The following is a 41,157-nucleotide window of genomic DNA, read 5'->3' on the forward strand; positions in this document are numbered from 1 at the left end:
CCGCGTCCCAGCCCACCACCAGCTCACCGAAGACGGAGTACCCCTCGGGGAAGGGAGCATCCGCCAGCGGCAGTCCCGAAGTGCCCGCCGTCTGGAAGCGCGCCAGCTCGTAGTCCGGTCCGAAGGCCCCCTGGCGGAAGCCTCCTTGCTGGCGTCGCGCCTCCAGCCTCACCAACAGGTCCAGCGTCGGTGACACGAGGTCCGCGCCCACGCCCGCCACCACTCCCCATGCGCCTCCGCGTCCCGGGCGCCCGCCCCCGCCAGCCAGCAGGTGCAGCTCGAAGCCCTGGCGCACCCACACGACGGCCGTGCCATCCACATGCGCCAGCATCACCCGCTGAGAGGTACTGCCAGCACGGCCCCAGTCGAGCACGGAAGAGAGCGCGAGTGTGTAGCGCCCGGGCTGCTCCGACCGGCCGAAGAGGACGTGCCACACGTCCAGCTCGACTTCCGCACCCATGAGACGCGCGCCCAGCACATCCGAGACGAACGCCTCCGCGTAGAGCGGCCCCACTGTCCCGGTAAGCACCGCCCCCGCGGGGTGGTAGTCGGGATTGCTTCGATTGGAGTAGCGCCGCACCAGGTGCCCGGACAGCAGCGTGAAGCAGTCCAGGGAGCCCGCCCAGAGCGCGACCGGGGACGCGTCGCTTCCCAGCGAAAGGAGGCGCACCAGCTGTCCCCAGTCCGAGAGGCTGTCCCAGTCCTCCTTGCGTACGAGGCCGTCCCGCTCCCCGCCACCCCAGGCGCGCAGCCGCACCGGAGCGCCCAGGTTGAGACCGAACGTGTCGCCACCGTCGACCACCCACGTGGGCTCCACCTGCACGAAGCCCTCGGCGTCCCCCGCGCCATGTCGTGGCAGCAGCGTCAGCTGCGTGGCCTCCAGGCGCGCCAGGAAGCTCCACTCCGCATCCGGACGGACGGAGGCGGATGGAGCGTCGGCCTCCTCACCCGCCCCATGGGGCTCCACGGGCTCCTCCGCCCACCCCGCGCCCGCGGCCAGCAGCAGTGACACGACGGCCCAGCCTCGACTCATGGACATACACACCGCCCGTGATGGCTTCCCGGAAGGGGGAAGGAGTCGAGGTTGTCCGGCCAGTCCGACAAAGCGCCGCGCCGGAGACAGGGACGGCGTCCTGAGCCGCGCGTCTGTCCATCGCCGGGTGTCGGGCACGGGCCCCGGCGTCGCGGCACCTTTCGCTCCTTCGCGCCTTCGTGAAGCGTGCCGGACGTTCCTGCGTCACGCCCCGCCGTTCAGCATCCGCCGTCTCCACGCGGCCGGAGTGACACCGTGCACCCGCCGGAACAGGCGGATGAAGTGCGTCACGTCCGCGTAGCCCACGCGCTCGGCGATGATGTCCACGCGCTCGTCCGTGCCGCGCAGTCGGCGCCGGGCCTCCGCCATGCGGCACTCGAGAATCCACTCGCCCACCGTGCGGCCCGTCTCCTGCCGTACGATTCCCGCCACGTGCGCGGAGGAGCGTCCCAGCTCGCGCGCCACCTTCGCAAGGGACAGCGGCTCGAGGCAGTGGGTTTCAATGTACGTGAGCGCCCTGCGCCCGAGACCCACGGAGGTCGGCTCGCCCCCGACAGCCGGCGTCGAGATTCGCTCCAGCTCGATGAGCACCAGCCGGAGCAGGGCGATGGCGGCCTCTTCGCGGCCCCGGTCCTCATGCGCCAGTTCCTCGTCCAGCAGCCGCATCCACCGCAGCAGCCGCTTGCGCTGCACCAGCGTGGGCCGCAGCACGGGGTGACAGCCCTGGCGCACCCGCAGCAGCGGCCCGAGCCGGGACGCCCCCTCCCCCTCCCCTCCCGGCTCTCCACGGGCGAGCACCTCCGGGTGGAAGGCGAGCCCCCACCCCTCCGCGTCCGAGACCCCGCCCCGGTGCGCATCGCCGGGAGGAATGAGGTGGACATCTCCAGCACGCAGCACCTGGTCGCCCGCGTGCCGAATCCTCGACTCGCCCCGCGTCACCAACATGACGACGGCGTACGTGTGGACGGCGGAACCGCCCCCCATTCCCGTGCGCTTCGCTTGAAGCCGCGTCACCAGGATGGGGAGCCGTCCCCGCTCGAAGTCCGGAGGCATCGGCGGAAAGCTGGCGCGTCTGGGCGGGCGCGACTCGGAGGGCATGCGGCGTTCGTAGCGGTCAACCGCGCGAAGCTCAACCCCGCATCACCCGTGGGTGAAGCCCGCGGCCTCCAGGTTCATCCCGTGGTTCGCCATGGCTGCCGCGAACATGCCCGCCGACGCGGCCATGATGGCCCCCTGGATGGGCGTCGTGAGGTCTCCCCCCGCGAGGATGCCGGGGATGGAGGTCTCCTGCTGTGCGTTCACCTTGACGTAGCCCTGCTCGTCCAGCGCGAGCCCCAGCCGCTGCACGAAGGGCACCTGGCGCTGCGGCGGACGGGCGAAGAGGAACTCACGGGGCACTCGCGTCCCGTCCTCCAGCTCCACCGCCTCCATGGCCTGCCCACCCGCCCTGGTAACGAAACGGCGGATGCGCCGCTCCTCGAGCCGCACCCCGGCCCGCTCCAGCAACGCGCGCTTTTCGGCGGGCACCGCGAAGGCGCCCTCCGTGAAGACCACCACGTCGCGAGTCCAGCCCGTCAGGAAGGCGCCGAAGTCGACCAGCATCTCGGCCGTCGCGAGCACACCCCAGGGCCGGTCCCGAATCTCCCAGCCGTGGCAATAGGGGCACTGGAAGATGGCCTTGCCCCACAGCTCCCGGTAGCCGGGCAGCTCCGGCAGCACGTCCACCATGCCCGTGGTGAGCACCACGCGCCGCGTGTCCACCAGGCCGCCGCCTTCCAGCTCCACGCGGAAGCGAGGGCCGATGCGCTCCAGGCCCATCACCCGCACGTCACGCACCTCCACGTCGTAGGGACGGAGCTGCTCGCGGCCGATGCGGCGCAGCTCCTGCGGCGGCGTGCCGTCACGGGAGAGGAAGGTATGCATGTGCTCGGCGGCCTCGTTCCGGGGCGGGCCCGCGTCACAGAGCAGCACCTTCTTGCGACCGCGCCCCAGGGCCAGCGCCGCGCTCAGGCCCCCCGGGCCACCGCCCACAATCACCGCGTCCGTCGTCTCAATCGTCATGATGCATTGCTATTCGCGAGCCCCGCGCGCCGGGAGGGCGCCCCTTCGCACGGAATCGGCGGATCCTCGGGTCCCCTCCGCCGGAGTGCCCTCCGCCAGCCGGGACGGGCCCTATGCTGACTGCCAGGCCGGCGCAGACGCGGCCCCAAGGCCACACCTGCCGCCAGCCTGCCCTGGGAACACCCCTTGCAATCCCGAAGTGCCTCGGGAGGACATCATGCGTAACGCTTTGGTGCTTGGACTCACGCTGTGCTCGCTCGGAGCCTCTGCCGCGGAGGGCTGGACGGCGCCGTATTCGCTCGAAGGCCAGCAGGGCCGCACCTTCCGCGTCGTCTTCGGCAAGAGCGCGCCGGAGCAGGTGGAGTCCCGGCTCGGTGTCATGACGCTCCTCGGAAAGAAGGGCCTGGCCACGGCCCGCCTGCAGCGCACGGAGCGCGTCTGCCAGGACCTGTGCGACTCCGAGCGGCCCACCTGCCACACCGTGGGCGTCTACACACAGGAGCCCGACACCGCGGACATCGGAGAGGGGCTCGCGGCCCTCCCCGGACGCCTCCAGGGAAAGTTGAGCGCCCCTGCCCCCATCGAGCCCGGGCCATCTCCCTCCACGAAGCAGTGGGCCTCGAAGGACTTCCAGGTCCCCGTGGACGAGAGCACCCCGGCCACGCCCCTGCCCGAGGGCATGCTCCCCCAGGCCTACCGGTGGACGCCGCGTGCCGATGGGAGCGCGGTCCTGGACGCGCGGCACGGTGGAACGGAGGCCTACTCCCCTTCCGTCCAGCTCGCGGAGTGTCGTCAGGAGCGGCAGCCCCCCTTCACCCGCCTTGTCTGCCCGAGCGCCTCCTTCCTGTACGCGAAGCAGCAGCTCCTCTTCGCCAGCTTCGACGACTACGGCTCGGCCAGCACCGCGTGGCTCGCCACGCTCCAGGCCCACGGGCAGGCGCTGTACCTCCTGCGCGTAGGCCTGAAGACGCAGGCCGTCCCCGGCCTCCTCTTCCGCGACGGGGCCCGGTGGCGGCTGCTCATCCGCCCGGCGGACTACCCGCTCCTCTGCTGAGCAGCGGCGCGAGGAGAGGCCCGCCACGTGCCGGTCTTCACCGGGAGCCCCACCCTCCAGAAACCGGGAGAGCGGCCAAACAACGGCCAGCGCGCGCACAGCCGGGGTGTTAGAGAGCGGGCTTCAGCCGAAAGGTAACGGCCATGATTCCATTTTCCGTCCTCGACCTCTCTCCCATCCCCCAGGGCAGCGACGCCGGACAGGCGCTCCGCAACACCCTGGACCTGGCCCGGCACGCCGAGCGGTGGGGCTACAAGCGCTTCTGGCTGGCTGAGCACCACAACATGACGGGCATCGCCAGCGCGGCCACGTCGGTGGTCATCTGCCATGTCGCCAGCGGCACCTCCACCATCCGCGTGGGCGCGGGCGGCGTCATGCTGCCCAACCACGCGCCACTGGTCATCGCCGAGCAGTTCGGCACGCTGGAGTCCCTCTTCCCTGGCCGCATCGACCTGGGCCTGGGGCGCGCGCCGGGCACGGACCAGCGCACCGCCCGCGCCCTGCGGCGGGACTTGATGAGCAGCGCGGACAACTTCCCGCAGGACGTCCAGGAGCTGCAGGCCTGGTTCGAGCCCGCCACGCAGCACCAGGCCGTCCGGGCCGTGCCGGGCGCGGGCCTGCGGGTGCCGCTGTGGCTCTTGGGCTCCAGCCTCTTCAGCGCGCAGCTCGCGGCGGCGCTCGGCCTGCCCTTCGCCTTCGCCTCGCACTTCGCGCCGGACCACATGATGCAGGCGCTGCACCTGTACCGGACACAGTTCAAGCCGTCCGAGTCGCTCCAGCGGCCCTACGCCATGCTCGGCATCAACGTGTTCGCGGCGGACACGGACAAGGAGGCCCAGCGGCTGGCCACCTCCATCCAGCAGGCCTTCATCAACCTGCAGCGCGGCACGCCGGGCCAGCTCTCGCCGCCCGTGGACACCATGGAGGGCCGGTGGACGGAAATGGAGCGCTCGTTCCTGGAGCACCTGCTGTCCTGCACCGTCGTCGGCTCGCCAGCCACGGTGCGTCGCGGGCTCGAGGACTTCATCTCGCGCACTGGCGCGGACGAGCTGATGGTGACGGGGCAGATATTCGACCACGCCGCGCGCCTGCGCTCGTTCGAAATCACCGCCCAGGTCCATGACGCCATGGCCATGGACGGGGCGTTCCAGCAGCCCGCCTCCACGGCCCGGCAGGAAGCGCGCTGAGCGGCTACTTCAGCTCGCCGGGACGGAAGTAGGCGATGGGGCGAAGCTCGTAGCACCCCGTCCCAGGGTTCGCGACGGACAGCTCCTTCGCGAACGCCTCCGCGGCCTCGGGCGTCTCGCAGTCGATGACGTAGAAGCCGAGAATCTGCTCCTTCGTCTCCGCGAACGGCCCGTCCGTCACGTAGGCCTCGCGGCCCTTCCGGAGCGTCCGGGCCGCCTTCGTCGGCATCAGCCGGACAACGGGCCCGAGCCGGCCCTCCTCGGCGAGCTTCGCATTCACGGCCTCGAGCCGGGCCATGGTCGCGTCGTCCTCCTCCTTGGACCAGGAGCCGACGGCCTTTTCATCGTTGTAGCAGAGGACAGCGTAGAGCATGCGGGGGCGCTCCAGGGGTTTGAGTCCGGGCGCCTGAGTACCCCAGAGGTGGGGTCTCGCGCTACCGCCACGGTCGGTCTGGCTGCATCCCCGTGGGCTGCCGGTGGTCCGTGGGCGACAGCGCGTCCGCCTTGGAGCACTGGCACGTCTCACAGCCGCGCTCGCGGTCCATGGTGCAGGACGTGCCGGTGATGCACGAGAGGTTGCGGGACTCGGGGCAGCGCGTCTCGCCCTTCTTGTCCTCGTTCTTGCTGCCATGGCTGCACGCCGACATCACCGTCAGCGCCGCCACGGCCAGCCACCGCCCACCGCTCCGCATCATTCCCAGCGTCATGCTCCAACCTCGTGTCTTCACGAAGGCCGCCGTCACTGCCACGGCGGGGCCTCACCCCGCTTCATAGCGGGGCACGGGCCAGCGGTCACGCCTCCGGCGCGGGCTCCTCGGGCGTCTCCGGCGTCGTCCCGTGCCGGCGGCGCCAGCGCTCCACCATCAGCAGCAGCGACGGGAAGCCCAGCAGCACGACGACCAGGTTGATGCCGAAGCCCAGGTTGGCCAGGTCGCCAATCGAGTTGAGGCCCGGGTGCTTCGCGAGAATCAGCGCCACGAAGCCAATCGCGCTCGTCAGCAGGCCGCCGGTAATCGCCCGGCCCGTCTCCCCGTACACGGAGATGAAGTCCGCGCCCGGCTCGCCCAGCCGCTGCACCAGGTGCACGCCCGCGTCCACCGTGGTGCCAATCAGCACCGGCAGCACCATGATGTTCAGGTAGTTGAACTGCAGGCCCAGCACCGACATCAGGCCCACCAGCCCGACGACGGACAGCAGCGTGGGCAGCATGCAGATGAGCGCCGTGCGCAGCCGGCCCAGCGTCAGCCACATCGCCCCCAGCACGCTCAGCACCGCCGCCACGAGGATGCGCGGGCCCTCGCGAGCCACCATGTCCAGGATGTCCGCCAGGATGAGCGCCTCACCCGCCGCGGACACCTGGCTGCCGTCCGGCATCTGCAGGCCGCGCACCTCCTTCGCGAAGCGCCGCGTGCCCTCGCCGTCCGACAGGCTCACCCCGCCGCCCGCGTACACCAGCACCGCGCCGCCCGTGCTCCCGTCCAGGCTCTCGAACTGGTGCCGCACGCCCACCGGCAGCTCCGCTTCCGTGAAGGGCTTCGCCGCCGCCATGTGCAGCGCCCGCAGCAGCGAGGCACGCGAGTCCTCCGGCAGCCGCTCCGGGTCCAGCTTGCCCAGCTTCGCCGCAATCGACTGGAGGATGGCCTGCTTCTCCGCCTGCTGCCCGGGCACCAGGTCCTCCAGCGCGTTCACGAAGTCGATGGTGGACTCCTTGCCCCGCGCCGCCTTGCGCGCCTCCAGCTGGCGCACCACCTCGCGCTCCATCTCCAGCGAGTCCGTCAGCACCACCACCGGCGTCTGCGAGTAGCCCAGGATGTTGTTCACCTTCTGGTCCAGCACCGCCGACGCCTGCTTGTAGTCCTCCAGCGTGCGCGAGTCGTAGTTGAACGACACGCGGGGCGCCTGCGACACGAGCGCCAGCACGCCCACGCCCACCACCAGCCCCACGCCCCGGTACGAGCGCGGCAGCCACCGCGCCAGCAGCCCCAGCGGCCCCGACGCGCCCTGGTGCACCCGCGGCGCCCAGCCGAAGCGCGACGCCAGCCCCAGCAGCGCGGGGAGGATGAGCAGGTACGCGAAGATGCTCACCAGCATGCCCACCGCCGCGATGATTCCGAACTCACGGAACGCTCGGAACTCGGACATGGCCAGGCTGAGGAACGTCAGCGCCGCCACCATGGCCGCGATGAGCGCGGAGAAGCCGGTGTGCCGGAAGGACTCGGCGATGGCCGCCTCGGACGTCTCGCCCTCTCCGCGCAGGTGCAGGTAGCGCCCCAACAGGTGGATGCCGTGCTCCACGCCCAGGCCGCCCAGCACCGCCGCCAGGAAGCCCGTCAGGAGGTTCACCTGCCCGTACGCCAGGCCCACGAAGCCGTACGTCCACCCCAGGCCCGCCAGCACCGGCGCCATGGTGAGGCCCACCGCCAGCGCGCTGCGGAAGTGGAAGGCCAGGTACGCCAGCAGCAGCACCATGGCCAGCGTGGACGCGCTCGCCAGGTCCTGCACGATGACGCGCTGCTGGTCGATCTTCTTCTTGTAGGTGCCCGTCACCGCCGTCTTGAAGCCCGGCCCGTACTTCGACAGGTCCTGCTTCGCCAGGAACTCCTCCACCTGCCCCACCACCACCTTCGAGTAGTCCAGGTCCGCGGCGCTGCCCCGGGGCTTCGCCATCACCACCACCATGCGCTCGGTGGTGTCCAGGTAGTAGAGGTCTCCCTGCCCGGAGAGGCGCTGGTTGGCGCTGCCGGAGTACTTCTGCTCGATGTCGGAGAAGTCCACCGACGGCGGCGGCGCGTCGTCCAGCCGCACGAAGAGCGGGTTGGCCTGCTCCTTCTCCCAGGCGATGCGCGCGTCGATGCGCTCCTGGATGACCTTCAGGTCCGGAACGTCCACGTAGTACAGCGCATGCTCTTCGAAGAAGGAGCGGGGCCGCTGCTGCGTCACGTAGCGGATCTCCGGCAGCGCCGCGAGCTTGGGCGCCAGGTCATCCGCGAAGCGCTTGAGGGCCTCGGGCTCCGCGCCCATGCCCACCACCACCACGTTGCCCTGGCCACCGAAGCGCTTGCGCAGCTTGTCGATGTCCTGGACGCTCGGGAAGTTCTTGGGCAGCAGGCCGACGAAGTCCGCGCTCAGCGTCAGCGTCCTCGCGCAGAAGATGCCCGCCACCGTCAGCGCCAGCGTCAACAGCAGCGCCTGGAAGGGCCTCCGGTGGTTGCGCGCGGCCAGGCGCCCCATCGCCCCCTCGAACCGCTCCGACCAACGCTTCTCATCCATGTCGCGACACCTGCTGTGTTGACTGGGCGAAACGCAGCCCACCTTGGGCACGCACAAACCGGCGAGTCAAACCGTTTATGCCGTAAGCCGGAAAGTAAGGTAGCGAATTACCTGCCCTTTGTAACAGGGGTTCCACGCGGATGCCCGCCTGTCCGCCCGCCTGTCTCCACCCTGGGCGCGGCGGCCTGTGAGCCCGGCAAATCACTCCCATGAGTCCGGCCCGTGCCGCCCTCCCGGAGGGCAGACGAGCGGGCTCCGCGCACTGCAAGGCCCCTGGAGAGTGGGCACGTTGCCCCGCGACACGGGGTCCGCGCCAGCGGGCACCCAGGGGAGGGATGGCCGCTCCGCGCCACCAGGGGGCCTGGAGGCGGGCGGCGGCACGTCATGGACTCGGACCCGACGACGCAGGCGGAGCGGAAGTGGATGGTGCGCGTGGAGCGCACCCTGGGCGCGGTGGCCGCCCACAACCACCGACGCCCGGCGCTCGCCCTGCTGCTGGCGGTGGTGCTGGCCGCGGTGGGCGGCTTCCTGGCCCGCAACCTCTCCCTCAACGCCGACCTCGTGGACCTGCTGCCCGCCTCCTTCAAGAGCGTGCAGGACGTGCATGAGATGGAGCGGCGCCTCGGCGCGCTCGGCTGGGTGGTGGTGGTGGGCGAGGGAGGCGACGCCGCGTCGCTCCAGCGCTTCGCGGACGACCTGGCGCCGAAGCTGGAGGCGCTGCCCGGCATCCGCTACGTGGAGGCGAAGCGCCCCGGCGCCTTCTTCCGCGACAGGGCGCTCTACTTCCTGTCGGAGGAGGACCTGAAGGAGGTCCACCGCCGGCTGGAGGCTCGCGTCACCTGGGAGAAGCAGCAGGCCAACCCCCTCTACGTCGACCTGGTGGGCGAGGAGCCTCCGTCGCTGGACTTCTCCGACCTGGAGGCGAAGTACGGCACCAACGCGGGGCAGCGGCTGTCCGCCAGCGACGGCGACTACTACCTGGACGCGAGGACGCGGCGCGTGGTGCTGCTGGCGAAGCCGGAGACGTCCTCGGCGGACCTGGCCTTCTCGCGCCGCATCACCGACGAGGTGCGCACGCTGCTCGACGCGCAGGACCTGAAGCAGTACGGGCCCGACTTCCGCACGGAAATCACCGGCACCTTCCAGAAGAAGCTGGACCAGCAGGGACAGATTGCGCGCGACATCGCCGTGTCCTCGGCGGTGGCGCTGGGGCTGCTGCTCCTCTACCTGCTGCTGCACTTCCGCAGCGCGCTGGCCGTGGGGCTGGTGCTGACACCGGTGGGCACGGGCCTCGCGTGGACGTACGGGCTGGTGGCCGCGGTGTACGGGCAGGTGAATCTGCTGACGGGCTTCCTGGGCGCGATTCTGGGCGGCCTGGGCATCGAGCACGGCATCCACCTGCTGGGGCGCTACCTGCACCTGCGCGGAGAGGGCGAGCCGTCCGAGCAGGCCACGCGCGAGTCCTTCACGCACACGGGCGGCGCGGCGCTGGTGTCCGCGCTGGTGGCGGCGCTCACCTTCTTCGTGCTGGGCACGTCGCGCTTCCGGGCGTTCCGTGAGTTCGGCGTCATCGCCGGGGTGGGCATGCTGGTGCTCATCGTCGCGTACGTGCTGGTGATGCCGGCGCTGCTGGGGCTGGCGTCGCGCTGGGGCTGGCGGCCGAGGCACGCGACGGTGGTGACGACGGAGTCCCCCACGGGCCGCTTCCTGGTGCACCGCCGCGGCGTCATCAGCGCCGTGTTCGCCGTGCTGCTGGTGGCGCTGCTGACGCAGGCGGGCCGGGTGCGCTTCGACTACGACTTCGGCGCGCTGCAGGACCAGCGCCTGCCGTCCTTCCTCCTGGACCGCGAGGTCAACCGCATCATCGGCTACTCGCAGACGCCGGTGGTGATGCTGACCGACACGCCCGAGGATGAGCAGGCCGTGGTGCGCGAGCTCCAGCAGCGCCAGCGCGCACTGGGTGACAAGTCCACCATCGACTTCGCGGCCTCGCTGTCCTCGCTCATTCCCGACCGGCAGACGGAGAAGCAGCCGCTGCTGGCAGCCTTGTCACGACTGCTGGAGGACGTGCCCGAGGAGCGCCTCTCACCGGAGCAGCGCGACCAGCTCGTCCGCCTGCGGCGGCAGTCCCAGGCAAAGCCCTTCACCCCCGCGGAGCTTCCGCCAGGAGTGCGCCAGCAGTTCCAGGGCGCGGGCGGCGGGCAGAGCGGCTTCGTGCTGGTGTACCCGTCGGTGAGCCTGTCGGACGGCTCGGCCATCCGCGCGCTGGCGCGCGAGGTGCGCGGCGTGCAGCTGCCGGGCGGCGGGCGCATCTCCGCGGCGGGCGAGCCGATGGTGCTGTCGGACATCCTGGAGATGGTGACGCACGAGGCGCCGCTCATCCTCGGAGGCGCGACGCTGGCGGTGCTGCTGGCCATGTGGGCCACGCTGGGCGGGCTGCGGCTGGCGCTGCTGTGCCTGACGCCCACGGTGGTGTCGCTGCTGGCGCTGCTCGGGCTGATGCCGTTGATGGGGCTGGAGTTCAACTACCTCAACATCCTCGTCATCCCCGTGCTCATCGGCACCACGGTGGATGCGGGCGTGCACCTGCTGACGCGCCTGGCGTCGCCGAGCAGCGACTTCGTTGCTGTGTACTCGGAGACGGGGCGGGCCATCTGCGGGGGCCTGCTGACGAGCGCGATGGGCTTCGGCGCGCTCTTCCTCGCGGACCACCCCGGCCTCAACTCCGTCGGTGCACTGGCCAATCTGGGCTTCGCCACCAACCTTCTCATCATGCTGGTGGCCTTCCCTGCCCTGCTGCTGGTGCTGTCCGAGCGACGGATGCGACGCCGCCGGGCGCGGCGGGACAAGCAGGAGACTCCGGCGGCCGGGCCCTCGGGCCCACGGCCCGCCACGCACACGAACTGAAGCGGCTGCAGGGAACGGAAGGACGGAAGGACGCACACCCACGAACGGAGGCAATCATGGGGAAGCAGATGAAGACGCGGTGGCTGTGGGCGGGTGCGCTGGCGGGCTCGCTGGCGCTGGGCGCGGCGTGCACCGCGACAGAGGCGCCGGTGCAGCTGGCACAGGCGACGCCGAGCACGGGACAGCCAGGGACGGGCGGCACCAGCACCAGCGTTCCGGGCACGACGCCGCCGGACACGACAGTGCCAGGTACGACGGCGCCGGGCACGACGCCGCCGGGCACCAGCACCACGGTACCGGGCACCACGGCGCCGGGCACGGGTACGGGCATGGGCGGCTCCGGCACGGCGGGCACCGCGCCCCTGGCTGGCACGGACGCGGGCGTGGGCATGGGCGGCTCCGGCTCCGGGACGACACCCGGGCTGAACCCGAATCCCGGTGACTCGTCCAGCACGTTCCAGCCGCCCACGGGCAGCGCCGTGCTCGACGGCGGCACGGGCTTCTAGGCCGAGGAGAGACCGGGGTGGCTCCGGCTTTGGAGCCACCCCGGCACCGGCCTCCGGGTGTCGCGACTGGCGGGAGCCCGGGCGGCTCCGCTGGACACCCGGTGCCGCGCCTGCTTTGTCCCGCGGGCGATGGACATCCATACCCCTCGCATCCTCTCGCAGCGCGTGGGCCTGCCCCGCGAGCTGGGCACGGCCGGAGCCACGTCGCCGCTGGAGCGGCCGTGGACGAGCGCCATCTTCAAGGAGCCGATTCCCGGGCCGGTGTGGCTGTCCCGCACGGGGCTCTCTGGAGACGGGCAGGCCGACCTCAAGGTCCACGGCGGCCTGGAGAAGGCCGTGCTCGCGTACGCCGCCGCGCACTACGACTTCTGGCGCCAGCGGCTGGAGCGTGCCGACGTGGGCCCCGGGGCCTTTGGCGAGAACTGGGTCCTCTCCGGCGGCGCGGAGGACGGCACGTGCATCGGTGACGTGCTGCGCGTGGGAGGCGCGCGCGTGCAGGTGTCCCAGCCGCGCCAGCCGTGCTGGAAGCCCGCGCGCCGCTGGGGACGCAAGGACCTGGCGCTGCTCATCCAGGAGACGGGCCGCACCGGCTGGTACTTCCGCGTGCTGGAGGAAGGCCCCGTGCGGGAGGGCGACGCCCTGGAGCTGCTCGAGCGCCCCTACCCCGCCTTCACCGTGGCCTTCGCCAACCACGCCATGCACGGCCAGGCGCCCGACGCGGCGGCCGCGCTCTCCGAGTGCCCCCTGCTGTCGCCCGGCTGGCGCGAGTCGCTGCGCCGTCGAGCGCGGGGCACCCGCGGGGACGACCGCCCCCGCCTCGTGGGTCCCGACACCGCCGACTGACGGACGGAAACGACCTGACAAGTCGTCCCCCGGTCTTTCTTCCCAGTGCCGGCCGAAGAGCAGGCAGCCAGAGCAGCGGCCCCTGCACGCCGGAATCTGGCTGCTCACGTTCCCGTCCAGCAGCAGCCAGACCCTCACACTGGGAGAATCCAAATGAAGAACTTCCTCAAGACCAAGCTTGTCCTCGCGTCCCTCACCGCTGGCGTCCTCGCGTTCGGTACCGCCTGCAAGTCGGACTCGGGCTCCACAAAGGAAGAGCCCACCGCGCCTTCCACCACGGGAGACAACTCCACCGACACCGGCTCCACGGGCACCGGCGCCACCGACCCGGCCACGGGCACCGGCACCACCACCGACCCGGGCACGGGCGGCACGGGCATGGATGACCCGAGCATCGATGACCCGACCATGAGCCCCGAGACGGGCGGCACGGGCGTGGACCCGGGCAGCACCGGCACCGGCAGCGACATGGGCACCGACCCGGGCACGGGCGGCGCGGGCTCCGAGCCCCTGGAGCCGGGCATCGAACCCGTGGAGCCGGGTAGCGAACCCGTGGACCCCGGCACCGGCGGCTCCGGCACCGACCCCAGCGACGACACCACGCTGGACCCGTCCGGCACGGGCGGCTCGATGACGCCGGAGCCCGACAGCTCCACGGACAGCACCACCGTGCCCGAGGGCGCCAAGAGCAAGTAGTCCGGCACCCGGCCTGAGCACATGAAGCAGTGGACGATGCCCGCGCAAGCCCTGCGCGGGCATCGCCATTTCCGCGGTCCGCCCTGGCTCGAGGCCTGTTGCTGAAGCCCGTCCCTTGAAACGACTCCGCTCCCCACCCGCCCTCCTGGGCACGGTGGGGAGCGGCGCTCACACCCGGCTTCCGCGCGCGCTCAAGTCACGCTGACGCCAGGGGTGTAGGGCGTGCCCACGGGCTCGATGATGCGCGGGTTGCCGCCGGAGCCGGGGTTGTTGCCCGGTCCGCCATCCGGTTGCAGGTACGGCGGGCCCCGGTGCGGCCTGTCCTCCTCGGTGTCGGCGCTGCGGTCCGGCGCGGTGGGAAAGGCCTCGGGTGGGATGTGCAGCACGTCGTCCTTCTTCTTCTTGGTCATGGCGGCCTCCTTTTCTCCAACGTGGGTGCCCTCCAGTCCCCGGGCACCTCTCATTCCGGCGCCTGCTTGAATGGACGCTCCAGGCTTGTCAGCGTGGCTGTCCATGACTCCCTCCGGACGCGCGCTCGTGAGGTTGCTCCTCGTCACCACCCTCGCCCTGGCCCCGGCGCTGGCCTTCGCCCAGGGGCCCGGGAAGACAGCCTCGCGGCGCAAGGCGCCCGTGCCCGTGCAGGTGAAGGGCACCCGCGTGTCCCTGGCGCCCCCCGAGGGCTTCACCGAGGCGAAGAGCTTCAGCGGCTTCCGTCAGGAGGAGACAGGCGCATCCCTCATGGTGACGGAGCTGCCCCTCCCGTTCGCGAAGGTCAGCCAGGGCCTCACCGCCGAAGCGCTCACGTCCCAGGGTATGGAGCCGCTGTCCCGGAAGCCGGCGAAGGTGGGCGGACACAAGGGGTTCCTCGTCCAGGCCCGGCAGTCCTCGGGGGACCAGGTCTTCCTCAAGTGGATTCTCGTGCTCGGCGACGACTCCGACACCCTGGTGCTCACCGCCGCGTGGCGCGAGCAGGACTCGAAGGCGCTGAGCAGGCCCCTCGAGCGTGCCGTGCGCTCCACGCGCTGGGACCGCGACGCCGAGCCGGGGCCCGGGCTGGAGCTCTTCACGCTGAAGCAGACACCCGGGCTGAAGGAGGCGCAGCGCGTGCAGAACACCGTCCTGTACACCCGCGATGGGAAGCCGCCCGGGACGCCTCCCACGGAGGGGCCCTCCCTCATCGTCGCCCCTTCCCTGGCGAACACGCACGTGGGCGAGGACGTAGAGGCCTTCTCCCGCGTCCGACTGGACGCCGCGGGGCGGGGCCTCACCGTCGAGTCCAGCGCCCTGCTGACGGTGGACGGCCTGAAGGGCCACGAGGTGGTGGCCCACGGCAAGGACTCCACCACGCAGCGGGACTTCACGCTGTACCACGTGCTGCTGCTGGACGAGGGCCGCTACTTCCTCCTCCAGGGCCGCGTGGGAGGCGAGGACCGCGCCGCGTATCTGGAGCACTTCAAGACGGCTGTACGGAGCTTCCAGCGCGTCCCCATCCCCTGAGGCACCAGTCCCGAGCGCTCCTGCCGCGAGACTGGTAGGAAGGGCAGCCAGCCAGCCGGGCGCACGCCTCCCCACCCGCCCCCCGACGACGTGGAGGCCGGGCGGGCAGGTACTGCGCGTCGGTGGCACCTTCGAGGCGAGACACGCTATCGACAGGGGAGGAACCGCAGCGTGAAACGGGGTGGGGCGACATGACTGTGAAACTGCTTCTGGCCGGCCGGCGTGGCGTGAGCGGGCACCTCTTCGCGCCCCTCGATGAAGCCCAGCCCTGGTTGCGGCGGGCCCTGGCCTGGTTCCACGAACACGCCGAGGAACTGCTGGAGAGCGCCCGCATGGGCACCGGCCCCCAGGGCGCGCCCATGCTCCGGCTGCGCCTGCACCCCGCCGCGGGCGAGCTGTCGCTCGTGGCGGCCAGCGGTGGCCGGCTGGTGGTCTCCGCCGAGACGTCCGCGGTGGGCCCCGGCTACCACATCTTCCTCTGCGACATGCTGAAGGTGCTGGGCCAGGAGCTCGGCGTCACCTGGGCGGACCCGGACGAGGCGGCGGGCGTGGGCGACCCGACGGGCTACTTCCACACGGGCGACGCGGGCCCGGTGGAGGTCTACATGCTGGCGTCGCTCCAGGACTCCGTGGCGCAGGTGCTGCGCATGCGCCGCCAGGGTGAGTCCGGCTTCGGACTGTCCATGCGCTTCGGCCACACCTTCGAGCACCCCGGCGCGCTGCTGACGCCGCTGGGGCCTCGGGACGAGCGTTGGCTGCGTGACGCCTTCGAGGACCCGCGCCGTGGCACGGACGTGTTCCCCTGGTGGAAGCCGGGCCTCCACGCGCGCACGCGCCTGAGCCGCGCGCTGTGCCGCCTGTGGACGGACGTGGTGTGGCGCCCGCCCCTGCTGGACGAGGAGCGGAGCCTGCTGCGCGACGTGGCCCGCCTGCTGGAATTGGCGTGGCGCGAGGACCCGTCCCTCCCCTACCCCTGGCGCGAGTGGCAGGAGGTGCTCGGCTACCTGGGCATCGGCGGCACGCTGGCCGAGGAGGTCCGCCTCCGCGCCGCCAGCGCGACGCGAGGCCCCTCCATCGGCTACCGGCGGGGCGCGGTGCAGGTGGTGCTGCCCGAGGGGTGGGAGATTCGCATCCCCGGCTCGCTCGCGGAGGCCCACCTCCAGGACGGGACGTGGGTGGCGAGAGACCACCGCCGCAGTGTGCGCTTCATGCCGCTGGAGGACGGGGCGGAGGACAGCCTGGCCCCCACCACCGCCGAGCGCCGCGCGCTGGAGTTGGAGCACCATGGCGAGCGGGTGAGTGGCCGGGCCTCGCTGCACATGGAGCCGGGCGAGTGCCGCCTGACAGCCGTGTGCAGCTCCGGCAGGCGACGGGCCCTCTGCGTGGTGAGCTTCGACGACCCGGAGGAACAGGACTGGGCGCTGGGGACCTGGCGCTCACTGGACCACGCTGCCGCCGCCTGACGCTTGCCGGCCCGAGAGGGCACTCCCACATTCAGCGGGCAATTTCCTTCAGAGGAATCGAGAGCCTGTATGAGTAGGGAGGTCTGGCCGGGCAGGTCCTGGCCGCGTGGCGCGACGTTCGACGGCAGCGGAGTCAACTTCTCCGTCTTCTCCTCGGTGGCCACCCGCGTGGAGGTCTGTCTCTACGACTCCGCCAACCCGTCGAAGGAAACCGAACGTTTCGACCTGCCGGAGGTGACGGACAACGTCTTCCACGGCTACGTGCCGGGCCTGGAGCCGGGCACGCTGTACGGCCTGCGCGTGCACGGCCCGTATGAGCCGGCACAGGGACATCGTTGCAACCCCCACAAGCTGCTGGTGGACCCGTACGCCAAGGCGCTCTACGGCGAAGTGGACTGGCGCCAGCCCGTCTTCGGCTACCCGCTGGGCCATGCGCAGCAAGATTTGGCGAAGGACGAGCGGGACAGCGCCGCCGGCATGCCGAAGAGCGTGGTGGTGAGCGACTTCTTCGACTGGGGCAATGACAGGCGCCCGGACGTGCCCTGGCGCAAGACGGTGCTGTACGAGGCCCACGTGCGCGGCCTCACCATGCGCCACCCCGGCGTGCCCGAGCACCTGCGCGGCACCTACGCGGGCCTGGGCTCTCCCGTCATCATCGAGCACCTCCAGAAGCTGGGCGTCACGTCGGTGGAATTGCTGCCGGTGCACGCCTTCGCGGACGACTCGTTCCTGGGAGACAAGAAGCTGTCCAACTTCTGGGGCTACAACACCCTGGGCTACTTCGCGCCCGAGCAGTACTACGCCAGCCGCAAGACGCCCGGCGCCGCCGTGGCCGAGTTCAAGGCCATGGTGCGCAGCCTGCACGCGGCCGGCATCGAGGTCATCCTCGACGTCGTCTACAACCACACCTGCGAGGGCAACCACCTGGGGCCCACGCTGTCACTCAAGGGCATCGACAACGCGGCCTATTACTGGCTCATGCCGGAGAAGCGTCACTACCTGGACTTCACCGGGTGCGGGAACAGCGTCAACGCGTCCAACCCGAATACGGCGCGGCTCATCGTGGACAGCCTGCGCTACTGGGTGAACGAGATGCACGTGGACGGGTTCCGGTTCGACCTGGCCACGGTGCTCGGGCGCACGGGCGAGGGCGGCTTCGAACGGAGCGCGGCGCTCTTCCAAATCATCCACCAGGACCCGGTGCTGGCGCGCACGAAGCTGATTGCCGAGCCGTGGGACGTGGGGCTCGGCGGCTACCAGGTGGGCGGCTTCCCGGCGCCGTGGCGCGAGTGGAACGGCAAGTACCGGGACGCGCTGCGCCGCTACTGGAAGGGAGACGAGAATCTCGCGGGTGAGATGGGCAACCGGCTCACGGGCAACGCGGACCTGTACGCGGAGGCGCGGCGCAAGCCGCAGGCGAGCATCAACTTCGTCACCGCGCACGACGGCTTCACGCTGCACGACCTGGTGACGTACAGCCACAAGCACAACGAGGCCAACGGCGAGCACAACCGCGACGGCGCGGACGACAACCAGTCCTGGAACTGCGGCGTGGAGGGCGAGACGGACAAGGCGGACATCGTCGCCCTGCGCGAGCGGCAGAAGCGCAACCTCCTGGCGTCGCTCTTCCTGTCCACCGGCATTCCGATGATTGTCGCCGGTGACGAGATGGGCCGGACGCAGGGGGGCAACAACAACGCGTACTGCCAGGACAATGACTTGTCCTACGTGGACTGGAACCTGGATGAGCGGCGCCAGAAGCTGCTGGAGTTCACGCGCAAGCTCATCCACTTCCGGCACGGACAGCCGGTGCTGCAGCGGCGGCGCTTCTTCAAGGGCGCGCACCTGTGGGACTCGGAGCACAAGGACCTGACGTGGTTCCGGCCGGACGGGACGGAGATGAAGGCGGAGGACTGGCAGAAGCCCTTCACCCGCTCGCTGGCCTTCCTGCTGGGAGGCGACGCCATTCCCACGCCGGACGAGCGCGGCCAGCGCATCTACGGCGACGCGCTGCTCATCCTGCTCAACTCGCACCACGAGCCGGTGTCCTTCAAGCTCGCGCCGGCGGCGCCGGGGCAGCGGTGGGAGTTGCAGCTCTACACGGCGGACGACACCCGGAGCGCGGAGCCGGCGCCGGCCAACGGGAAGTTCGAGGTGACGGGCCGGGCGCTCGCGGTGTTCCGGCAGGTGGCCGACTGAAGAAGCACGGCGCGCGTCCCCCGCCTGGATGGGTGGGGGACGCGGTGCGTCCGTGGTAGCGTGCCGCGCGAGTTGCCAGGGGGCACGCGCGGCATGTCGATGATTCAGTTCACCCGGAACTACACGGACCGCTCGAACGACTACGGCTTCCAGTTCGAGTTCTTCTGCGACAAGTGCGGCAACGGGCACATGTCGCCCTTCATCGCGAGCAAGGTGGGCGTGGCCACGGGGCTTCTCCGTGCGGCGGGCTCCTTCTTTGGCGGGACGATTGGGCGCGCGGCGCACGCGGGCACGCACCTGAAGGACGCGCTGCGCGGGCAGGGCTGGGACGAGGCCTACGCGGAGGCGGTGGAGGCCGGGAAGCAGCACTTCAAGAACTGCACGCGGTGCGGGAAGTGGGTGTGCCCGCAGTCGTGCTGGAACGAGGGACGCGGCCTGTGCGAGGCGTGCGCGCCGGACCTCGGCGAGGAGGCCGCCTCCATCCAGGCGCACGTGGCGGTGGAGCAGGCGCGCGAGAAGGCGCGCACGGTGGACCACGTGGCGACGCTGGATATGAAGGCGACGCGGATGGCGGCGTGCCCGCACTGCCACGCGAAGGTGGAGGGCGGGAAGTTCTGTGGTGAGTGCGGCAAGCCGCTGACGGCGCAGAAGGTAGGCTGCGGCAAGTGCGGCACGGAGATTCCGGAGCGCGCGAAGTTCTGCCCGGAGTGCGGCACGCCTCGGAGCGGGTGACACCGCCGACGCGTTCCGGCTGAGTGGAGACGGCATGTCCCGGGACACGCAGGAAGAGGGAGTGCGGCAGGTCTACGGGGAAATCGCGCCGGCCTACGAGGCGCTCTTCCCCGTGCTGCACCGGTATGAGGACCGGGTGGAGCGCTTCCTCGCGGAGGCGGTGACTCCCGGCTGCCGGGTGCTCGACGTGGGCTGCGGGCCGGGGCTGCACACTCGCGGACTTGAAGCCTCCGTCACCGTGGTGGGGACGGACCTGTCACCGGAGATGCTGGAGCTGGCGCGGCGTGCACGGCCCGGTGCGTGGCACCTGCACAGCTACCACCAGCCGATTCCAGTCGAGTGGGGCCGCTTCAACGTGGCGCTGGCGATTGGCTGCCTGGACTTCTGTGAGGACCTGCCGCGCGTCCTGGGCCAGCTCGCCGCTGCGCTGGAGCCTGGCGGGCGAATGCTCTTCACGGTGCTGGAGCGGAGGCCCGGGCTCGAAGGGCACGAGGCGCCCACGCGCGACGTGCAGACCGCAGGCCCCATCGTGGCGCTGCACCTGTACTCCTTCGAGGAGACCGTTCGGGCCGTGACGGGCGCGGGACTGCTGCCCCGCGCGTATGTGCACGCGCCCGGCTGGGTCCACCTCACGGAGCAACGGACGATGTGGTTCGGCTGGTGGGATGTGGAGCGGCGGTAGGCGCGAGTGACTCGGATGGCCGCGAAGCCCCCGGCCCCACCCATGCTCTGGGAGGCCGGGGACATGGTCCGCGAGGGCCCTCAGCGGATGACGATGGTGATGCTCTTCGAGTGCCGGTCGATGGTCACCGTGTCACCCGTCTCGGTGCTCACGGGCTCCTCGCGGCTCACGGCGCTCTGGCGGGTCCCCTCCTGGGTCTCGGCCCTTCCGTGCTGGACGTGGCCCCGGCTGGCGCGCGGCATCTCCCCGGAGCCCTGGCCCGCCATGGTCAGCGGCACCTTGCGGCTGTTGGACTCCGAGAGGTCCGGCGCGATGCCGCCCCGCGCGAAGAGCGGGGCGCTGGGACGCCAGAACGTGTAGCTCCAGCCGAGGCTCCAGCGGTAGCTCCAGGACGACGCGTTGCCGTGCGCCCGCAGCAGGAGGTTGTTGAAGAGCAGCTCATGCCCCGAGCGCGGGGCCAGGGTTCCGCTCGGCGTGGCCTTGAACTGGAAGCGGTCGAGCTCCGCGTTGTCCGGCCCGTGCGACACGAGGGCCAGCTCGTCCAGCCGCACCGAGTTGATGCCGGGATTGAAGACGCGGAAGTTGACGCGGATGAAGCACTCCTTGCCCGTACCCAGGAACACGGGAGTCGGCTGCACGGTGAACCAGAGGCGGGAGGAGGCCTCCAGGGCCCGGCGGCAGTTGATGCGTCCGAAGCCGAACTCCTCGTCCCGGCCCGCGGTGCCCAGCTCATCCGCGGAGAGCTTGATGATGTCCTCCACCTCCCAGGAGCGCAGGTCCGGGTCCACCGAGAGGATGAGTCCCATCAACCCGGCCACGTGCGGCGTTGCGGACGAGGTGCCGTTGAAGTCCGGCACGTAGTTGCCGGACCCGTAGCCCGCCGCGCCCGTGATGTCGGTGGCGAAGATCTTCACACCCGGCGCCACGACATCCACTTCCGGCCCGAAGTTGGAGCCCCACCACGTCTCGCCGTCGCGGCTGGAGCGGCTCTTGCGCTGGTCCCACTGGTTGGAGGCGCCCACCGCCAGCAGTCCGGGGATGGTGGGCGAAAGGCTGGCCGGGTAGCCCACGGTCCGCAGGTCCTCATTGCCCGTGGCGATGGCGATGGGGCAGCCCCTGCCACCGCGCCCGTTCGTCTGCGCGAACTTGAATGCGGAGGTGATGACCGAGCTGGGCGAGCCACCGCCCCACGAGTTGGAGAGCACGTCCGCGCCCCGGCCCACCGCCTTGCGGATGCCGTCGGCAATCATCGCGTCCGTGGTGAACCAGTCTCCGTTGGGCAGCCCCCGGGCGATGCGGATGGGCAGCACGAGGCAGTTGGGCGCCACGCCCACGCCGCCGCGGCCGTTGTTGGCCCGGGCCGCGGCGATTCCGGCGCACGAGGTGCCGTGCCCGTCCCCTGGCTGCGGCTCCTGGTTGTCCGTCTGCGTGACGGCGTCGTAGCCCGGCAGCTTGCAGGCCAGGTCCTCGTGGGCGACGTTGACTCCCTCGTCGATGATGGCGATGGAGATGCCAGAGCTGCCCATGGAGATGTCGAACGCCTCCAGGGCACGAATCTTCTGCAGCCCCCACTGGGAGCTGAGGCTCGGGTCGGTGGGCGTCACCATGGGCCCCACTGGCGCGCCGGTGGGCCTGCCGCGCACCTGCGTCAGCGGCTGGAGCCCCTCCAGGTTCTGCATCATCGACCCGAAGGCCTTCCCGTTCTCCGGCACCGTGGCCCCCGCGCCCGTCACGTCCGCGACGGCGACACGGGGCATGAGGCGCACGAAGTTCGGCTGCGAATACTCGAACAGGCCGGACTCATAGAGGCGGTTGGCGAGTTCGACGGTCTCCTGGCCGGGACGCGTGGCGAGCAGGTAGGCGCCGGGCTCCGGGTAGTCCGTCTTCTTCACCTCCACGCCCTGCCGCTCCAGCGCCTTGCGTCGGGCCTCGGGCGCCGTGTCGGACTTGAACTTCACGAGGACTTCCCCGGCGGGGATGATGGCCTCCCGGCGCGCGGAGCTCGGCGTCTTGTAGACGGTGGGGCCTGGCGACACCTCCTCGGACTCCTCCAGCAGGGCACGCACCTGCTCCAGCTCCGCGGACGCGCCCCGGGTAGCGCCGCCCGGCACCTCCACCACCACGAGCTGGTACTCCGGCACCTCCATCACCCGTCCCCGCCCCGCGCGGGTGGAGATGGACTCCGTGAGCCGGGTGAGCGCTCGGGAGGCCTTCACGTCCCCCGTTGCGCGCACGGCCACGTACTCCGGAGAGACCGCGAGCGGCACCTTCTTCCCGTCCGCGTAATAGAACAGCCCGGTCCCCTGCCCTTCGAGTACTTCCGCCATGCCGTGTCTCCCCGGGGATTGCCCCGTCTCGTCCTGCCATCCGTGCCGCGCGGTGTGCGTCCGCGGGCCGCCACGCCCCTGCGAAGCGCGGCGCAAGATGCCAGCGGGGGGCACGGGGAAGTACCGCGCCCCGGTGCTGCGTCGGTGTCACGCGCTGCACAGCGTCTGAGACTGCCGCCGGGAGGCAGGACGGGCCCGAAAACGGGGGGGAGATGCGCTTATCGTGAGTGCACCATGATGAGTCCATGAAGATGGCGGGGCACCGCGCTGGATACCTTGGCGCCATGCTCCTCCTCGGACTCGGATTGGCGGCGGCGAGCCTGCTCCACGCCACCGCTGAAGCGCCCATCACCGCTGTCACCGTCTACAGCGACAGGGCCCGCGTGGTGCGGACCGCCACCCTCAACGTCTCTGGCACGCAGCGCGTCGAGCTGCCCCGGCTGCCGGACCTCGTGGACCCCGACTCCATCCGCGTCGAGGCCCAGGGCGCCGAGGTCTCCTCCGTGGACGTGCGCCCCGCCAGCGCTCCGCCCTTCCCCCAGGAGGAGGCGAAGAAGCTGCTCGAATCGCTGGACCGGATGGATGAAGCCATCGTCCGCGTGGAAGCCGAGCGCGCGGCCTTCGCCCTCCAGCTCGCCGCGCTTCGCAAGGTGCAGCCGGTGACACCGGACCCCATCACCGACCCCGCCACGGGCGCGCGGAACGCCTCCGTGTCCCCCGCCACGTGGACCGCCTCCGCCGCCTTCCTCGTCGACACCGCCGCGAAGCTGGAGGCGCGCATGCTCGAGCTGGAGGACCGCATCCTCTCACTGAAGGACGAGCGCTCGCGGAAGCTCGCGGAGGCGGCCCGGCTCGGCGAGCTGCCCCAGAAGCCCGGCATCGAGGTGGCCGTCTCCCTCTCCGGCACCGGGCCCACGAAGGTGCAGCTGTCGTATTTCATCCCCGAGCGTGTCCGCTGGTACCCGCGCTACGAGCTCCAGCTCCAGCCGGCGCAGCAGCGCGTGCAGGTGGCCTTCTCCGGCCTCGTCAGTCAGGACACGGGAGAGGACTGGGAGGGCGCGAAGCTCACGCTCAGCACCGCCCTGCCCTCCACGGCCACGGCGCTGCCCAGGCTGGCCACGTGGAAGATTGGCACCACCGAGCGCTTCATCCCCGAGCCGCGGCGGCGCGTGGAGTCCGCCAGGCCGCCCCCGCCCCTTCCCACGCGCGAGCCCGAGCCGGACGTGGAGTTCGAGCTGCGCAAGCTGCTCCTGGCCCGCGCTGGCAGGCCCGCTCCGACACGGCCTTCCCTGGCTTTGGAGGTGGTGGCCTCCAAGCCGGCTCCCCAGCGGAACACGCCTTCGTCGCCGCAATCTTCGCAGCCGTACTCGCAGCCCTCACAGCCCGCCCCGACCCAGAGTGGCGCCGTCGGTGAGCGCAACAGCACCATCCTTGGCACCATCATCGACGCCCAGAGCCGGCAGCCCGCGCCCGACGTCGTCGTCACCGCGACCTCGCCGTCGCTGGAAGGGGAGCAGACCGTGGTGACGGACGAGGGGGGCGGCTATCGCATCGCCTTCCTGCCGCCCGGCAGCTACACCCTGCGGTTCGAGAAGGAGCAGTTCAAGCCGTATGCCCGCTCCGACGTCCAGCTGCGGAGCAACCGCACCATCCGGGTGAATGTGGAGCTGCTGCCGGAGAGCCTCGGTGAAGTCGTGGAGATTGTCGGCGCGGCCCCCACCATCGACGTGGGGAGCACGACGACAGGGGTGAGCATCTCGGCCGGTGGCGCCCGCAGAGGCGGCTACTCCGCGCCGGTTGAGCCGGTGGAGCCGGTCATCAACAACTACGTGGGGCTCTCTCCTCCGCCCGGCTGGCAGGCTCCACGGCTGGCGGCGGAGCTCCCCGCCTCGCTCGCTGGCGGCTACGACCTGGCCTTCACCGCGCCGCGCCTGGAGACGGTGCGCAGCGGCCAGTCCGAGCGCACCGTTCCGCTGCTCATCGAGACCTGGCCCGTGCAGGTCGAGCGCCACGTCTTCCCCGCCCTCGCCACGGACGCGTTCCTCGTCGCCCAGCTCAAGAGCCCGTCGCGCGGCGTGCTGCCCGGCGGTGAGGCCTCGCTCTTCGTCGGCGCGGACCCGGCCGGCTCCGCCACCCTGAAGCTCGTCGTCCCGAACGAGCCCTTCACGCTGCCGCTCGGCGTGGACCCCGCGGTGCGCACCGCTCGCAACGTCCGAATCCTCCAGTCCAAGGACGGCTTCATCTCCAAGGACGACATCAACACCTACGAAGTCACGCTGGAGGTGCCCAATCCCTACTCGTTCCCCATGCAGGTGCGCGTGGTGGACCAGTGGCCGCTCAGCCGGGACGGTAAGGTGGAGGTGAAGCTGGTGCGCACGGAGCCCGCCGCCCGCCAGGACGAGAAGACCGGCGAGCTGCAGTGGGACCTGGTGGTGCCTCCCGCCAGCAAGAAGACCGTCACCTTCGAGTACTCCCTGCGCCGTCCGCAGAACTGGCGCCTGACCCAGAGCCCGTGAGGAACCCGCCATGACCCTGCTGCCCTTGACCCTCGTGGCGCTCGCGACCACGTCCCAGATTTCCTCTGTCGTCATCTACCCGGACCGCGCGCAGGTGACTCGCGCTCGGACGGTGACGTGCTCCGGCGCCACCACCGCCGTGTTCGACCACCTGCCCACGGCGGCGGCGCGGGAGAGCTTCCGCGCCCGCGCCGCCGGCGCCAACCTGGAGGGCCTCGCCGTCGACACGGTGACGCTCGAACAGAGCGTGGCCCCCGAGCGCGCGAAGCTGGAGGTCCGTGGCGTCGCGCTGGACCGCGAGCAGGAAGTGCTGAAGGCCGCCGCCGAGCGGGCGAAGGACCTGGAGCGGCTGTCGCAGGGCTTCACCGACGTGGCGGTGAGCCGCGTGACGGGCGAGCTGACCGGGCCGAAGCCGGACACGCGCACGTGGGCCTCGGCCTTCGATGCGGCAATGGCGGTGCGCCTGCGCGCGGTGAAGGAGACGCGGGACGTCGAGGAGAAGCAGCGCGCGCTCAGGCGGCGGCAGGATGAGGTGGACACGGAGCTGGAGCGCCTGAACACGCTGGCCGCGCGCAGTGAGCAGCGCGTGGAGGTGCGCCTGTCCTGCCCCGAGGGCACGCAGACGCGTGTCGAGTTGACGTACCTGGTGGGTGGCACGTCCTGGACGCCGCTGTACGAGGCCCGCGCGGAGGAGGGCTCGGGCATCGTGGAGCTGACGTCGCTGGCCACCGTGCGCCAGGCCACGGGCGAGGACTGGATGGGGGCGAAGCTCTTCCTCTCCACCGCGCTGCCGAATCAGGACGCCACGCCGCCCGAGGTGTCACCGCTGTACGTCTCCGCCTTCAAGCGGCCGAAGGAGCGCAAGGTGCTGGTGCGGCGCGACGAGCAGCAGCAGCACGCCGAGGCTGGCGTGGGCGGGGAGACGGAGGGCCAGGGCCTGCGCGTCGAGTCCCAGGGTTTGTCGGTGCAGTGGGAGGCGCAGGAGGCGACGCGGGTGCCCGGAGACGGCAGCGCGGTGCGGGTGCGGCTGGGCCGCCACCGGCTCAAGGCGGACTTCTCCTGGCGCACGGTGCCCAAGCTGCACCCGGTGGTCTTCCGCGTGGCGCGGCTGGGCAACACCACGCCCTTCCCGCTGCTGCCCGGGCCCATCAGCGTCTTCCGTGACACGGGCTTCCTGGGGCACCAGCGGCTGGGGCGCGTTGCGAAGGGTGCGCCCTTCGAGCTCTCCTTCGGTCTGGAGGAGGGGCTGCGCGTGAAGCGCACGGTGGTGGAGGAGCTGCAGCGTCCCGAGGGGCTCTTTGGCGGCAAGCAGCGCTTCCGCTTCGTCTACCGCTTCCAGCTCACCAACCTCCGCGCGAGGCCCGAGAAGGTGGAGCTGTCCGAGCATGTGCCGGTGTCCGAGCTGGACGACGTGAAGGTGGAGCTGGAGCCGGAGTCCACGGCGGGCTACACGCTCGCGGCGGCGGATGGCATCGCGACGTGGAAGGTGCCGCTGGCGCCGGGTGAGCAGCGCACGGTGGACCTGGCCTTCCACGTGGACGCGCCCTCCGACTACGACACCGGGGCGATGTAGACGCTCGCGGCGCCAGGGGCTGGACGCGATGTCGAGGGACAGGGCTCGGCGTTCTCCGCATGAGGAACGCAGAGCCCTGACGCAGCGTCCGGGCGGAATGAACGTGCATGCGGCTTGCATCCGAGCGCGCGCTCCACGAGACGTTCCCCTGGAACCCCCGCGAGGCTCACCACGATGGTCGCCCTTCCCCTCCCCCGACTCCACCTCTGCGCGCTGCTCCTGCTCGGCGGCGCCTGTGCCTCCACACCGGAGCGCGCCGCTCCGGCCCCTGAAGCAGCAGCCGCACCCCGAGCGCAGGCTGAGGGCCCGAGCGAGTACACGGTGGCCGAGGACATCCACGTGCGCAGGCTCGCGCCCGGCGTGTGGCTCCACACGACGCTGGCGGGCGAGGACTTCGGGCGCTACCCCGCCAACGGGCTGCTCATCGAGGACGGGGAAGCCTCGCTCCTCGTGGACATGGGCTGGAACGCGCGGCATGCGGAGCAGCTGCTGACCTGGGCCCGCGAGACGCTGCGGCGTCCGGTACGCGCGGCCGTGGTGACACACTTCCACGTGGACAGGACTGGCGGGGTGCCCGCGCTCGTGGCCCAGGGCCTTCCGGTGTACGGACTGGAGGACACCGTGAAGCTCGCGAAGGAGCGCGGCATGCCCGTGCCGCCGCGCACCGTCTCGCAGGACCAGGCGCTCGGGCCCATCGAGGTCTTCTTCCCCGGTGCGGGGCATGCGCGAGACAACCTCGTGGTGTGGCACAAGGACAGCGGCGTCCTGTTCGGCGGGTGCTTCGTGAAGGACGGCGCCGCGAAGGACCTGGGCAACGTGGCGGACGCGGACGTGGCAGCCTGGCCCGCGAGCCTGGAGCGCACGCGCCAGCGCTTCCCCGAGATGCAGGTGGTGGTGCCCGGCCACGGCCAGCCCGGCGGCCCGGAGCTGCTGACGCACACGCGGGCCCTGCTTCACTGAAGCGCTCCACAAGTTCCCAACAGCGGTGCCCGGCGGACTGTGCCTGCTTGTCGGGTCGCCGCGGGCCGTGAGCGTTCGACAGCGCACGTGAAGTGGGTCACTCCGTGCTCGGCCGCCTGCTCACATCCGTCAGACCCTGGACATCCCATGCGGTCCGAAGGACCCCGGTGAATGGGCGGCCGATTCCACCGTCCCTACCGTGCCCGTGGAGAATCGCGGGCCGGCGATGGGGATGGAGGGGCGACATGAAACGTGTAGCGGCGGTGGCGGTGCTCGCGATGGCCTTGGGGGGATGCACGGCTTCGAAGATGGAACAGAGGAACGGTTGCTGGGTCCGGCAGGTCCGCACGTTCCCCTCCTCGGTGAAGGAAGACATTGGCCCCTGTGCACGGCCAACCCCGGTCTGGTCCGAGGACCGACTGACGCGGCTGGTGCAGGAGTGCGTGATGCACGCGGACTACCGGTGGCAGAGCAGTGCGTTGGTGGCCTGGAACCGGGGCGAGCCACTGCCCGAGCGCGAGCCGGAGGAGAAGGTGCTCGGGGCCTGCATGGCGCGGGCGGAGACGGTGCTGAACGCGGAGAAGGGCTCGGTGGAGCAGCGCCTGAGCGAAGTCTCCAAGGAGCGGGACACGCTCAAGGCCAGCATGGAGAAGGAGCGCGCCGAGCACCAGGCGAGCCTCGAGAAGGCACGCTCGCAGCACGACGCCTACCTGCAGCAGGCACGCTCGCAGCACGATGCCAGCATGGAGCGGGCGCAGAACCAACTGCACGAGAGCAACAACCGCCTGACGGAGGTGCTGGGCGAGGCGGCGAAGAAGCCCGCACCCAATGCGGTGGCGACGGCGACGGCCACGTCCACCAGCGAGGGCAAGGCGAATACCCAGAGCGACTCGCTCGCGCGGGGTGACTCGGCGTCACGAGGTGACTCCACTTCGCGCGGTGACTCCAACTCCCGACGGGATTCGACGTCCCGGGGACCGACAGTGGCGAAGCCGATTGCCGGCACACCGCTGCCCATGTGCCCGGTTCCCTCGGTGGCGAAGCGGCGCCAGGCACGCTCGGCATCGGGCCTGCAGGAATTGGCGAGCACGGAGGAGTCGCCGGCATGCAAGCCTCCGGCGCCCTCCGACTCCGCGCAGCCTGCTCCCGCCGTGCTGCCTGTCCTGGCGACGCCCGCCGCACAGACCGCACAGGCGCCGACGCCGCTGAAGCCCGAGGACGTGCAGCCGTCCGATTCGGCGAAGTAGCCGCGGACAAGGCGCTGATTCAGCACGGGCCCTCCTCATCGTGATTCGGTGAGGAGGGTTACCGCCTGCGAGATTCAGACGAAGTGGGCGACTTCCAGCGCGTAGCCTTTGGCGTCCATCTTCTCCAGCACATCGCGCAGCTTGGGTGAGATGAGCAACCGGCGCTCGGGCCTCAAGTCGCCGCGTCGACAGCCGAAGTACTTGTCGGTGAGGCACAGGTCGCTGCCATCATGGCTGGCGCGCTTCAGGTACAGCTCGGAGACCTGGTTGAGCCCCGCGATGTGACCCTTCGGGCAACGGTGCTCATTGCGCTCGTCGAGGTCGAAGGGGTGGTTTCCCGCCACCGTCCTCGCATCCAGCGTCAGGGGCTTCGAGGTGAACACGGGGCGGAACCACTCGGAGGACTGGGTGCTCTTGCGCCCGCTGTGGAAGACGGGACGGAACTCCGCTCCTCGCAGACCCTGTTCCTTGAAGGCCGCTACGAACCGGGAGGACACCACGACCTCGCCTGCGATGGTCTGAGCGATGTCCTTGTTCCTGGAGACGCGCTTCGTATTGAGGATGAGCTCGGTCTTCAGCGGTGCTCCCGCGCCACAGTGCGTGCACGCGGCCGACTCGTCGTACTCCGTGCCGAAATCGGTACCCGGCGGTTCGAAGTACGTGCGGATGATGAGGTTCAGCAACTCAGCGGATTCGAGCTCTTCCTCCGTGTACTTGCGATGGATGCGCCAGTAGGTGAAGAACGCATCACCCTTCTCTCGGTAGGAACGATCAATCCGGGCAATACGCTGCACCTGCTTGTCGTCGCTGGGCAGAACGACCTTGCGGAGGGTGTCTCCCAGCGGCACGCCCAGCTCCGACTCCAGATGCTGTTGAGCATCGTCCTCACCAATCCTGAACTCGATGGTCTCGCGCATGCTCAAGGAGTGATGCCAATGAGTTGGGGAATGGGGTATTGCGAGTAGACGCGGACCAGGATTTTTTGAAGATCTTGAGGGCTCGGGCTGCCGCTACCGTACGCTCTCTCGCGGCGAAACGCCTGGGTAATGGCCTTGTGGTACGCCGTGGGCAGCCGGTACGTCTGCCCGTTCTTCTGACCTCCCAGGTACCTGGGTATCAGGTGGTGGTTCTCGTAGCCCGAGCTGTTGGGATACTTCGCCTGCGCCTCCTTGAGCCGCTGGACGTAGGCCTGCCTCGCTTGAAGCACCACCGCCCGGTTCGCGGCCTGTTGCGCGCGAACCTGAGCTTGCAGCGGCGTCGGCCGTGCGGGCGCGAGCAGTGGCGGCTGGCGCACAGCCCTCGCGCCGCCTCCACGCCGCACCGGTGGCCGCACCGCCACGGCGCCATCGAGAGGATCCGTGCCAGCACCCCAGACAAGCTCTTCCCATCCTTCAGGGAGAATGGCACCGGATGGGCCTCCATCGTCATCCTCCGTGGCCTCCGCCACGAAGATGCCTCCCTCCACCGGCGCCACGTCACCGGCAGAGCGCTCCCGCACCGCTTCCGCCCCACCCGCACACGCGAGCAGGAGCACAACCACACAGACTGGGACGAACCGCATTCGACGCATTGGCACCGCTCCATCGCAGGAGTGACAGGGCCCAACCCAGCGCTCGCGCTTGAACTCCCGATGCAGTGCCATGGTCGGGATATGCCTGCAATGCTCCACGTCCATCAGACGAAGTGGGCGACCTCCAGCGCGTAGCCCTTGGCGTCGATTCCCTCCAGCACGTCACGCAGCCTGGGTGAGATGAGCAACCGGCGCTCGGGCCTCAAGTCGCCGCGTCGGCAGCCGAAGTACTTGTCGGTGAGGCACAGGTCACTGCCATCATGGCTGGCGCGCTTCAGGTACAGCTCGGAGACCTGGTTGAGCCCCGCGATGTGCCCCTTCGGACAGCGGTGCTCATTGCGCTCGTCGAGGTCGAAGGGGTGGTTTCCCGCCACCGTCCTCGCATCCAGCGTCAGGGGCTTCGAGGTGAACACGGGGCGGAACCACTCGGAGGACTGGGTGCTCTTGCGCCCGCTGTGGAAGACGGGACGGAACTCCGCTCCTCGCAGACCCTGTTCCTTGAAGGCCGCCACGAACCGGGAGGACACCACGACCTCGCCTGCGATGGTCTGAGCGATGTCCTTGTTCCTGGAGACGCGCTTCGTGTTCAGGATGAGCTCGGTCTTCAGGGGTGCTCCCGCGCCACAGTGCGTGCACGCGGCCGACTCGTCGTACTCTGTGCCGAAATCGGTACCCGGCGGTTCGAAGTACGTGCGGATGATGAGGTCCAGCAGCTCAGCGGATTCGAGCTCTTCCTCCGTGTACTTGCGATGGATGTGCCAGTAGGTGAAGAAGAGGTCTCCTCTCTTCTGTTGAGCACGTTCGATATCGCCAATCTCCTGCACGCGGCGGTCATCACCGGGCAGCACAACCTTCCTCAGACTTTCGTTGAGGAGAACCCCCAGGCCAGGTTCGAGGAACTTCCGGGCCCGCTCTTCCGCAATCCTGAATTCAAAGGTCTCGCGCATGATCAGGGAGTGATTCCGACGAGCTGAGGAATCGGGTACCGGGAGTAGACCCGCACGAGTATATCCGTCAGTTCCTGGGGATTGGGCTTGTAACGCTGGCCGTACCGCCACTCCTGGCGGAATGCCTGGGTAACGGCCTTGTGGTACGCTGTGGGCAACCGGTACGTCTGCCCGTCCTTCGGCCCCCCCAGGTACCTGGGTATCAGGTGGTGATTCTCGTAGCCCGAGCTGTTCGGATACTTCGCCTGCGCCTCCTTGAGCCGCTGGACGTAGGCCTGCCTCGCCTGGAGCACCACCGCCTGGTTCGCGGCCCGTTGCGCGCGAACCTGAGCTTGCAGCGGCGTCGGCCGTGCGGGCGCGAGCAGTGGCGGCTGGCGCACAGCCCTCGCGCCGCCTCCACGCCGCACCGGTGGCCGCACCGCCACGGCGCCATCGAGAGGATCCGTGCCAGCACCCCAGACAAGCTCTTCCCATCCTTCAGGGAGAATGGCACCGGATGGGCCTCCATCGTCATCCTCCGTGGCCTCCGCCACGAAGATGCCTCCCTCCACCGGCGCCACGTCACCGGCAGAGCGCTCCCGCACCGCTTCCGCCCCACCCGCACACGCGAGCAGGAGCACAACCACACAGACTGGGACGAACCGCATTCGACGCATTGGCACCGCTCCATCGCAGGAGTGACAGGGCCCAACCTGGCGCTCGCGCTTGAACTCCGGTCCCGATGCAGTGCGCCGCACTGTGCATTCCAGCACGCTTCCCACTTCCGAGAGCAGCACCGCGCCTCCGCGCCACTCGGCTGTCAGGCCCCACGCCACGCTCGCGTCCCTGCGAACCGACGGAATCCAGAGGTGCCACGGGGCTGTCCCCGGGCTCCCGGGTCTGGGCATGGGCGCTCTGCGCTCAGGTACCGGACAGGGTGTCCCCGGGTCCATTGCTCGCGGTGGCTCCCTCACATCGGGCCATCCGGCCGGGCCGCCGCGAGGCCCACATGAGCAGGCTCCACCGGTTGGGGCTTTCTCAGAACTAGCTCAATGGAAGAGCGCAAGACTGCCAATCTTGAGGTTGAAGGTTCGACTCCTTCGTTCTGACCCGATCTGAAAAATCGGTCATCCAAGGGGGTCCTGCCCGGAGCTGACGCGAACGCTGGCCCACCACTTCCACCCTCCCCCGCCGTGACGCCCGGCCGTCCGCCAGGGCGACAGGTCCACCCCGAGTTGTCAGCGGGAGCCCCTGCCGCCGTCCGTGGACAGGCCTGGCCCCCGAGCGCGGGAAGGCCCGAAGCGGAACGGGCACGCAGTCGGCGCTTCACGTCCGTGAAGGGTGGGGCTCTCACTTTTCAGTCGTACCCGGGGCTCGCGCGGCGACGCGCAATCACCGCCCCGGTCACAAAGCTCCCGCGAGCGGGAGAAGGGAGGTGCGCGATGAGCATCATGCGTGTGGATGTCGGGCAGAACGAGCGGGCCTTCGTCCTGGTGGACGAGCTTCCGGCGCGCTACCTCGTGCCCGGCCGGTACTGGCTGGTCTACCCCTTCCGCAAGGTGCGGCTGGTGCGCGTGAGCACCGAGCAGCCCCTCGCCAACCTCGACACGTCCCTGCTCGCCCTCGTGCCCGAGGCCGACCTCCAGGTGGTGGAGCTCGGCGCCGACGAGCGCGCCGTCCTCTTCCACAAGGGCCGTCCCGTGAAGTGGCTCGGCCGCGGTCAGCACCAGGTGTGGACGGTGGAGCGCATCCCCGGCCGCGCCCTCGTGCCCGCCGCGCCCTCCGTGCGCGTGGAGCGCGTGGACACGTCCGGCGTCGCCACGCTGCCGCTGCGGGACGACGTGCGCGCGCTGGTCCCCGCCAGCGACTACGTCGAGGCCATCGCCGCGGAGGGCAGCGTCGTGCTGCGCTACGTGGACGGTGCCCTGGACGCAGTGCTCCCCGCCGGCCGTCACGCGGCGTGGACGGTGGCCCGCAAGGTGTCCCTCGCGGTCATCGACCTGCGCGAGCGCCTGCTCCACGTCACGGGCCAGGAGGTGATGACGAAGGACCGCGTCACCCTGCGCCTCAACCTCTCCGCGGCCTTCCGCGTGGCGGACGCGCGCCGGCTCGCCGTGGTGGCACGCACGCCGGACGACATCCTCTACCTCGCCATGCAGCTCGCGGCACGCGAGGCGGTGGCGGTGCGCACGCTGGATGAGCTGCTCGCCTCCCGTGAGGCGGTGGCCGAGTCCCTCTTCACCGACGTGAAGGACCGCGCGGAGACGGTGGGCCTGGAGCTGCTGCGCTTCGGCATCAAGGACGTCGTGCTCCCGGGTGAGATGAAGGAGCTGCTCAACAAGGTCATCCAGGCGCAGAAGGAGGCGGAGGCCAACGTCATCCTCCGCCGCGAGGAGACGGCGGCGACGCGCTCCATGGCGCAGACGGCGAAGGTGCTGGCGGAGAACCCGCTGCTGGTGCGCCTCAAGGAGCTGGAGGCGTACAAGGACCTGGCGTCCAAGGTCGGCCAGGTGCACCTCGTGCTCGGCGAGGGCGCGGTGCCCACGCTGCAGCTCAAGGGCTCCTGAGCGGCGCGCCGCGCACGGAAGTCCGAAGACACGGAGGGCCTCCGGGGAACACACCCCGGAGGCCCTTCGTGCGTCAGCGCTTCAAGACGCCGCGAGGCTCACGGGTCCAGGCGGGCCGGGAAGTCGATGCGGTTGCCCCAGATGGGCTGGGAGTTGCAGGTCGCCGGAACGGCGGCCCACGACAGGATGGCGCGCATGTTGATGGCGCGACCGCTGCCCCACGGGCAGATGGCCGTGGGCGCGGCGGAGACCGCGCTGGCGGAGTGGTACCAGGACGGCGACTGCAGCGCGGGGAAGGCATTGTCGATGACGTGCACGGAGCCCACGACGGAGGCATCCCAGATGCCGTCGCGGTTGCAGTCGAAGCAGAAGCGCACGTGCTCGTTGCTGCCCGCCGCCCCGCCGAAGCCGAAGTTCTGGCGGATCTGCACATCGCACGCGGCGCGCCGCTGCTGCGGGTGCAGGCCGCAGCTGTTCATCTTCTCGTAGAAGATGTTGAAGTTGGTGATGACCGCCGTCAGCCCCTGCGTCACCGGGCCGCGACAGTGGCCGAACTGCGCCTCCAGGGACGACTCCGTAGCTCCGGCATTCACGGCGTTCTGGTACGCGATGCGCGCGTTGTCGTCACAGACCTGCTGGGCGGCCGCGGTGAGCGGAAACGCCGCGCACACCGCGGCCAGCAACCCCAGGGAACGGAAGACGGACACGACAGGACGACGAGTCATGAGTGGCCCCTTTTGGGCTCGGACTTCGAGCCGCTGCGCCGTCTTGAGTGACGGCTTTTCAAGGGTAAGCGCGCTTCACCAGCAATGACAATTTCATTTCACTATGGGTGAATCGCGACTCGCGCGGCGACTGACTCGCGAATCAACCTCGGGTAGCTTCGGCGCCCATGACCTCCGCGAGCCACTACCTCCCGAACCTGCGCGACATCGAGTTCAACCTCTTCGAGTTCCTCGACATCGGCCGCACGTCGCTGGGCCGCGCGCCCTTTGGTGACCTGGACGAGACGTCCGCGCGGCAGATGCTCCAGACGTTCGCGCAGCTGTGCACCGGCGAGCTGGCCGCCAGCTTCGACGAGGCCGAGCACAACCCTCCGAAGCTGGAGGGCGGGAAGGTGACGCTGCCCCCCGGGCTGAAGAGCGCCATGGGCGCCTTCTTCGACGCGGGCATGCACCTGCTGGAGCAGCCGCCGCACCTGGGGGGACTGGGCGCTCCGCCGTCGCTGGGCTGGGCCTCCTTCGAGCTGCTGGCGGGCGCCAACGCGGCGCTGGCCTTCTACACGCTGGGCAACCTGCTCGCGCGCATCGTCGACCGGCTGGGGACGGATGCGCAGAAGAGCCGCTTCCTGCCGCGCATGCTGGAGCGCCGCTGGCAGGGCACCATGGTGCTCACCGAGCCGGACGCCGGCAGCGACGTGGGCGCCGCGCGCACGAAGGCGCGTCACGTGGGCGGCGAAATCTGGGAGATTGAGGGCGTCAAGCGCTTCATCACCAACGGCGACTCGGACATGTCCGAGAACATCATCCACATGGTGCTGGCGCGGCCCGAGGGCGCGGGGCCGGGCACCAAGGGCCTGTCGCTGTTCGTGGTGCCCAAGTACTGGGTGGAGGAAGACGGCAGCCTGGGCGAGCTCAACGGCGTGGTGTGCACCAAGCTGGAGAAGAAGATGGGGCTCAAGGGCTCCGTCACCTGCGAGCTGACGTTTGGCGACGGGAAGCCCGCGCGCGGCCTGTTGCTGGGCGAGGTCCACGACGGCATGCGGCAGATGTTCTACATCATCGAGCAGGCGCGCATGGCGGTGGGCGTGAAGTCCATGGCCACGCTGTCCGCGGGCTACGAGCGCGCGCTGGCGTTCTCGAAGGACAGGCTCCAGGGCGCGGACCTGATGAAGGCGCGGGACAAGACGGCGCCGCGCGTGCCCGTCTTCCACCACCCGGACGTGCGCCGCATGCTGATGGCGCAGAAGGCGCACGCGGAGGGCATGCGCGCGCTGTGCCTCTACACCGCGTCCATCCAGGACGGCGTGGAGCTGAAGGGCGGCCACCGCGCCACCGAGGCCGGCGAGCTGGCCACGCTCAACGACATGCTGCTGCCGCTGGTGAAGGGCTACTGCTCGGAGAAGGCGTACGAGCTGCTGGCGCTGTCGCTCCAGGTGCACGGCGGCTCGGGCTACCTGACGGACTACCCGGTGGAGCAGTACATCCGGGACCAGAAAATCGACACGCTCTACGAGGGCACCACGCACATCCAGGCGCTCGACTTGCTGATGCGCAAGGTGGCGCGCGACGGCGGAGCGACGCTCCAGGGGCTGCTGGGCCAGGTGCGCGAGACGGCCGAGGGCGGCGGGGGCGGCAAGGAGCTGGAGGCCGAGCGCGCCGCGCTGGGCCGGGCGCTGGGAGATTTGGAGACGATGCTCGGCACGCTGATGGGGAAGCTGGGCGAGTCCGTCTACCACGTGGGCCTGCAGGGCAACCGCGTGCTGACGTCCGTGGCGGAGCTGGTCATCGGCTGGCTGCTGGTGCGGCACGCGCAGGTGGCGCTGGAGCGGATGAAGAGCAACCCCGGTGACAGGGCCTTCTACGCGGGCAAGCTCGCCAGCGCGCGCTGGTACTGCCACGAGGTGCTCCCCGGCCTCGCCCACGCCGCCCGCATGGTGGAGCACGGCAACCTGGACCTGATGGACGTGCCGGAAGAGTCGTTCTGAGCCGGTGACGGGCGGCGCACGCCCCGTCCACCGCTGGCCCCCGGCCGCACTTGTGGCCGGGGGCGCACACCTTCGGGGCTCCATGTCGCTGTGCGGCCTCGCCTCCCCTCGTCCTTCCCGGGGCCGGAGCGCTGGCCCGGGGTTCGCAATGAGGTCCGGGCGTGATGCTCTCCGCCCTCTCCCTCGCCGCCGCCGTCGCCCTCTCCTCTCCCGCCACCTCGCCCGGAGCCGTGTACGGGTGGGCGACCTTCGCGGGTCACCGCGTCGCCTGCACCGACGCGGGCCTGGAGGTGCTCACCCCCTCCGGCCAGCCGGTGCGAGTGCTCGGGCCGGAGGAGGGGTTGCCGGGCACCACCTGCCTCGCGCTGGAGGTCGCCGGGGAGCGGCTCTTCGCCGCCACGGATGTGGGCATCGTCTCGCTCGACTCCACGTTCCAGCTCGAGCCCGTGCTCGACGTGAGCTGGCACACGCTGCCGCCCGCCGAGGACGCGAGCAGCGCGGAGTACGTGGAGCGCCTGGACCTGCTCGCGAAGGTGCTGCCTCCGGACGCCACGTACACGGTGCTGACCTCGCGGTACGCGGGCACGGCGGACGGACGCGTGCTGGAGCTGGGCACCGAGCGCGCGTGGACCGTCGCCGGGCCCGTGCGGCTCATCGACGAGGAGCAGCACGGCGTGCAGGTGGTCGCTGAGGAAGGCGCGTTCTTCATCGACTTGAAGGGGCGGCTGGCGGCGCGCTGACCCCGACGCCCTGCCCCCCTGTCCCGGGAACACGCCGCCTGCCCGCGTGTGTGGAACAGGAGCAGGCAGCCGAGCCCGTTCGCTGCACCCCGGAGCCCTTTGGCTGCTCCGGTTCGGAAGTGGCCCCGGCTCGGGCGTAGAATCCACTGGCCGTGGAATCCACCTCTCCCGTCGCGAGCTCCGTCCTGCCGTCCTCCGCCGTGACGCTCCGGCCGGAGCCCTCCGCGTCCGCGCTGCTCCAACTGGCGCGCCGCCTGCCGTTGCTGATGCTGTTCTATGCGGTGCCGGGCATCATCACCGCGAGCCAGACCTACTTCTACGCCCAGGCCAAGGACCCCACCTACACCTTCGACCGGGCGCTGCTGATGCAGGTGCCGACCTGGCAGTACTGGGCGTTCGCCACCCCGCTCATCCTCGCGCTCGGACGGCGCTTTCGCCTGGAACGCGAAGTCTGGCCCCGCAGTGTCGCGGTCCACCTGACCGCCCTCGCCGCGGTCATGGTCCCCCACGTGTCGCTCGTCTACTTCGTCTCCCGGGCCGCGGGAGAGAAGTGGTTCGTCGAGAACTCACTGGGCCAGCTCCTGCCCCTGATGATGGGCAAGTACTTCGTCACGGACCTGCTCATCTACGGCGGCATCATCTCCATCGGCTACGCCGTCGAGTACCACCGCCGCTACCGCGAGGGAGAGCTGGCCCAGTCCCAGTTGGAGACACGCCTGGTCCACGCGCAGCTCGACGTCCTGCGCGCCCAGCTCCACCCGCACTTCCTCTTCAACACGCTCAACGCCATCTCCGTCCTCGTGCGCAAGCAGGACACCGCCGGCTCCATCCGCATGCTCACCGGCGTCAGCGAGCTGCTGCGCATGGCCCTCAACAACACCGGCCGCCAGCACGTCCCCTTCCACGAGGACCTCGACTTCCTGGAGCGCTACCTCGACATCGAGCAGACCCGTTTCCAGGACCGGCTCCAGGTGGTCCGCGCCATCGACCCCGCCACGCTCGGCGCGCTCGTGCCCAGCCTCATCCTCCAGCCGCTGGTGGAGAACGCCATCAAGCACGGCCTCGCCACCCGCTCCGGCGCCGGACGCGTGGAGCTGCGTGCCTCGCGCGAGGGAGTGCGGCTGGTGCTGGAGGTCCTCGACGACGGCCCCGGGCTCGCTCCCGGCTGGGACACCCATGACGGTTGCATCGGCGTGGCCAACGTGCGCGCCCGCCTGAACCAGCTCTACGGAGACCGACACACCTTCACGCTGGAGAACCGCGCCGGGGGCGGCGTGCGCGCCCGCCTGGAGCTGCCCTTCCAGGCCGCCTCGTCGGAGGCGCGCGGGATATGAACGCGGCCGCCGCCATCCGCACGCTCGTCGTGGATGACGAGCCCCTGGCCCGCGAGGGCCTGCGCCTGCTGCTCGCCACGGACCCGGAGGTCAGCGTGGTGGGCGAGGCCGGCAATGGACCGGAGGCCGTGCGCCTCATCCGTGAGCAGCGGCCCGACCTCGTCCTGCTCGACGTGCAGATGCCCGAGCTCAACGGCTTCGAGGTGCTCGCCCACCTCGCCCCCACCGAGGTCCCCGCTGTCATCTTCGTCACCGCGTACGACCGCTACGCCCTGCGCGCCTTCGACATCCACGCGCTCGACTACTTGCTCAAGCCGTTCCGTGATGACCGCTTCCACGACGCCGTCGGCCGCGCCAAGGCCCAGATTCGCCTGACGCGCATGTCCGACCTCAGCCAGCGGCTGATGTCCGTGCTCTCCACCTACGGCGAGCGCGACAACACTCCGGCACCGGCACCCGCGCCCACTCCCACGCCCGAGCCATGGGTGCACCGGCTCGCCATCCGTGACACGGGCCGCGTCGTGTTCCTCGACGTGGACGAAATCGAATACATCGAGGCAGCCGACTACTACGTGCAGATTCACGCGGGCGGGAAGGCGTACCTCCACCGCGAGACGATGCAGAGCCTGGAGGCGCGCCTGGACCCGGAGCGCTTCATGCGCATCCACCGCTCGGCCATCGTCAACTCGCGCCGCATCCGCGAGCTGCGCAGCGAGGGCCGCAGAGACCTCGTCGTGGTGCTCACCGGTGGCGCGGAGCTGCGCGTCGCGCGCAGCCACCGCGAGAAGTTCCAGCACCTGCGCTGAGCCACGAGGCTCGCGGCGCTCGAACTGCGCTCACCGTAGGTGAGCCCCACGGCCCCTTTGCCGCACGCCCGTCCCATTGGCTGGCAAGTGTCACATCGCTTCAACAGCGCCCGCCGCAGGTGAGCCTCCGGCCCGTTCGCCGCACGGTGGTGCCGGTTCGCCGCATGCCCGTCCCCACTGGCTGAACACTCCACCCGCGCGACGCTGGCGAGGGCACTGTGTCTCCCGTCTCACCCTGTCACCCACGGAGGCACCCCATGCTGCGCAAGTCCCTCGTTTCCTCGTTCCTCGCTCTCGGTCTGACGTTTGCCCCCGCCATCGCCGCCGCTGGCGAGGGCGCCGAGTGCACCCAGGGCAAGCTGTCGCTCCAGGCGGTCGTCGACAAGCACCTCAAGGCCGTGGGCGGCAAGGAGCGGCTCAAGGCCGTGAAGTCCTTCCAGCTCACCACCATCGCCAAGGAGGGCGACACCGTCACCACCATCAACATGCAGCGCGCCCGTCCCAACCTCGTGCGCTACGACATGGACAAGAACGGCACCAAGGTCACCAAGGTGTTCGACGGCCAGCAGGGCTGGATGGCGGAGGGCACGGCCGCGCCGCAGCGCCTGGACAAGGAGAAGAACGCGATGATGGCCGAGGGCGCGGCCTTCGATGACGCCCTGCTGGACCCGAAGGCCCGGGGCGTCACGCTGGCGATGGACGGCGTGGAGGAGGTGAACGGCGCTTCCGCGTTCAAGCTGGTCCTCACCCGTGGTGCCACCACCGAGGTCCGCTTCATCGACCAGACGTCCTTCCTCGAAGTGCGCCGCACCTACGCCGGCACCCATGAGGGCAAGGCGTACAACAAGGCGGTCACCTTCTCCGACTACCGCAACGTGGACGGCATCATGGTCAGCCACCGCGTGCAGTGGGCGGCCGACGGCAAGCAGGGCGAGAAGGTCATCCAGAGCGCCCGCTACGACGCGCCCATCGACGCCGCTGTCTTCAAGCCGGCGACCCCGCGGAGCTGAGCAGCGCCTCACGCCTCTGCTCCCGAGGGTGCTCGCTGCGCCCTCGGGTGTGCTGGGCCTGAGAACCACACCCGGGAAGGAGCGCGCGCGACTCCGCGCAGTGGCTCCTTTCCTTCATCCACGTCTGGCGTATGGCTACTTCTTCCGTCCTCCTCCTCGCGCTCGCCGCCACGTCGATACAGCCCGAGCAGACCTCCTCCGACCTTCCTCCGGTCACCGCCCAGCCGAAGGTGGAGGATGCGATGCTCACGCCCGTCCCACCGGCTCCCCGGCTGGTGAAGACCTGGGACGAGGCGCTGACCCTGGTGCTCGAGCGGTCCACGGACCTGCGCAGCGTGGAGGCCGGCGTGCAACGCGCCAGTGGCCGGTGGCGCCAGGCCCTGTCGGCGCTGCTGCCCAACGCGCGCGCCCAGGCCAGCGTGGCCATTGACGTCCTCAACCCCGACACCCCCGCGGTGACAAACCCGGGCACGGGCGCCGGCACGAGCGGACGCACGCCCACGGCGCCACTGGGCACAGTCACCGCGACGCTGACGCAGTCGGTGGTGGACCTGGGCGCGTGGCGCGGGCTGTCGTCGGCCCGGGCCGCGGAGACGGGCGCGGTGGCGAGCCTCCAGGACGCGCGCCGCCGCCTCACCCTGGGACTGGCGCAGGTGCTGGTGGCCACCGTGGCCGCCGAGCGCGCCGCCGAAATCAACCGCGTCGGCCTGCAGCGGGCCCTGGAGCGCGAGGCCCTCACCCGGC

At 70.4% G+C, this 41,157-nt stretch carries 35 protein-coding genes and 1 tRNA gene (1 of these 36 running past the window's edge); 23 read left to right on the plus strand and 13 right to left on the minus strand.

The annotated features are described in order from the left end of the window. From G4D85_RS32555 to G4D85_RS32565, 3 genes are all read right to left on the minus strand, one after another. Window positions 1-1,039: the 5' portion of a hypothetical protein gene (locus G4D85_RS32555; protein ID WP_164017943.1), read on the minus strand. It extends 323 nt beyond the left edge of the window; only the first 1,039 of its 1,362 coding nucleotides appear in the window; its start codon is at window positions 1,037-1,039; its stop codon lies off the left edge, out of view. 198 nt (window positions 1,040-1,237) lie between these two features. After that, window positions 1,238-2,131, minus strand: a complete 894-nt coding sequence (locus tag G4D85_RS32560; RefSeq protein ID WP_164017944.1) for an AraC family transcriptional regulator — start codon at window positions 2,129-2,131, stop codon at window positions 1,238-1,240. Between the two features lie 42 nt (window positions 2,132-2,173). Continuing rightward, window positions 2,174-3,094, minus strand: coding sequence for an NAD(P)/FAD-dependent oxidoreductase (locus tag G4D85_RS32565; RefSeq protein WP_164017945.1), 921 nt, complete (start codon window positions 3,092-3,094; stop codon window positions 2,174-2,176). Between the two features lie 217 nt (window positions 3,095-3,311). Here G4D85_RS32565 and G4D85_RS32570 point away from each other — a divergent pair, with 217 nt between their 5' ends. Both G4D85_RS32570 and G4D85_RS32575 read left to right on the plus strand, forming a co-directional pair. After that, window positions 3,312-4,148: a hypothetical protein gene (locus G4D85_RS32570; RefSeq protein ID WP_164017946.1), complete on the plus strand. Its 837-nt coding sequence runs from the start codon at window positions 3,312-3,314 to the stop codon at window positions 4,146-4,148. 143 nt (window positions 4,149-4,291) lie between these two features. After that, the gene (locus tag G4D85_RS32575) at window positions 4,292-5,335 is read left to right on the plus strand and encodes an LLM class flavin-dependent oxidoreductase (RefSeq protein WP_164017947.1); all 1,044 of its coding nucleotides are present in this window, start codon (window positions 4,292-4,294) and stop codon (window positions 5,333-5,335) included. Window positions 5,336-5,339: 4 nt separating this feature from the next. On the opposite strand, the gene G4D85_RS32580 is transcribed toward G4D85_RS32575, so the two are convergent. The 3 genes from G4D85_RS32580 to G4D85_RS32590 form a co-directional block, all read right to left on the minus strand. Beyond that, window positions 5,340-5,708: a YciI family protein gene (locus tag G4D85_RS32580; protein WP_164017948.1), complete on the minus strand. Its 369-nt coding sequence runs from the start codon at window positions 5,706-5,708 to the stop codon at window positions 5,340-5,342. Between the two features lie 61 nt (window positions 5,709-5,769). Beyond that, window positions 5,770-6,042, minus strand: a complete 273-nt coding sequence (locus tag G4D85_RS32585; RefSeq protein WP_240359626.1) for a hypothetical protein — start codon at window positions 6,040-6,042, stop codon at window positions 5,770-5,772. An 85-nt stretch (window positions 6,043-6,127) separates the two neighbouring features. After that, on the minus strand, window positions 6,128-8,605 hold the full coding sequence (locus tag G4D85_RS32590; RefSeq protein WP_164017949.1) for an efflux RND transporter permease subunit: 2,478 nt from the start codon (window positions 8,603-8,605) through the stop codon (window positions 6,128-6,130). 384 nt (window positions 8,606-8,989) lie between these two features. Between G4D85_RS32590 and G4D85_RS32595 the strand changes: the two genes are divergently transcribed. The 4 genes from G4D85_RS32595 (at window position 8,990) to G4D85_RS32610 (ending at window position 13,557) form a co-directional block, all read left to right on the plus strand. Continuing rightward, window positions 8,990-11,512, plus strand: coding sequence for an efflux RND transporter permease subunit (locus G4D85_RS32595; RefSeq protein WP_205525812.1), 2,523 nt, complete (start codon window positions 8,990-8,992; stop codon window positions 11,510-11,512). A gap of 56 nt (window positions 11,513-11,568) precedes the next feature. Then, window positions 11,569-12,018, plus strand: coding sequence for an Erp protein (locus tag G4D85_RS32600; RefSeq protein ID WP_164017950.1), 450 nt, complete (start codon window positions 11,569-11,571; stop codon window positions 12,016-12,018). A gap of 129 nt (window positions 12,019-12,147) precedes the next feature. After that, window positions 12,148-12,861 (plus strand): MOSC domain-containing protein, encoded by a 714-nt coding sequence (locus G4D85_RS32605; protein ID WP_164017951.1) that lies wholly within the window; start codon window positions 12,148-12,150, stop codon window positions 12,859-12,861. 153 nt (window positions 12,862-13,014) lie between these two features. Then, window positions 13,015-13,557, plus strand: a complete 543-nt coding sequence (locus G4D85_RS32610) for a hypothetical protein (protein ID WP_164017952.1) — start codon at window positions 13,015-13,017, stop codon at window positions 13,555-13,557. Between the two features lie 191 nt (window positions 13,558-13,748). Here the strand turns inward: G4D85_RS32610 and G4D85_RS32615 are convergent, their stop codons facing one another. Beyond that, entirely contained in the window at window positions 13,749-13,967 is a 219-nt protein-coding gene (locus G4D85_RS32615; RefSeq protein WP_205525813.1) for a hypothetical protein, read from the minus strand. A gap of 103 nt (window positions 13,968-14,070) precedes the next feature. Between G4D85_RS32615 and G4D85_RS32620 the strand changes: the two genes are divergently transcribed. The 5 genes from G4D85_RS32620 (at window position 14,071) to G4D85_RS32640 (ending at window position 20,130) form a co-directional block, all read left to right on the plus strand. Then, entirely contained in the window at window positions 14,071-15,054 is a 984-nt protein-coding gene (locus tag G4D85_RS32620) for a hypothetical protein (RefSeq protein WP_164017954.1), read from the plus strand. A gap of 191 nt (window positions 15,055-15,245) precedes the next feature. Next, the gene (locus tag G4D85_RS32625) at window positions 15,246-16,517 is read left to right on the plus strand and encodes a hypothetical protein (RefSeq protein WP_164017955.1); all 1,272 of its coding nucleotides are present in this window, start codon (window positions 15,246-15,248) and stop codon (window positions 16,515-16,517) included. A 69-nt stretch (window positions 16,518-16,586) separates the two neighbouring features. Further along, the gene (gene glgX, locus G4D85_RS32630) at window positions 16,587-18,716 is read left to right on the plus strand and encodes a glycogen debranching protein GlgX (protein WP_164017956.1); all 2,130 of its coding nucleotides are present in this window, start codon (window positions 16,587-16,589) and stop codon (window positions 18,714-18,716) included. Between the two features lie 93 nt (window positions 18,717-18,809). Beyond that, on the plus strand, window positions 18,810-19,448 hold the full coding sequence (locus G4D85_RS32635) for a zinc ribbon domain-containing protein (protein WP_164017957.1): 639 nt from the start codon (window positions 18,810-18,812) through the stop codon (window positions 19,446-19,448). A 34-nt stretch (window positions 19,449-19,482) separates the two neighbouring features. Next, on the plus strand, window positions 19,483-20,130 hold the full coding sequence (locus tag G4D85_RS32640) for a class I SAM-dependent methyltransferase (RefSeq protein WP_164017958.1): 648 nt from the start codon (window positions 19,483-19,485) through the stop codon (window positions 20,128-20,130). Window positions 20,131-20,210: 80 nt separating this feature from the next. Here the strand turns inward: G4D85_RS32640 and G4D85_RS32645 are convergent, their stop codons facing one another. Next, window positions 20,211-22,457: a S8 family peptidase gene (locus tag G4D85_RS32645; RefSeq protein ID WP_164017959.1), complete on the minus strand. Its 2,247-nt coding sequence runs from the start codon at window positions 22,455-22,457 to the stop codon at window positions 20,211-20,213. A gap of 284 nt (window positions 22,458-22,741) precedes the next feature. Here G4D85_RS32645 and G4D85_RS32650 point away from each other — a divergent pair, with 284 nt between their 5' ends. The 4 genes from G4D85_RS32650 to G4D85_RS32665 all read left to right on the plus strand — a co-directional run bounded on the left by G4D85_RS32650 (window position 22,742) and on the right by G4D85_RS32665 (window position 28,753). Next, window positions 22,742-24,973 (plus strand): mucoidy inhibitor MuiA family protein, encoded by a 2,232-nt coding sequence (locus G4D85_RS32650; RefSeq protein WP_164017960.1) that lies wholly within the window; start codon window positions 22,742-22,744, stop codon window positions 24,971-24,973. A gap of 10 nt (window positions 24,974-24,983) precedes the next feature. Next, the gene (locus tag G4D85_RS32655) at window positions 24,984-26,546 is read left to right on the plus strand and encodes a mucoidy inhibitor MuiA family protein (RefSeq protein WP_164017961.1); all 1,563 of its coding nucleotides are present in this window, start codon (window positions 24,984-24,986) and stop codon (window positions 26,544-26,546) included. A gap of 174 nt (window positions 26,547-26,720) precedes the next feature. Further along, window positions 26,721-27,506 carry a PYX family subclass B1 metallo-beta-lactamase gene (gene blaPYX / locus G4D85_RS32660; protein WP_164017962.1) on the plus strand — a complete coding sequence of 262 codons (786 nt, stop codon included), beginning with the start codon at window positions 26,721-26,723 and terminating at the stop codon, window positions 27,504-27,506. A 245-nt stretch (window positions 27,507-27,751) separates the two neighbouring features. After that, complete coding sequence (locus G4D85_RS32665; RefSeq protein WP_205525814.1) at window positions 27,752-28,753, plus strand: hypothetical protein; 1,002 nt, start codon at window positions 27,752-27,754, stop codon at window positions 28,751-28,753. Between the two features lie 74 nt (window positions 28,754-28,827). On the opposite strand, the gene G4D85_RS32670 is transcribed toward G4D85_RS32665, so the two are convergent. From G4D85_RS32670 to G4D85_RS32685, 4 genes are all read right to left on the minus strand, one after another. Beyond that, the gene (locus G4D85_RS32670; RefSeq protein WP_164017963.1) at window positions 28,828-29,670 is read right to left on the minus strand and encodes a hypothetical protein; all 843 of its coding nucleotides are present in this window, start codon (window positions 29,668-29,670) and stop codon (window positions 28,828-28,830) included. A 2-nt stretch (window positions 29,671-29,672) separates the two neighbouring features. After that, entirely contained in the window at window positions 29,673-30,047 is a 375-nt protein-coding gene (locus G4D85_RS32675) for a hypothetical protein (RefSeq protein ID WP_164017964.1), read from the minus strand. A gap of 380 nt (window positions 30,048-30,427) precedes the next feature. Beyond that, the gene (locus G4D85_RS32680) at window positions 30,428-31,171 is read right to left on the minus strand and encodes a hypothetical protein (protein ID WP_164017965.1); all 744 of its coding nucleotides are present in this window, start codon (window positions 31,169-31,171) and stop codon (window positions 30,428-30,430) included. A 101-nt stretch (window positions 31,172-31,272) separates the two neighbouring features. After that, window positions 31,273-31,650: a hypothetical protein gene (locus tag G4D85_RS32685; protein ID WP_164017966.1), complete on the minus strand. Its 378-nt coding sequence runs from the start codon at window positions 31,648-31,650 to the stop codon at window positions 31,273-31,275. A gap of 637 nt (window positions 31,651-32,287) precedes the next feature. Here G4D85_RS32685 and G4D85_RS32690 point away from each other — a divergent pair. Together G4D85_RS32690 and G4D85_RS32695 are read left to right on the plus strand one after the other, a co-directional pair. Further along, a tRNA-Gly gene (locus tag G4D85_RS32690) sits at window positions 32,288-32,359 on the plus strand. A gap of 332 nt (window positions 32,360-32,691) precedes the next feature. After that, window positions 32,692-33,816, plus strand: a complete 1,125-nt coding sequence (locus G4D85_RS32695; RefSeq protein ID WP_164017967.1) for a slipin family protein — start codon at window positions 32,692-32,694, stop codon at window positions 33,814-33,816. Window positions 33,817-33,914: 98 nt separating this feature from the next. Here the strand turns inward: G4D85_RS32695 and G4D85_RS32700 are convergent, their stop codons facing one another. After that, window positions 33,915-34,541 (minus strand): hypothetical protein, encoded by a 627-nt coding sequence (locus G4D85_RS32700; RefSeq protein ID WP_164017968.1) that lies wholly within the window; start codon window positions 34,539-34,541, stop codon window positions 33,915-33,917. 167 nt (window positions 34,542-34,708) lie between these two features. On the opposite strand from G4D85_RS32700, the gene G4D85_RS32705 reads away from it, so the two are divergent. The 6 genes from G4D85_RS32705 to G4D85_RS32730 all read left to right on the plus strand — a co-directional run. Continuing rightward, window positions 34,709-36,523 (plus strand): acyl-CoA dehydrogenase, encoded by a 1,815-nt coding sequence (locus G4D85_RS32705; protein WP_164017969.1) that lies wholly within the window; start codon window positions 34,709-34,711, stop codon window positions 36,521-36,523. Between the two features lie 161 nt (window positions 36,524-36,684). Then, window positions 36,685-37,263: a hypothetical protein gene (locus tag G4D85_RS32710; protein ID WP_164017970.1), complete on the plus strand. Its 579-nt coding sequence runs from the start codon at window positions 36,685-36,687 to the stop codon at window positions 37,261-37,263. Window positions 37,264-37,415: 152 nt separating this feature from the next. Next, the gene (locus G4D85_RS32715; protein WP_164017971.1) at window positions 37,416-38,597 is read left to right on the plus strand and encodes a sensor histidine kinase; all 1,182 of its coding nucleotides are present in this window, start codon (window positions 37,416-37,418) and stop codon (window positions 38,595-38,597) included. Next, complete coding sequence (locus G4D85_RS32720; protein WP_164017972.1) at window positions 38,594-39,403, plus strand: LytR/AlgR family response regulator transcription factor; 810 nt, start codon at window positions 38,594-38,596, stop codon at window positions 39,401-39,403. Before G4D85_RS32715 ends, G4D85_RS32720 begins: the two co-directional genes overlap by 4 nt. 257 nt (window positions 39,404-39,660) lie before the next feature. Continuing rightward, window positions 39,661-40,413, plus strand: coding sequence for an outer membrane lipoprotein-sorting protein (locus tag G4D85_RS32725; RefSeq protein ID WP_164017973.1), 753 nt, complete (start codon window positions 39,661-39,663; stop codon window positions 40,411-40,413). A gap of 131 nt (window positions 40,414-40,544) precedes the next feature. Beyond that, window positions 40,545-41,157: TolC family protein (locus G4D85_RS32730; RefSeq protein ID WP_164017974.1), on the plus strand; the 613-nt coding region annotated here is incomplete at its 3' end.

Source organism: Pyxidicoccus trucidator, assembly GCF_010894435.1.
Taxonomy (GTDB): domain Bacteria; phylum Myxococcota; class Myxococcia; order Myxococcales; family Myxococcaceae; genus Myxococcus; species Myxococcus trucidator.

Coding starts and splice junctions, on each gene's coding strand:
- G4D85_RS32635 (WP_164017957.1), top strand. CDS start 18,810: ATGTCGATGATTCAGTTCACCCGGAACTACACGGACCGCTCGAACGAC.
- G4D85_RS32655 (WP_164017961.1), top strand. CDS start 24,984: ATGACCCTGCTGCCCTTGACCCTCGTGGCGCTCGCGACCACGTCCCAG.
- G4D85_RS32570 (WP_164017946.1), top strand. CDS start 3,312: ATGCGTAACGCTTTGGTGCTTGGACTCACGCTGTGCTCGCTCGGAGCC.
- G4D85_RS32665 (WP_205525814.1), top strand. CDS start 27,752: ATGAAACGTGTAGCGGCGGTGGCGGTGCTCGCGATGGCCTTGGGGGGA.
- G4D85_RS32700 (WP_164017968.1), bottom strand. CDS start 34,541: ATGACTCGTCGTCCTGTCGTGTCCGTCTTCCGTTCCCTGGGGTTGCTG.
- G4D85_RS32670 (WP_164017963.1), bottom strand. CDS start 29,670: ATGCGCGAGACCATCGAGTTCAGGATTGGTGAGGACGATGCTCAACAG.
- G4D85_RS32565 (WP_164017945.1), bottom strand. CDS start 3,094: ATGACGATTGAGACGACGGACGCGGTGATTGTGGGCGGTGGCCCGGGG.
- G4D85_RS32650 (WP_164017960.1), top strand. CDS start 22,742: ATGCTCCTCCTCGGACTCGGATTGGCGGCGGCGAGCCTGCTCCACGCC.
- G4D85_RS32645 (WP_164017959.1), bottom strand. CDS start 22,457: ATGGCGGAAGTACTCGAAGGGCAGGGGACCGGGCTGTTCTATTACGCG.
- G4D85_RS32620 (WP_164017954.1), top strand. CDS start 14,071: ATGACTCCCTCCGGACGCGCGCTCGTGAGGTTGCTCCTCGTCACCACC.
- G4D85_RS32585 (WP_240359626.1), bottom strand. CDS start 6,042: ATGACGCTGGGAATGATGCGGAGCGGTGGGCGGTGGCTGGCCGTGGCG.
- G4D85_RS32590 (WP_164017949.1), bottom strand. CDS start 8,605: ATGGATGAGAAGCGTTGGTCGGAGCGGTTCGAGGGGGCGATGGGGCGC.
- G4D85_RS32640 (WP_164017958.1), top strand. CDS start 19,483: ATGTCCCGGGACACGCAGGAAGAGGGAGTGCGGCAGGTCTACGGGGAA.
- blaPYX (WP_164017962.1), top strand. CDS start 26,721: ATGGTCGCCCTTCCCCTCCCCCGACTCCACCTCTGCGCGCTGCTCCTG.
- G4D85_RS32560 (WP_164017944.1), bottom strand. CDS start 2,131: ATGCCCTCCGAGTCGCGCCCGCCCAGACGCGCCAGCTTTCCGCCGATG.
- G4D85_RS32625 (WP_164017955.1), top strand. CDS start 15,246: ATGACTGTGAAACTGCTTCTGGCCGGCCGGCGTGGCGTGAGCGGGCAC.
- G4D85_RS32600 (WP_164017950.1), top strand. CDS start 11,569: ATGGGGAAGCAGATGAAGACGCGGTGGCTGTGGGCGGGTGCGCTGGCG.
- G4D85_RS32705 (WP_164017969.1), top strand. CDS start 34,709: ATGACCTCCGCGAGCCACTACCTCCCGAACCTGCGCGACATCGAGTTC.
- G4D85_RS32580 (WP_164017948.1), bottom strand. CDS start 5,708: ATGCTCTACGCTGTCCTCTGCTACAACGATGAAAAGGCCGTCGGCTCC.
- G4D85_RS32575 (WP_164017947.1), top strand. CDS start 4,292: ATGATTCCATTTTCCGTCCTCGACCTCTCTCCCATCCCCCAGGGCAGC.
- G4D85_RS32615 (WP_205525813.1), bottom strand. CDS start 13,967: ATGACCAAGAAGAAGAAGGACGACGTGCTGCACATCCCACCCGAGGCC.
- G4D85_RS32720 (WP_164017972.1), top strand. CDS start 38,594: ATGAACGCGGCCGCCGCCATCCGCACGCTCGTCGTGGATGACGAGCCC.
- glgX (WP_164017956.1), top strand. CDS start 16,587: ATGAGTAGGGAGGTCTGGCCGGGCAGGTCCTGGCCGCGTGGCGCGACG.
- G4D85_RS32605 (WP_164017951.1), top strand. CDS start 12,148: ATGGACATCCATACCCCTCGCATCCTCTCGCAGCGCGTGGGCCTGCCC.
- G4D85_RS32725 (WP_164017973.1), top strand. CDS start 39,661: ATGCTGCGCAAGTCCCTCGTTTCCTCGTTCCTCGCTCTCGGTCTGACG.
- G4D85_RS32610 (WP_164017952.1), top strand. CDS start 13,015: ATGAAGAACTTCCTCAAGACCAAGCTTGTCCTCGCGTCCCTCACCGCT.
- G4D85_RS32595 (WP_205525812.1), top strand. CDS start 8,990: ATGGACTCGGACCCGACGACGCAGGCGGAGCGGAAGTGGATGGTGCGC.
- G4D85_RS32695 (WP_164017967.1), top strand. CDS start 32,692: ATGAGCATCATGCGTGTGGATGTCGGGCAGAACGAGCGGGCCTTCGTC.